This is a genomic window from Aeromonas sp. sif2416, assembly GCF_019218665.1.
Lineage (GTDB): Bacteria > Pseudomonadota > Gammaproteobacteria > Enterobacterales > Aeromonadaceae > Aeromonas > Aeromonas encheleia.
In genome coordinates this window covers 570386-626111 of record NZ_JAHUXC010000003.1, presented here as the reverse complement: position 1 = coordinate 626111, position 55726 = coordinate 570386, and the positions used below count along the sequence as shown (strand labels likewise).

Below are 55726 nucleotides of genomic sequence, written 5' to 3'. Positions count from 1 at the left end.
GACGTCGTAGGTGTACTTCTCCATCACCCGGGTCGCATTCTGTATCTGCACCAGACAATACAGGGTGCTACCCGTGAACAGCAGAATGGATAGATAGAGAACGCCGAGTAAGGGCCAGGCCCTGGTCTTCGCTTTCACCCCGTACTCCCGCAAGCAACCATCGTCAGTCTTGAATATCGATCGAACTCAGCTGCCAGATCATCATGTCGGTGAATTCGGACCGCTTGAGTTCGGGATTCTGATCCAATGGCAGAATAAACCAGAGCGGCCCCTTGTCACGTACCCGCATGGTCACACCGTCATCCTGCCAGGCCAGGATAGGATCGTACTGCTTGACCTTATCCCAGTTGATCCGGATCTGGAAACTGTTCAGGGCAGTGAGAGTGATGTTCTTGCCCTTGCCCCCCACCGCCACCATCAGATCCGACAGCTTGGGGCCCACATACTTGTGCGGCTTGTCCACCCAGGGGCTGGCCGTCACTATCTCATGCTGCGGCAAGGCCTGGAGCATGGTCAGGTCGAAGGCGACCTCGCCGTCGGCCGGTTCGGCGGGATCCACATTACCTGTCACCTTGAGGATCACGGGCCCCTGCGGGGCCGCCACGGCCATGGCGGGCATGACAAGGGAAAACAGTAATGTAATCAGGCCTAAATTTCGCATGTTTACCTCAGATGCTGTCGATATTAATAAGCTCATTCTAGTAGCACTAAAAAAAACGGCCCGCAAATGCGAGCCGTTTGATAACTACGACAGGATTACATCATACCCATGCCGCCCATGCCACCCATATCAGGCATGGCAGGAGTGTCTCTCTTCGGCAGTTCGGTGATCATGCACTCGGTGGTGATCATCAGACCGGCGATGGACGAGGCAAACTGCAGCGCGGAGCGGGTTACCTTGGTCGGATCCAGGATCCCCATGGCCAGCATGTCGCCGTACTGTTCGGTGTAAGCGTTGTAACCGAAGTTACCTTCGCCATTCTTCACTGCGTTAGCAATGACGGAGGCTTCTTCACCGGCGTTGATCACGATCTGACGCAGCGGGGCTTCCATGGCGCGCAGCGCAACCTTGATACCCACGTTCTGGTCTTCGTTGTCACCACGCAGGTCGGCCAGTTTGGCGGCAACGCGTACCAGCGCCACACCACCACCGGCAACCACGCCTTCTTCCACGGCGGCGCGAGTGGCGTGCAGGGCATCGTCAACGCGGGCCTTCTTCTCTTTCATCTCGACTTCGGTGGCAGCACCGACCTTGATCACGGCAACGCCGCCAGCCAGCTTGGCCACGCGCTCTTGCAGCTTCTCACGGTCGTAATCGGAAGAGGTCTCTTCGATCTGCTGACGGATCTGGGCAACACGGCTTTCGATCAGGGCAGCATCACCCACGCCATCGATGATGGTGGTGTTCTCTTTGGTGATCACGATGCGCTTGGCACGGCCCAGATCTTCCAGGGTCGCTTTCTCCAGCTCCATGCCCACCTCTTCGGAGATGACGGTACCGCCAGTCAGCACGGCGATATCCTGCAGCATGGCCTTGCGACGGTCACCGAAGCCAGGCGCCTTGACGGCGGCAACTTTGACGATGCCACGCATGGTGTTGACCACCAGGGTCGCCAGCGCTTCGCCTTCCACGTCTTCGGCAACGATCAGCAGCGGTTTGCCCGCCTTGGCCACGCCTTCCAGCACCGGCAGCATTTCGCGGATGTTGGAGACTTTCTTGTCCACCAGCAGGATGAAGGGGTCATCCAGCTCGACGGCGCCGGTTTCCGGCTTGTTGACGAAGTAAGGGGAGAGGTAGCCACGATCGAACTGCATGCCTTCTACCACGGCCAGCTCATCTTCCAGACCCTGACCGTCTTCGACGGTGATGACGCCGTCACGACCGACCTTGTCCATGGCTTCGGCGATCAGTGCACCCACTTTCTCGTCGGAGTTGGCGGAGATGGTGCCTACCTGGGCGATGGCATTGTTGTCGGCACAAGGAGTGGACAGCGCCTGCAGCTCGGCGACGGCAGCCACGACGGCCTTGTCGATACCGCGCTTCAGATCCATCGGGTTCATGCCGGCGGCAACGGCCTTCAGGCCTTCATTGACGATGGCTTGCGCCAGTACGGTAGCGGTAGTGGTACCGTCACCGGCGGCGTCGTTGGCCTTGGAAGCGACTTCCTTGACCATCTGGGCGCCCATGTTCTGGAACTTGTCTTCCAGCTCGATTTCGCGCGCAACGGAGACGCCATCCTTGGTGATGGTCGGGGCACCGAAGGACTTGTCCAGTACCACGTTGCGGCCTTTCGGGCCCAGGGTTACCTTGACGGCGTCGGCCAGGATGTTGACGCCTTCCAGCATTTTGATGCGGGCTTCGTTGCCAAACTTAACTTCTTTAGCTGCCATGTTATTCGGTCCTTAAATCAATTCGGGGAAAAGGGAGTGATTACTCTTCGACAATCGCCAGGATGTCGGTCTCGGACAGGATCAGCACGTCCTGGCCATCCAGCTTCTCGGTCTTCACACCGTAGCCTTCGTTGAAGATCACCTTGTCACCTACCTTGACGGCGAGGGCTTTGACATCGCCATTGTCCAGAATTCGACCAGTCCCCACGGCAAGAACTTGACCACGGGTGGACTTCTGGGCCGCAGTGCCAGTCAAGACGATGCCGCCAGCGGATTTGGCTTCAGCTTCGATGCGCTTGATGATGACGCGGTCGTGCAGTGGACGAATTTTCATCGATAACTCTCCCAAAATGAGTCTCTGTGTTGCTTGAGGAATGGCCACGCTTGGCCAAATTTGTTATGCCCCTGATCTGGGGCAATTTGGGTAGCCCTTCAAGGGCAAATACAAAAAAAATATTTTCACGTACTATGAACATCTTTGATGGATCAGCAACCCCCACCAGGAAGGCGGATGGACGTGGCCGGCATTTCGGCCCAGAGCAACAGAGACGATTCCCTTGAGCCGACCCAATCCCATGCTGACCGCACCCATGCCCTCCGTGCTACTGCGCATGACGGCTCCCATGATCCTCGGCATCGTCGCCATCCTGGCCTTCAATCTGGTCGATACCTTCTTCATCGGCATGATGGGCACCCAGGCGCTGGCCGCCATCAGCTTCACCTTTCCGGTGACCTTCGTGGTGACCTCCCTGACCATGGGACTGGGGGCCGGCCTCAGTGCGCTGCTCGGCCATACCCTGGGCCAGGGCCGTCACGACGAGGCCGCGCGCATCACCACCGACTGCCTGTTCCTCGCAATTATCCTGGTATCTCTGCTCGCGGCGCTGGGGGCGCTGACCATAGATCCCCTGTTCACCCTGCTGGGGGCCAGTGCAGAGCTCATCTCGCTGATCCACGACTACATGCTGATCTGGTATCTGACCGTGCCCATGCTGGCACTGCCCATGGTCGGCAATGCCGCCATCCGGGCGACCGGGGATACCAAGACGCCGAGTCTGGTGATGGGGGTGGCCGGCCTGGTCAACGGGGTGCTGGATCCCCTGCTCATCTTCGGCATAGGCCCCTTCCCCGAATGGGGCATCGGTGGCGCCGCCATCGCCACCTCTATCTCCTGGCTGATGGCCATGCTGGTCAGCCTCCATATACTGCGCAAGCGGGAAGGGCTATTGCTGTGGCATCTCTCCCCCCGCCCCCAGCTGCTGGCCCACTGGCGCGCCTTGCTGCATGTGGCGGTGCCCGCCTCTTTTACCAACATGCTCAACCCCCTCGCCAACGCCGTGCTGATGATCATCTTTGCCGGGCTGGGGACCGAGATGGTCGCCGCCTATGGCGCCGCCTCTCGGGTCGAGGCGCTGCTGCTGATCGTGATGATGGCGCTCTCCTCGGTGCTGGCCCCCTTCATCTCGCAAAACTGCGGGGCGGGCAACCCGGCGCGGGCCAGGGCGGCCCTGCTGCTCTGCATGCGCTTCGCGCTGCTGTTCCAGCTCGGGCTCTATGCCCTGACCTGGCTGCTGGCCCCCTTCATCGCCGGCCTGTTCAGCGACCATCCCAAGGTGGTGCAGCTCATCGTGCTCTATCTGTATCTGGTGCCGGTCGGCTATGGTTTTCAAGGCATGGTAATGCTGCTGGCGTCCGCCCTCAACGGCGTAAGAGCCTCGACGGTATCTTTCCTGTTCAATGGCTTGCGTCTGTTTGTCTTCTTGCTGCCAGGGGCCTGGCTGGGGGCAACACTGGGGGGGGAGCAGGGGGTCTATCTGGGGATACTGCTGGCCAACCTGGCGGCGGGCATACTGGCTTGGGTTTATGCCCGCCGCAGGTTCGAATCCCTGTGCCATCAGGGCAACCCCTGATGGCCATTGGCTGAGGCAGCGACTTACTCTTTGCGCTCACTCTTTACGTTCAAACTCGCCCTCTATGGTGGTGCCACCACGATTGACCTGATCCGGTTGCCCATTGCCCGGACGCGCTTCGAACGGAGGCGGCGTCTGGAAGCCCCCCATCTGCATCCTGAACTGGCTGCTGCCCACCAGCTTGTCGGCCAGCCGGTTGCGCAACCAGGGTTGCAGCAGCAGGATGCCGAAGAAATCGGTCACGAAACCCGGGATGATCAGCAGCAGACCGGCCAGTGCCAGCATCATGCCCCCCATCACCTCGCGGCCCGGCATCTCTCCTTGCTGCATCTTCTGCTGCGCACTGAACAGGGTCTTGATCCCCTCGCTGCGCACCAGGGAGGAGCCCAGCACGGCGGTCAGCACCAGCAATCCCACGGTCGGCAAGGCACCGATCACGGATCCCACTTCGATCATCACCGTGAGCTCCAGCAATACCAAACCAACCAACAACAGCAGTAACTTGCCCATAATGACCTCGGTACGGGTGAAATAGATCAACCTGTGATGCATGCGACCGACGGGAACGAGCCGCCAACCCACCATTCTATCGGTTTCTAACCAATAAAATGGGGCATCACATTCATTTTTCAAGCCCATGAGTGATGCCGATCGGGATTCAGACAAATATCCTCCCGAACAACTGGGATTGAAGTGGTTGATCTGTCAAAGTAAATAGCTCAATTGCAATATCTGTTTAATGACCACAAGATCTTTGGGGCTGCCTCAAATTTAGTGATCCAGGTCTAATATCAGATACCTCAATTGAGGTAATATCTACCGCAGTAATTGCACAGGGAGCAACAGGCTCCCAACTGCCCCACTCGATGTGTGGTGCTTCAGGATGAACCGTGCGTAAGGAAGTCGCGACCACTCGGTGAGGATTGTTTCCATTTATCTGATTTCTGAGGCATTACAATGAGTGACATCAAGAACGTCCGCATTGAAGAAGACCTGCTGGGCACCAAAGAAGTTTCCAACGATCTCTATTACGGTGTGCATACCCTGCGCGCAGTCGAGAACTTCAAGATCAGCACTCAGAAGATTTCTGACGTTCCAGAATTTGTCCGTGGCATGGTGTTAACCAAGAAGGCCGCCGCCCTGGCCAACGGTGAACTCGGCACCATCCGTCCCGAAATCGCCGACAAGATTATCGAAGCCTGCGATCTGATGCTGAACACCGGCAAATGCTTCGACCAGTTCCCGGTCGACGTTTATCAAGGCGGCGCCGGTACCTCCGTCAACATGAATACCAACGAAGTGCTGGCCAACATCGCCCTCGAGCTGATGGGGCTGGAGAAAGGGCGTTACGACGTCATCAACCCGAACGACCACGTCAACAAGTGCCAATCCACCAACGACGCCTACCCGACCGGCTTCCGCGTTGCCGTGGTGAACAGCACCGACACCACCCTGTTTGCCCTCGAAGCGCTGATCGCCGCCTTCGATGACAAGGCCAAAGAGTTCAAGAGCATCCTCAAGATGGGCCGTACCCAGCTGCAGGATGCGGTACCCATGACCCTGGGTCAGGAATTCCACGCCTTCGCCGTCACCCTGCGCGAAGAGATCAAGTCCATCAAGCGCTGCCAGGAGCTGCTGCTGGAAGTGAACCTGGGCGCGACCGCCATCGGTACCGGCCTGAACACTCCGCCCGAGTACTCCGCTCTGGCCATCAAGCGTCTGGCCGAGATCACCGGTCGCGCCTATGTGCCGGCTGAAGATCTGATCGAAGCGACCTCCGACTGCGGCGCCTACGTGATGCTGCACGGCGCCATCAAGCGCATGGCGATGAAGATGTCCAAGATCTGTAACGATCTGCGTCTGCTCTCCTCCGGTCCGCGTACCGCCCTCAAAGAGATCAACCTGCCGGAAATGCAGGCAGGCTCCTCCATCATGCCGGCCAAGGTCAACCCGGTTATCCCGGAAGTGGTCAACCAGTCCTGCTTCAAGGTATTCGGTAACGACGTCACCATCACCTTCGCCGCCGAAGCCGGTCAGCTGCAGCTGAACGTGATGGAGCCGGTGATTGGTCAGGCCATGTTCGAATCCCTGAGCCTGATGGAAAAAGCCTGTATCTCCCTGCGCGAGAAGTGTGTCGAAGGCATCACCGCCAACCCGGAAATCTGCATGAACCACGTGCTGAACTCCATCGGCATCGTGACCTACCTGAACCCCTTCATCGGTCACCACGAGGGTGACATCGTCGGCAAGATCTGCGCCCAGACCGGCAAGAACGTCCGTGAGGTCGTGCTGGAACGCGGCCTGCTGACCGCCGAACAGCTGGACGAGATCCTCTCCATCGAGAACCTGATGAACCCGCAATACAAGGCCAAGCGCTACACCCGCGAAGCCACCGTATAAGGGTATCGATGGGCCGGGATCACTCCCGGCCCATAGAGTCAGTTCCCGATTGGCCTCCCCCAGTCCTATCGGGAATTGGCTTTTCTGCCACAAAAAACCTAAAAAAAACTGGAAATTGGAGTGTTCGCTATGATTGGAATCGAGTTACTTGTCGTGCTCGCCGCTATCTATCTGGGAGCCCGGATAGGCAGCATCGGCATCGGCTTTGCCGGTGGTTTGGGGGTACTGGTGCTGACGTGGGGTCTGGGCATGCCCATCCCGAGCGATCAGCTGGTTGCCTATCTCCCTTGGGACGTGATCATGATCATCGCGTCCGTCATCTGCGCCATCGCCTGTATGCAACTGGCTGGCGGGATGGACTACCTGGTCTCTCTGGCCGAGAAGGCGCTGCGCAAGAACCCCAAATACATCACCTTCGCCGCTCCGGTTGTCACCTACCTGATGACCATGCTGGCCGGTACCGGTCACACCGCCTTCTCCACCCTGCCGGTGATCGCCGAGGTGGCCAAGGAGCAGGGCATTCGCCCCTCCCGCCCACTCTCCATCGCGGTCGTCGCCTCCCAGATCGCCATCACCGCCTCGCCCATCTCGGCCGCCGTGGTTGCCTTCTCCGGCATGCTTGAGCCGCTCGGGGTCGACTACCTGACCCTGCTGGCCATCTGCATCCCGTCCAGCTTCCTCGCCTGTATCCTCGGTGCCTTCGTGGCCAACATGCTGGGCAAGCCGCTGGACCAGGACGAAGTCTACCTAGAGCGCAAGGCCAAGGGCCTGATCAAGCTGCGCGGCACCAGCAAGGTTGAACTCAAGCCTTACGCCAAGCTGTCCGTCGCCATCTTCATCGCCGCCATCGTCGCCGTCATGGCCTATGCCACCGCCATCTCCGGCAACGTGGGCCTGATCGCCAATCCGCCGATCCCCCGTGACGGTGCCATCATGGGCATCATGCTCTCCGCCGCCACCCTGATGGTGCTGTTCTGCAAACTGGACGCCGCCCAGATCACCAACATGCCGACCTTCAAGTCCGGTATGTCCGCCTGTATCTGCGTGCTGGGTGTGGCCTGGTTGGGTAACGTCTTCGTGAAGGGCAACATGGTCGAGATCCAGGCCTTCGCCGGCGATCTGCTGAGCCAATACAGCTGGCTGCTGGCCGTGGTGCTGTTCTTCTCCTCCATGCTGCTCTATTCACAGGGTGCCACCACCAAGGCGCTGATGCCGGCCGCCCTGGCGCTGGGTGTCAGCCCGCTGGCTGCCATCGCCTCCTTCGCCGCCGTGAGCGCGCTGTTCGTGCTGCCCACCTACCCGACCCTGCTGGCGGCGGTAGAGATGGATGACACCGGCTCGACCCGGATCGGCAAGGCGGTGTTCAACCACCCCTTCTTCATCCCGGGTGTGGCCACCATCGCCATGGCAGTCGCCCTTGGCTTCTTCTTCGGCGGCATCATCCTCTAACCGGGAGTGCCGACGACAGAGTGCAAAAACGGCCCGCTGGGCCGTTTTTTTATGTCGCTAGCCGGCCCCTTTCGGCCAACAAAAAGCCGCTCCCTGGAGCGGCTTTTGACTGTCGGGGGACAGACCCTCAGCTGGTCGTCTGCCGGGTACCGAAGTAATCGGCGAGGAACTCGTCGAACGACAGGCTGTCACCGCGCTCCCGCTCCCGCTGCTTGGCCAGGGACTCGCGCGCCTCGCCCGCGAAGTAGGCCTGATCCCAGTACTGCAGCTCGCCGCTCAGCATCTCCTCCCGGTAGCGGCTCGCCAGCTCGTCACCGAAGCAGCCGTTGTCCTGGCCGCTCTCCAGCAGCTGCTTGAGCAGGCGGGCGGAGTAGGTCAGCTCAGGGTTGAGCAGCTTCTCGCGGTGCATGGCCAGCGTCTCGCGATAGCGGTTGCGGCCACAGCAGCGATCCAGCAGATCGGCGACCTGATCCAGCTCGTCGAACAGCTGGAGGCCGTACTCCCTGAGGCCGATGGGGTTACCCTGCTCGTCTTCCAGCTCGAGGCCGGGACGACGCCCCTCCAGCACCACCTTGTTCTGGTTGCGGCGATTGCGGGCAATCTCCTCGTCGGTCAGCACCGGGGACGGGCGCAGCAGGCACCAGACCAGGAACAGATCGAAGAAGCGGATCTGATCCACATCGATGCCGAACGGGGTGAAGGGGTTCACGTCCACGGTGCGCAGCTCGATGTACTCAATGCCACGCTGCTCCAGCGCGTCGGACGGCTTCTCGCCGCTGCGCGGGGTGCGCTTGGGCCGGATCGGCGCGTACAGCTCGTTCTCCAGTTGCAGCACGTTGTCGTTGAGCTGGCGGTATTCGCCGTTGACCTTGACCCCGATCTTGGCGAACTCGGGATCATGGGTGCTGATGGCACGGCGCAGGCTGGCCACATAGGCCGGCAGGTTGTCGTGGCTGATATTGAGCATGCTCTGGGAGCTGCTGGTGTAGCCGAGATCGGACAACCGCAGCGCGGTGGCATAGGGCAGATAGAGGGTACCCTTGCCGGTCTTCTGGAACGGCAGGTTGCTTTTGCGCCCCTTGAGGAAGGAGTCGCAGATGGCCGGCGAGGCGCCAAACAGATAGGGCACCAGCCAGCCGAAGCGGTAGACGTTGCGTATCAGCCCCATGTACTTGTCGGAGATGAAACGCTGGCTGCAGCAGCCCTCGCCCACCAGATCCTGCCATTCGCACCAGAAGCTGTCCGGCATGGAGAAGTTGAAGTGCACCCCGGCGATCACCTGCATCAGGCTGCCGTAGCGGTTCTTCAGCCCCTGCCGGTAGAGGGTCTTCATCCGGCCAATGTTGGAGCTGCCGTACTGGGCCAGGCGGATGCTCTCCTCATCGCCGATGAAGCAAGGCATGGAGAGCGGCCAGATCCGCTCATCGCCGAGGTGATGAATGGTATGACGGTGGATATCGCCGAGCTGCTCGATCAGGCTCTCGATGGAGTCGGTGGCCGGGGTGATGAACTCCAGCAGGCTCTCGGAGTAGTCGGTGGTGATGTTGGCGTGGGTCAGCGCCGAGCCCAGGCTCCTGGGGTGGTCGGTCTGGGAGAGGGCGCCTTCCGGGGTGATGCGCAGGCATTCACGTTCGATCCCGCGCCGGATCCCCTTGAGGGCGGTCACCCGTTCCGGCGAACCCAGGGCAGTCAACAACTCGGTGAGCGACAAGCTAGTAGTAGTCATATTCACGGCTCATGTATGGCCGCCCCAAACGGGGCGGCGCTCATTTTGTGAAGCGCCCTCAGGGCAGCTGCAGCGGATAGATGGGAAGATGAAGCTCCGACAGGGGTTTTTCAAGCTTTTGCTTGTCTCCCACCACCACAATCACCATCTCGGCCGGATCGAGCCAGCGGGCCGCGCTGGCCTTGAGTGCCTCAGGCGACACCGTTTTGATCAGCTGACCCTGGGCCAGCACATAGTCCGGCTTCAGGTCATACATGATCATCTGCAGCAGGAACATCGCCTTCTGCGCCAGGGTTTCGTAGGAGAGCGCATCCTGCTGGGAGACGGCGCTGCGCATGTAGGCCAGCTCCACCGGGGTCGGGCCGCTCTTGCGGTAGCCATCCATCTCCTTCAGGAACTGGCGGATGGCATCCACGGTCGCGTCGGTCCGCACGTTGGCACCGGTGGCGAAGACACCCGCCTCGCGGTTGGCGGAGAAGCCCGAGCTGGCACCATAGGTGTAGCCCTTGTCTTCCCGCAGGTTGAGGTTGATGCGGCTGTTGAAGTTGCCCCCCAGATTGAAGTTCATCAGGCTGGCGACGAAGAAGTCCCCCGTGGTGTCAAACGGCATGGCCCGGCGGCCGATGCGGATCACCGACTGGGGCGCCCCCGGCTTGTCCACCAGATAGATGCCCGGCTTGGCCTGCTCGCCCTTGAGCTTGAGATCGCCGAGGGCAGGAGTGGTCCCCTTCCACTGGGTCAGGAAGCCAAGCTGCTCCTCGATCTGCTGCTGGGTCACATCCCCGGTCACCACCACCCTGGCGTTGGTCGGATTGTAGTAGTCCTGATAGAAGCGCTTCACATCCGCCAGGGTCAGCTTCTCGACGTCCTTCAGCACCCCCTCGGTCGGTTGACCGAGCCGGTTCTGTTTGCCGTACACCAGCTCGCGGAACGCCTGGCCCGCCAGCCACTCCGGCTGCTGCTCGCTCTGCTTCATGCCTTGCAGCATCTGCGCCTTGAGCCGCTCGAAGTCCGCCTCCCGCATCCCGGGTCGCATCAAGACCTCGCGCACCAGATCCAGGGTCTGCGGCAACTTGTCGGTCAGGCTGCTGATGGTGATGAGGTTGTTGTACTGGGCGGTCGAGACGCTGATGCTGGCGCCGAGTTTTTGCAGCTCGTCGCTGAGCTCGGCCTCGGTCAGCCGTACCGTTCCCTGCCCCAGCATGGCGGCGGTGAGGCTGGCCAGCCCCAGTTCTCCCTTGCCCTCGGCTCTCATGCCACCCGGCAGGGCGATCATGATGGAGACGGCCGGGATCTCGTCACTCTGGGTGCCAATGATCTCGATGCCCTTGTCCAGCTTGCCGTGCCAGGTGGTCGGTACCTTGACGCTGACCGCCTCGCTCGCCTTGGGCTCCACGCTGCGATCGAAGCTGTCCTTGACCGGGCGCAGCGCCAGCGGCTCGCCGTGCTGGCTGTAATCCGGCAACTCCCGCTTGGCGGGGGAGAAGTTCGGCGTACCCGCCTGCCAATCCGTCTTGCCCTTGGGTACCACGCTCAGCACCACGGCGGGTTTGCCCGCGATGAACTTGTCATAGGCGGCCTTGACCTGCTGCGCGTTCACCTGGCTGATGGCGTCCAGGTTCTTGAACACATAGTTCGGATCCTGGGTCAGCACCTGGCCCAGGGCGAGCTGGCTCACCTTGCCCTCTATGCTGTCCAGCCCCCAGATGGCCTCGGCGCGATAGCTGCTGATGGCCTTCTCGAGATCCTCGGGCTTGAGGCCGCGGCTGGCAAACTCGCCGATCACCTTGTCCACCTCGCCTTTCAGCGTCTTGAGGCTGCCATCCTGGGCCGGGTTCGGATAGGCGTAGACCGTCAGGGTGCAGGCCAGTTCCTCACAGGAGTGGGTGGCGCCCACCTCGATGGCCTTGCCGGTCTTGACCAGCGACTGGTAGAGCATGGAGCTGGCGGAGCCGCCGAGCACGTCGGCAAAGATGTCCAGTGCCGGCTCCTGGGGATCCCCGAGCGCCACCGTCGGATAGCTGATGTAGAGCAGCGGCAGGTGCACCTTGTCTTCCAGGGTGACATAGCGGGTCTCAGGCAGGGTCACCGGCTCCGGGGTCGGCTCGGCCACGTCCGGGCCACGGGGGATGCTGCCGAAGTACTTCTCGATCCAGGCCAGCGCCTGCTGGGTGTCGAAGTCGCCCCCCAGGGTCAGGGTGGCGTTGTTCGGCCCATACCAGCGCAGGAAGAACTGCTTGAGATCCTCCACCCCGACCCGATCCAGATCCTCCACGTAGCCGATGGGCTGCCAGGAGTAGGGATGAGTGCGCGGATAGAGCGCCTCGCCCGCCTTCTCGCCCACCAGGCCATAGGGCTGGTTGTCGATGCGCTGGGCGCGCTCGTTCTTGACGGTGGCGCGCTGGATCTCGAACTTCTTCTGGCTCACCGCATCGAGCAGGAAGCCCATGCGATCCGCCTCCAGCCAGAGCACCTTCTCCAGCTGGTTGGCTGGCACGGTTTCGTAATAGTTGGTGCGATCCTTGTTGGTGGTGCCGTTCATCTCGCCACCGGCCTCGTTGATGATCCGCATGTGCTCCTGATCGCCGACGTGCTTGGAGCCCTGGAACATCATGTGCTCGAAGAAGTGGGCGAAGCCGGACTTGCCCACGGTCTCGCGGGACGAGCCCACGTGATAGGTCACATTGAGATGCACCAGGGGATCGGACTTGTCGGGGGCCAGGATCACGGTCAGGCCGTTATCCAGCTTGTACATCTGGTAGGGGATGCCGAGCTTGCCCTCCTGCTTGACCTGTTCCGATACCAGGGTCGGGGCTGCCAGCACCGGCAGGGCCAAGCCCAGAAGAATGCTTAATGGAATGAGTTTGTTCACGGTTACCTCGTGAGTGAAGAGAAGCGGCTAGAAGACCTGTTTGGCCAACAGAAAAACCAGGGCATAGCGCACCAATTTGCCCAGCCCGATCAGAATGAGAGAGCGCCAGAACGAGAGACGCAGCCAGCCGGCCAGCAGACAGAGACCGTCACCGACCACCGGCGTCCAGGCCAGCAGCAGGCACCAGTGGCCATGTTGTTTGAGCCAACCTAGCGCCTTTTGTTCCCCACGGCCTTGAAAATCTTCCGGTTTTTTCTTGTATGTGGCAAGCCAGCCGAGCCACCAGGTGGTCATGGACCCTAAGGTATTGCCGAGGGTGGCCCACAGCAGCAGGCTGGCCATGCTCCACTGTCCCTGGTTTGCCATGACCCCCAGCAGCACTTCCGAGCTGCCGGGCAACAGGGTCGCCGAGGTGAAGGCGCTGAGAAACAGCCACCCCAACCCGGTTTCCAGCGTCTCCATCATCCAGGATAGCGCCCGGCGGCGGGCATCCGCAGCACCAGCTTGCCCCGGGTGTGACCGCTCTCGAGGGCCTGGTGCGCCAGCGCCCCCTCCGCCAGCTCGAACTCGCCAGCCAGGGTGATGTGGGCATCGCCCTGACGCAGCAGGGTCAGCATCTGGGCCAGCTGCTTGCTGTCGGGGTGCACCAGCATGCCGCTCACCGCGATCCCCAGGGCGGCGCCGGCATCCTTGATCGGCTGCGCCGTGATGGTCGGCACCGTCACTAGGCGGCCGCCCTCGGCGACGCAGGCGAGCGCCGCCTTGCCGCTCTCGCCCCCCATCAGATCCAGCACCAGATCGACGCGGCCAACCTGCGCAACCCAGTCCGCATCGTGGTAATCCACCATCTTGCTGGCCCCGATCCCATGCAGGAAGCCGTGGTTTTCCTTGCTGGCCGTCACCACCACCTCGGCGCCATAGGCGCTGGCGAACTGCACCGCCAGGTGCCCCACCCCGCCGGCGGCGGCCAGGATCAGCACCCGCTGCCCCGCCTTGAGACCGCCGTGCTCGAGCAGCCCCTGCCAGGCGGTGAGCCCGGCCAGCGGCAGGGCCGCCCCCTGCTTGAGGCTCACGCCGTCAAGCAGGGCCAGCTCCCCCTCGCTCACCACTATGCTCTCGGCATAGCCGCCACCCGCCAGCGGGAAACCGACCATGCCGCACACCCTGTCCCCCTCCACCAGGGTGCTGACGCCCGGACCGACCTTCTCTACCACCCCCGCCACGTCATAACCCGGCGTCCAGGGCAGCTTGTCCTTGTTCTGGGCCGCCGCCCAGCCGAGACCGGCCCGGGTCTTGGCATCGATGGGATTGACCCCGGCATAACAGATGCGCACCCGGACCTCCCCCTCGGCGGGAACCTTGTCGAGCGAAGGGTTGAGCTTAAGTACCGAGGGGTCGCCGAATGCGGTAATCTGTAGCTGCGTCATTGCACAATCCATCCTGTTGATTGATCAAGGATCCACAGAATAACAGCGAGGACACCATGGCTCGAATGTTTCTTATTCCTCTGTTGCTGGCGCTGGGGTGGTGGGCCTTGTTGCTCTACTTCCGCATCCCGCTCAAACAGGGGGCCAAGGGGTTTTACTGGATCATCGGCATCGGTGGTGGCCTGGCCGCCTTCTTCAGCCTGATGATGGTGCTGACGCACTAGCCTTCAGCGCGGCCAGCAACGAGAAGGCCACCCTGGGGTGGCCTCGCGCTCAACTGGCTGGTGCATTGAGATGGTAATGACGGTTGCTGCCCTGCCCCAACACCCCTTGGGCCAGCAGATGCTGGAACACCCTGTCCACCTCCTCCAGCGGCATGGCCAGCACCTCTGCCACCCGCCGCTTGCTGCACTTGAGCTCACCGCTCTCCAGCGCGACCCGTACCCGTTCCACCAGGGCGGGGGCCGGGGCCGGTTTGTCCACCGCCACCGGCTCGACGGGGGATGCTGCTACAGCCTCGGCGTGCTCGCGCTGCCGTTGCCACAGCCACTGGCGGCGGAAGCGGTTCTCCTCCCCGATCAGGCTGACGAAGAAGGCACCGAACGCATCCAACAGCACAGATAGGAAGCAGACCAGCAGGAACTGCACCTGGCTGATGCTCATGCCCACCCCGTCCGCCAGGCTGCTCATCAGCCCCAGCATGGAGGATTGCTCGTTGAGCGGCTTGGCATCCCGCTCCTGGCGCAGCTCGTCCTGCTTCAGCCTGAGCTTGGTGTTGGCCTGCTGCAAGCCACTGACGCCGCTGGAGATGCGCGCCATCTCTATGTACTTGCGAGCCGCCTCCTCGTTGAGCTGGATCTGCCGCTCTATGCTGGCGATCTGCTCGTCGAAGCGGGCAATTTCCCGCTCGTGGCGCGCCTGCTGGCTCAGTATGGTGTTGGTGGCGCTGTTGATGCCGCCTATGCTGCCACCGATGGAGATGGCCGCCAGCACGCTGTAGAACAGCAGCGACCAGAAGGCGCCACCGAGATCCCGCCGGGCCTTGCACTCACCGTATTCGTACCAGACGTAAAACTTGCCCAGTTCGAAGATGATGGCGAGCCCGCCGAACAGCCACTTCATCAGCGGGTTGTCGTCGATGGAGAGAAACAGCAGCAGGGAGAAGACGATGGAGGCCAGAATGGCCAACCCGGTAAAACTGTAAACCGTGGTCAGTGCGAACCACCCCTTGGGGTAGCGCAGCGCGGCGGTGGCCTGTGTAGTCATGATGAAGAGGATGTGGTGCCGAGGAAAAGTTGGCTGCCGATTATAGTCGCCCAGGCCACAGAATGAAGATGAATCACTTGAATTCCTTCATATCCTCATCTAGGTGAATAGAACGCGACCGAATTGGGTAAATTGCCGCCCCGGGGAGCCACGGCTCGGCATAATCCATGGCTGGTGCTTTTCTACTCAGTTCCGCCGAGGTTAAGCTAAAAGACATACACTGATGAATATTTCCCCATTATCGAGACCATTATGAACAAAACCACCACACTGCTGATCTCTCTGTTCCTGGCTCAGGGTGCGGCCATCGCCGCCCCCAAGAATTACGACAACGACGACATTAAGATCTCGACCGACAACGTGCGGGTCAATCTGGATTGGGATGACAGGGAATATGGCTGGTGGCAGAACAACTGCCTGAACATCAGCAGCGACCGGGTCAAGATCGACTGTGACAAGATGGACAGCAAGTACCGTGACCATTACAACCGCAGCGTCCACAGCGGCAACAACCCGGGCAAGGGCCACGACAAGGACGACTGGGACAATGACGGCAGCGGGAAATACAAAGAAAAAGACAAGGGCAATGGGAAAGGCAAAAACAAATAACGATTCAGGGGCCCATGGCCCCTGAATGCTGTCTGCTACCAGTAATTTTCCGCACTGATATTGCCGGGAGCCCGCCGCAGGTTCTTGGCCAGCCCCAGCTCAAGCAGGGTCTGCTGGGTCTCCTTCACCATGGCGGGGTTGCCGCATATCATCACCTGGCTGTGTACCGCAGAGAATTCGAGCCCGACCCGCGCCTGCAGGCGCCCCTCGCCGATGGCCGCCGGGATCCGGCCGGTCATGGCACCGGGCCACTCCTCGCGGCTGACGAAGGGGACGTAGTGAAAGCGCGGCCCGTGCCGCTCGGCAAAGCTCTCGATAAGCGACCGATAACTCAGCTCCTCCCCCTTCCTCACTCCGTGCACCAGCACCAGATTGTCGAAGCGATCGAAGGCCTCACCGTCCGCCAGCATGGCCAGGAAGGGACCGATGGCGGTGCCGGTGGAGAGCAGCCAGAGATCGCGCCCGGCGGGCAGTTCATCCAGGGTCAGGAAGCCGGTCGCCTGGGATTGGACCAGCACCGAGCCCCCCGATTGCAACGAGCCAAGGGACGGCGTCAGCTCTCCCTCCGGGATCTCGACCAGATAGAACTCGTGATAGGGGGCAGAGGGGGGATTGACGAAGGAGTAGGCCCGCTGGATGCGGCGCTCACCCTGTTGCAGGGCCAGCTTGGTAAATTGCCCCGCCTTGTAGGGGGCGAGATCCGCCTCCACACGCAGGGAAAACAGGGTGGGGGTCCACTCGATGCGCTCGAGTACCCGACCTTCGACCCAGGCAGCCATAAGGATCTCCTCCAGAGGAACAGAACCCTACTCTACCCCTTGATCCCCTCTTGATTCAAAAAGAAAAAAACCCGCGCATGTGCGCGGGTTTTTTCTGCAAAGCGAATCGCTATTACAGAGCAACAACCTGGATCTGTACGGTTGCCTTGACGTCAGCGTGCAGCTGAACAACAACTTCGTACTCGCCGGTGTTACGCAGAACGTTGCCCATGCGGACCTCGCTCTTGGCAACAGCAACGCCGGCAGCAGTGATGGCGTCAGCCACGTCACGGGTACCGATGGAACCGAACAGCTTGCCTTCGTCGCCAGACTTGGAGGCGATGACAACGGCAGCCAGTTCACCCAGCTTGGCAGCGCGCTCTTCAGCGGCAGCTTTACCGGCAGCCAGTTTGGCTTCCAGTTCAGCACGGCGAGCATCGAAGGTCTCGATGTTGGCCTTGGTAGCCATAACGGCTTTGCCTTGCGGGATCAGATAGTTACGGGCGTAGCCAGCTTTAACAGCGACTTGATCACCCAGACCGCCCAGTTTGGCGATTTTGTCGAGCAGGATAACTTGCATTACCTTTCCTCTATAAATGTGGAGTTAGGCTTAAGTGCCGGACCGATTCTTACTTGTTGTGCAGATCGGTGTACGGCAGCAGAGCCAGGTAACGAGCACGCTTGATGGCGCGTGCCAGCTGACGCTGATACTTGGCGCGGGTACCGGTGATACGGCTCGGTACGATCTTGCCAGATTCAGTGACGTAGTTTTTCAGAGTAACGATATCTTTGTAGTCGATCTCGGTAACGTTCTCGGCGGTGAAGCGGCAGAACTTACGACGACGGAAATAACGTGCCATGGCCTTTATCCTCTAATGCGTTGATCTAAGAATTACTCTTCGGAAGACGCTTCAACAGCATCTTCGCGGCGCTCGTCGTCACGACGGACGAAGCGCTCTTCCTTGGCCTTGGCCATAGGAGAAACTTCAGTCACGGCGTGCTTGGTGCGCATGATCATGTTGCGGATAACGGCATCGTTGAAGCGGAAGTTGGTTTCCAGTTCGTCGATAACGGCCTGCTCTGCTTCTACGTTCATCAGAACATAGTGAGCCTTGTGCAGCTTGTCGATCGGGTAAGCCAGTTGACGACGGCCCCAATCTTCCATGCGATGAATGGTACCACCAGCGGTGGTGATAGCGCCGGTGTAACGCTCGATCATGCCAGGTACTTGCTCGCTCTGGTCCGGATGAACCATGAAGACGATTTCGTAATGACGCATTTTAGCTCCTTACGGATTAATTCAGCCTCCGCCCAGGTGCAGCCAAACCTCGGAGGCAAGGAACATAGTGGTGTTTAGACACTGCTTTCTAGGGCGGCGTATTGTACGAAATCGCCTCTCTCACTGCAACTGGCGTCGACAGATGTTTTTATCGATGAGCCTGATACAAAACTTCAATTGATAACAATTATCATTTAGATCTATTCTATCCTCATATCCTATGGAGGATGACAGTATGCAACCCGCCCTGAGCACGGCCATCCCGGCCCGCAAATTCAAGCTGACCCTGCTGGGGCCCGCCTTTATCGCCGCCATCGGCTATATAGACCCGGGCAACTTCGCCACCAATATCCAGGCGGGTTCCACCTTTGGTTATCAGCTGCTGTGGGTGGTGGTGTGGGCCAACCTGATGGCCATGCTGGTGCAGACCCTCTCCGCCAAGCTCGGCATAGTCACCGGCAAGAACCTCGCGGAACACATTCGGGACAAGTTACCCAGACCCGCGGTCTGGGCTTATTGGGTGCAGGCGGAGATCATCGCCATGGCCACGGATCTCGCCGAGTTCATCGGCGCCGCCGTGGGCTTCAAGCTGCTGCTCGGCGTCACCCTGCTGGAGGGGGCCTGCATCACCGCCGTGGTCACCTGGGCCATCCTGATGCTGCAAGCTCGCGGCCAGAAGCCGCTGGAGTTCGTGGTGGGTGGCCTGCTGCTGTTCGTGGCCGCCGCTTACATCGTCGAGCTGGTCTTCTCCCGCCCCCATCTGCCGAGCCTGCTGGAGGGCGCGCTCTTCCCCGGGCTGCCCAACGGCGATGCCGTCTATCTGGCCGCCGGCGTGCTGGGGGCGACCGTCATGCCCCACGTCATCTATCTGCATTCGGCGCTGACCCAGCACACCCAGGACAGGGGCACGGTCCCCCAGCGGCTGCACAGCACCCGGGTGGACGTCGCCATCGCCATGACCATCGCCGGCTTCGTCAACCTGGCCATGATGGCCATGGCCGCCGCGGCCTTTCACGGCGTGGGCGACCAGCCCGTGGCCGAGCTGGAGTCCGCCTACCAGACGCTCACGCCCTTGTTGGGACAGGCGGCCGCCACCCTGTTCGGCCTCTCCCTGGTCGCGTCCGGCATCTCCTCCACCGTGGTGGGAACCCTGGCCGGACAGGTGGTGATGCAGGGTTTCGTACGCTTCACCATCCCACTCTGGTTGCGTCGGGCCATCACCATGGCCCCCGCCTTCGTGGTGATCGCCATGGGGCTCAACACCACGGATATCCTGGTGCTGAGCCAGGTGATCCTGAGCTTCGGCATAGCGCTGGCGCTGATCCCGCTGCTGATGCTGACCGGCGATCGCGCCCTCATGGGCCAGCACCGCAATCATCCGGTGACTCAGGCGCTGGGGCGACTCATCGTCGCCCTGGTGATCGGCCTCAATGCCTATCTGCTGGTCTCCATGCTCTGACCCAATTGGCAGCATTCAGACAGGCTCATTAACCCAGGTTAATGAGCCTGTCCCCGCTTTGGCGTATGCTGCGGCTCTCTCTTCATTCGCAACGCGCGGGAGCCATCCATGGAACATAGCCGAGCCAGCTTTGTGCTGGGCCATCACCAAGAGCAGGCCAGGGTAGTCTATTGCCAGGCCGGCGAGCCGACCCTGCTGGTCACCGACCTGACCCCCTTCCATCCCCAGAGTCATCTCTGGCCCGATCAACCGGGCGATGTGGGCAGGGTTTGCTGGGATAGTGGCGAAGCCGGCGTGGGCCCCTGCCGCATGGGCGCCATCAGCCCGGACGGCGAGCTGTTCGTGGATCAGGATATCCCGGTCAAACGGGGGGCCGAGGGCTGGGCCTTCGTGGTGGTGCATCCGCTGACAGGCAGGCATGAGCTGGCCGTGGAGACCCACGTCGAGTTGCAGGTAGATGCCGATGCCCGTCATGCCCTGAGCCTGGGCCATAGCGGCTGCCATCTGGCGGCGCTGGCCCTCAACCGGGTGCTGACCCCTTACTGGCGCAAGGAGCCGAGCGAGCGGGATGCCCTCGGCCAGCCCGATTTTGACCGGCTCGCCATCCAGACCTCGCGGGTCGATCCCAGAGGCTCGCAGGAGCTGTATCGCATCGGCAAGAGCCTGCGCAAGAAGGGGGTGATGGCGGCCGAGCTGCTGGCGGCCCTGCCCGCCATCGAGCAGGAGATCAATGCCCAGCTGGCCAGTTGGTTGGCGGAGGGTGGCGACATTCGCCGCTCCCGCGCCGGTGAGGCCATCATCGACTCCCGCTATTGGCACTGCACCCTGGAGGGAGCAGAGGTGACCATCCCCTGCGGTGGCACCCACGTCGACAGCCTGGCCGCGCTGGGCCGGGTCAGCGTGCAACTGAGCCTCGCCGATGAAGGCTTCAGCCTGATCAGCCGGGTCACCCCTTAAGTCCACTCTCAGGCCGGGCGTCCCCGGCCTGACCCTCTTCAGCCGATCCGGATCAGCAGGATACCGCACAGGATCACCAGCGCCGCCATCAACCTGACCCGGCCCAGTTTCTCCCCCAGCCAGCTCCAGGAGAGCAGCACCGCAAACAGCACGCTGCTCTCGCGCAGCGCCGCCACCAGCCCGATGGGTGCCTGGGTCATGGCCCAGATGACAATGCCGTAGGCCAGCAGTGACAAGGCGCCGCCGAGCGCGCCTGTATACCAGGCCGCGGCATCCAGATCCCGCCAGGCGGTGCGACTCTGCCAGCGCATCAGCAGCGGCATCACCAGCGCGGTGAGGGTGAACAGCCAGAGGGTGTAGCGCACCGGCGCGCCGGCCGAGCGGGCGCCCGCCCCATCGGAGAGGGTATAGGCGGCCGTGAACAGCGCCGTGATCAGCACGGCACTCAGGGCCGCAGGCGCCAGCCTGATGCCACCGCGCCAGGCCATCAACAGCACCCCGCTCACCAGCACCAGGGCGCCCGCCACCGCCAGCCCCCCGGGGACCTCCCCCAACAGCAGCGCCCCCAGCGACAGAGTCAGCAGGGGTGCACTACCACGGGCCAGCGGATAGATCTGGCCGAACTCGCCGAGCCGGTAGGCCCGGCCGAGGAACAGGCAATAACCGCAGTGCAGCAGGATGGAGAGCGCCAGCCAGGGATATTCGGTGGCGGCCGGCCATCCCACCAGGGGCAGGAAGGGCGCGGCAAAGAGGCCGGAGCAGAGGGAGACCAGCAAGACGCTGACCCGCCCCTCGGCCTGGCGCTTGGCCAACGCATTCCAGAGGGCGTGCAACAGGGCGGCCAGCAGGATGGCCGCAAAGAGGGTGGGGGTCACGACAACGTTCCAGTCAAGATGGGGGGCCGATCATATCCGTTTGTATCACGGCAGTGTGGGAGCCATCTCAAACTGGCGCCCCTTGCCCGACATCCAGGCCCGGGCTCAGACCGCCGTTTTGCGCATGCCCATGTGGGGGATGTCGTCTTCGAGATAGCCCTCCCCTTCCGCCACGAAACCGTGCTGACCGTAAAAGCCTTGCAGGTGTGCCTGGGCGCCGAGCCAGATGGAGTGACCCGGCCAGCTAGCCTCACAGCCCCTGACGGCCTCCGCCAGCAACCGGTGACCCAGGCCGCCACCCCGCGACTGGGGCGAGGTGACCACCCGGCCGATGGCGCAGCCATGCTCGTCACCTATGCCAGGCGCCATGATCCGGCTATAGGCCGCCAGGTGCCGGCCCTCGTAGCCCAGCAGGTGCAGCACCCCTTCGCGGCGATCCAGCCCATCCAGATCCTGGAAAGGGCAAGTCTGCTCCACCACGAAGACTTCGGCCCGCAGGGCCAGCAGATCATACAGTTCGTCCGTGGTCAGCTCGGACCAGGCCTTGAGACTCCAGTTCATCGGCAACTCCTTATCGATTAGGCCCGCCAGCATAGGGGAGCGCAGCCAGACCGGCATTAACCTTTGTTAAGATCCTTCAGCCGTTTGCGAATGCGGCTGAGGCTGATGGGGCTGATGCCGAGATAGGCGGCGATCTGGTGATCCGGCACCCTGGCATCAAGGGCCGGGAAGCTCTGCAGGAAGTGCTGGTAGCGGGCCTGGGGGCTCTCGGTCAGCAGCAACAGCTCCTTCTCCTCCTTGATGCGCAGTTGCACCGCCAGCAGGTGCTGATACCAGGCGGGCCAGCAGTTGAGCTGGCGCAGATCGGCCAGGGCGAACAGCTGCAGCCGGCAGGGCTCCAGCGCCTCCACGCTGTAGCGAGCGGGCTCGCCACTGAGCAGGTGGTGGAAGTCGATAAACTCGTCCCCCTCCCAGTAGAACTCCTTGATGTACTCGCGCCCATCCGCCAGCACCACCTTGGCCCGCAGCAAGCCCTGCTCCACCCTGACCAGCAGATCGGGGCTGTCACCGGCGTGCCAGAGGCAGGCTCGGGGGGCGAGCGTCAAGGAGCGGGCAAAAGAGAGGAGGCGCGCGGCCTCCTGCTCATCTGTGACCCGATCCCGGCTAAACGGGGGTCTGTCCATCACCCTTGGCTCAGGCGCGGCGCTGACGCACGGCTTCGAACAGGCAGACGCCCGCCGCCACCGAGACGTTGAGGCTGGAGACAGCCCCGGCCATCGGGATGCTCACCAGCTCGTCGCAGTGCTCGCGCGTCAGGCGACGCATGCCCTTGCCCTCGGCGCCCATCACCAGCGCCATCGGGCCGGTCAGTTTGGCCTGATAGAGATCGTGATCCGCTTCGCCGGCGGTGCCGACCAGCCAGACACCCCGTTCCTGCAACTCGCGCAGGCTGCGGGCCAGGTTGGTGACCTGGATCAACGGCACCACTTCGGCGGCGCCACAGGCGACCTTGCGCACCACCGAGGTCAGGCCGGTGGCCTTGTCCCGCGGCACTATGACCGCATGGACCCCTGCTGCATCGGCGCTGCGCAGGCAGGCGCCGAGGTTGTGCGGATCCGTCACCCCGTCCAGCACCAGCAGGAAGGGCTGGGCTTGTCGCGAGGCCAGGCTGTCCAGCAGGCTGGCCAGATCGTGCTCGGCCAGCTTGGGCGCCTCGATCACCTTGGCCATGATGCCCTGGTGATTGTTGCCCTCGGCTTTATCATCGAGCGTCTTGCGGTTCACGCTCTGCACCTTGAGGCCGAGCGCTTCCAGCTCGTCCAGCAGGGGCTGCAACCTGTCGTCTTCACGGCCCTTGAGGGCCCACACCTCGATGAAGCGCTCCGGGGTGCGCTCCAGCAGCGCGGATACAGCGTGAATGCCGTAGATCAGTTCTGTACTCATTTAGTGCTCTTGGTCTTTTCGCGAGCCTTCTTGCTCGGTCGTCTGTTGCTGGGCTTGGCACGGCCACCCTTGTCGGATTTGCCGCTATCCTTGCTCTCTTTGCGTTTATCGTGACGCTGGCCACCCTTGGCGGGCTTGCGCACTACCTCTTTGCCATCCTTGCCGGTGAGCGGCGCTTCCACCATCACGAAGTCGATCTTGCGATCGTCCAGGTTCACGCCCATCACCTTGACGCGTACCTTGTCACCCAGGCGGTAGCGACGGCGGAAGTTCTCGCCGATCAGCTGCATGTGCAGGGGATCAAACTGGTAGTAGTCGTTGGTGAGGGTGCTGACGTGCACCAGACCGTCGATGTGGATCTCCGCCAGCCGCACGAAGAAACCGAAGCCGGTGACGCTGGCGATGACGCCATCAAACTCGTCACCCACGTGATCCAGCATGTACTCACACTTGAGCCAGTCGGCCACGTCGCGGGTCGCATCGTCGGCACGGCGCTCGGTCATGGAGCAGTGCTCGCCCATGGGATCCACTTCTTCCAGCTGGTAGTGATAACCCCCGCTCGGGGTCCACTTGTGGCGCAGGTTGCCCTGCTGCTCCTTGGCCGTCTGGTACTTGATGGCGCGGTGCAGGATGAGATCCGGATAGCGGCGGATCGGCGAGGTGAAGTGGGCGTAGGACTTCAGGGCCAGACCGAAGTGACCTATGTTGTCGGCCTGATAGACCGCCTGGCGCATGGAGCGCAGCAACATGGTGGAGAGCAGCTCGGCATCCGGACGCCCCTCAAACTTGGCGGCCAGCTCGGCGAAGTCCTTCGGCTCGGGCTCGAGACCCCCCTTGAGCTCCAGACCCAGTTCGGCCAGGAAGTCACGGAAACCGGTCAGGCGCTCTTCGCCCGGACGATCGTGCACCCGGAACAGGGCAAAGGCTTCGTTCTTCTCGATGTAACGGGCCGCGGCCACGTTCGCCTGGATCATGCACTCTTCGATGATCTTGTGGGCATCGTTGCGCACCAGCGGCACTATCTGATCGATCTTGCGCTGGGCGTTGAAGATGAAGCGGGTCTCTTCGCTCTCGAATTCCACGGCGCCACGCTGGTGACGGGCGTGCTTGAGCGCCTTGTAGAGGTTGTTGAGCTCCTCGATGTGGCCCACCAGCGGCTCGTACTGCTGACGCAGCTTGGGCTCGCCATCCAGGATCGCCGCCACCTTGCTGTAGGTCATGCGCGCGTGGGAATTCATCACCGCTTCGTAGAACTTGTAACCGGACATGCGGCCGGCGGCGGAGATGGTCATCTCGCACACCATGCACAGCCGGTCGACCTGCGGGTTCAGGGAGCAGAGGCCGTTGGAGAGCACCTCCGGCAGCATGGGCACCACGAACTCGGGGAAGTAGACGGAGTTGCCGCGCTGATAGGCTTCGGCATCCAGCGCCGTGCCGGGCTTCACGTAGGAGGAGACATCCGCGATGGCGACCCACAGGCGCCAGCCGCCACCGCGCTTGGCTTCACAGAAGACGGCGTCATCGAAGTCACGCGCATCTTCCCCGTCTATGGTGACCAGCGGCAGGGCACGCAGGTCGATACGACCCTCTTTGGCCTTCTCCGGCACCTGTTCGCCCAGACCTGCGACCTCCTTGGTCACCTCTTCCGGCCAGGTGTGCGGGATGCCGTGGGTACGCAGGGCGATCTCGATCTCCATGCCCGGCGCCATGTTCTCGCCCAGCACGTCCAGCACGGTACCGACCGAATTGATGCGGGAGGTGGCGCGCTGGGTGATGCGAACGACCACGACCTGGCTCTGGCGGGCACCCTTGTTCTCCCCTTCCGGGATGAGGATGTCCTGGCCGATGCGGCTGTCATCCGGCACCACGAAGCCGACCCCGTTCTCGACGAAGTAGCGGCCGACGATGTCCGCCTCGCGGGGCTTGAGCAGGCGCACCAGTCTGGCCTCCTGCCGGCCCTTGCGATCGATCTCGGTCGGCTGTACCAGCACGTAGTCGCCGTGCATCAGGCGCTGCATCTCACGGTTGTTCAGGAAGAGATCCGATCCACCACCCTCGGGGCGCAGAAAACCGAATCCATCTTTATGGCCGAGCACATAGCCTTTCACCAGATTCAGACGATCCGGCAGGGCGTAACATTGGTTCCTGGTGAACACGAGCTGCCCATCGCGCTCCATGGCGCGCAGACGACGGCGCAAGGCCTCCAGCGGCTCTTCTTCGGTCAGCTTGAGGGCCTTGGCCAACTCTTCCCGGGACATGGGTTTCTCATGGCCCTTGATGAGCTCCAGCAGCATCTCGCGGCTGGCGATGGGGTTTTCGTATTTTTCGGCCTCGCGTTGGAGGAAAGGATCTTTTTGAGACATAAGCAGGCCTTAGGGTAGGTAATAATGAAGACATTATATCGAAGGGGGGAGCTAATGGCATCCATCGACTGCCTTTTGGCCAATCTCTCTGTCATACTGGCCGCAGTTTGCAGGTATGTGAGACTCGGAACTCATGAGCAAGGACTCGTTCGCCCAATCTGCCGCCTATTTGAAACAGGCGGTCCCCCTGATGATCAAGTATCAGATTCCTACCACCCCGAACAATTACCACCTCTGGTACAACTACGTCTCCGGCGACATGCCCGAGCTGAACAGCGCCATCGATCAGGCGGTCAAGCTGCAGGGCACCTGCTCCCTCACCACCTGCGAGCGCCTCTACCATCAGCACCTCGCCAGCCAGGATGAGCAGCAGATGGAGGCCATGAAGCTCAATCTGGCCGCCATGGCCAACGAGCTGGGACACTCCATGCAGGATGCGCTGGTCGACACCGGCCAGTTCCAGGCGATGCTCGACAAGAGCTTCGACAGGCTGAGCCTCATCGATGACGAGGGGCTGAGCCTGGAAGACACCATGGGCATACTGCGGGAGCTGGTGCGCGAGTCGCGGGACGTGCGCATGTCCACCATGCACTTTCGCAGTCAGCTCAGCAGCGCCGAGAAGGAGATCAAGGAGCTGAAGGAGGCGCTGAGCGAAACCCGCAAGCTGGCCACCGAGGACGCCCTCACCAACCTGCTCAATCGCCGCGCCTTCGATCTGGAGATGGAGTGCCTGATCCGCACCCGTCAGCCGTTCTCGCTGATCCTGGTCGACATCGATCGCTTCAAGAGCTTCAACGACGAATATGGCCACCTGCTAGGGGATCAGGTGCTGCGCATCTTCGGCAAGCGGCTGCGGGAGGCCAGCAAGGAAGGGATCACCGCCTACCGACTCGGGGGGGAGGAGTTTGCGCTGCTGGCGCCACGCCGCTCCCTGGCGCTGACCCGGCAGATGGCGGAGAGCCTGCGCCGGGCCATCGAGAAGATGTCGATCCTGGATCGCAAGTCTGGCCGCCGCATCGATCACATCACCGCCTCGTTCGGGGTGGGTGAACACCAGGGGCAGGAGACGGGGGATGCCCTGGTCGAGCGCACCGACAAGCTGCTCTACAAGGCCAAGGAGCTAGGTCGCAATCGGGTGATGCCGCTCCCTTCCTGAACCTGCGCGCAGCAAAAAGGCCGGTCATTGACCGGCCTTCTTATCTCTGCAACCCAACGGCTCAGAGGCTCTTCAGCTTCTCTTCCGGCAGCGCCAGCTCGTCGTTATGGTTGACGCCGATGCCGCGTTCCAGCACGTGACGGGCGATGGCGTGCGCCTCTTCCAGCGAGTGCATGCTGTAGGTGCCGCACTGATACTCGTTCAGCTCGGGGATCTTGGCCTGATCCTGTACGGTCAGTACATCGCTCATGGCGGCCTGCCAGGCGGCGCCCACACGCGCCTCGTCCGGCGCGCCGATCAGGCTCATGTAGAAGCCGGTACGGCAACCCATGGGGGAGATGTCGATGATCTCGACCCCGTTGCCGTTCAGGTGATCCCGCATGAAACCGGCAAACAGGTGCTCCAGGGTGTGGATGCCGCGCTCGGAGAGGATCTCTTGGTTCGGCACGCAGAAGCGCAGATCGAACACCGTGATGGTGTCCTTGCTCGGGGTCTGCATGGTCTTGGCCACCCGCACGGCAGGGGCTTCCATACGGGTATGGTCGACGGTAAAACTGTCCAATAACGGCATTTCTGACTCCTGATTGGTTACGAGAACCAGCCCCCGCTGGGGAGCCGATCCTTGCATTGTCGGTACTGGGCGCCGTAGCGCTGGGCGCGGGCCTCCACCTTGCGGGAGACCTTCATCAGCCATCCCTTGCTGCGGTAGCTGCCACGCCGGTAGCCGCCCCAGCCTTCGTGATAGTTGAGATACTGGCCATAGGCATCCCACTTGGAGGTGCCATTCAGCCGCTGCGCCTTGCTAGTGTACCAGCCCATGAAATCGATGGCGTCGGCAAAGTCGTCTCTATTGCTCCAGCCGTTGCCACTTTCCCGCTGATAGTCATCCCAAGTCTCATCCTTCACCTGAGCATAGCCATAGGCCGAGCTGGCGCGCCCGGTCGGGATGAAGAGGAAATAGTCCATCGGTGGCCGGGCATCGTGTACGAAGGAGGACTCCTGATACATCATGGCCATCACCACGTGCACAGGTGCCCCCCAGCGCTCGCTCATCCGCAGCGCCGCCTTGTGCCAATCCGGCTTCTCGCTGAAGATCTGGCACAGGTTCTCCGGCTGAGCCGGTGGCTTGGAACTACAGGCGGTCAGACCCATCAGCAGGCCTGCCACCACCATGAGACGCGTCCACATCAGCGGGATGGCATCTTGGTTCTCTTCATCGTTTCGAGGCTCATTCATCACATCAAATTGCGTCTTCGTTCTCTTCGCCGGTACGGATACGAATGACCCGCTCCACTTCGCAGACAAAAATTTTGCCATCACCGATCTTGCCGGTGCGGGCGGTGTTCTGGATGGCTTCCAGGCAGGCATCGAGATCCTCGTCTTGCACCACCAGCTCGACCTTCACCTTCGGCAGGAAATCCACCATGTATTCGGCGCCGCGATAGAGCTCGGTGTGCCCCTTCTGGCGGCCGAAGCCCTTGACCTCTGAGACTGTCATGCCGTTGATGCCGATCTCGGCCAGGGCCTCGCGCACATCGTCCAGCTTGAACGGTTTGATGATGGCTTCAATCTTCTTCATGGTGACTCCTTACCAGTTCTGTTTGCCAAACCCGGAGGTGATGGGGTAACGGCGATCCTTACCAAAGTTGCGGGCCGTGATACGGGGCCCGACGGCGGCTTGGCGGCGCTTGTATTCGTTGAGATCCACCAGACGGATCACCTTGCGTACCACGGCTTCTTCAAAGCCCTCCGCCACCAGGTCGGCGACCGAGGCATCCTCTTCCACATAACGTTTGAGGATGGCATCCAGGATGTCATAGGGGGGCAAGCTGTCCTGATCCACCTGATCCGGAGCAAGCTCCGCCGAAGGGGGTCGATCGATGACCCGCTGCGGGATCACATAATCGACGCTGTTGCGATATTCACACAGCTTGAAGACCAGGGTCTTGGGCACGTCCTTGAGCACATCGAAGCCGCCCGCCATGTCACCGTAGAGGGTGGCATAACCGACCGCCATCTCACTCTTGTTGCCGGTGGTCAGCACGATGCGGCGGCGTTTGTTGGAGAGTGCCATCAGCAAGACGCCACGGCAGCGGGCCTGCAGGTTCTCTTCGGTGGTGTCCCGCGCGGTGCCGACAAACAGCGGCGCCAGCTGGGTCATGAAACCTTCGAACATGGGCTCGATGGAGATGATGTCGAACTCGACCCCCATCCGTTCGGCCTGCTCCTTGGCATCCTCCACACTCATCTGGGCGGTGTAGCGGAACGGCATCATCACCGCCTGCACCTTGTCCGCCCCGATGGCATCGGCGGCTATGGCCAGTGTCAGGGCGGAATCGATACCGCCGGAAAGCCCCAGCACGGCGCCCAGGAAGCCGTTCTTGGTGACATAGTCGCGCACCGCCAGCACCAGCGCCTGATAGACCTCGGCCAATGGATCTAGAGAGGCGGCAGGCTCATGTACCTTCACCGGTTGACCGTTTTCGAAACGCACCAGCGCCAGCGCCTCGGCAAAAGGCGCCAGCTTGTGGGTCAGCTCGCCCTGGCTGCTGAACACCTTGGAGCAGCCGTCGAAGATCAGCTCGTCCTGGCCGCAGACCTGATTGAGGTAAACGAATGGCAGACCCGTCTGATCGCAGCGCTCCGTCATCAACTCATTGCGGATCCAGGGCTTCTCCCTGTCATAGGGGGAGGCGTTGATACTCAGCAGCAACTCGGCGCCGGCCGCCTTGGCCGCCAGGGCCGGGCCCGGCTGCCACAGATCTTCACAGATGAGCAGCCCCAATTTGTGCTCTCTGAAAGCCACGACGCAGGTTTCAGTGCCTGCGGTGAAGTAGCGCTTCTCGTCAAACACCCCGTAGTTGGGCAGATCCTGCTTGAAGTAACGCGCCACCAGCTGGCCCCGCTCATAGAGGGAGGCCGCGTTATAGAGCGCCTCGCCTTCGCGCCAGGGATGCCCCACCAGGATGGCGCAATTGCCCTGCCAGGCAGCCACTCGGGCCAGCGCAGCCTCGACCCGGATCATCAGGTCGGTCCGCAGCAGCAGATCTTCCGGCGGGTAACCGGTCAATGCCAGCTCGGAGCATACCAGCAGATCGGCGCCTTGCTGATCCGCCTCTGCGGCCGCAGCCAGCACCTTGTCACAGTTATCTTCGATGGCGCCTACCGTCAGATTTAACTGGGCAAGCATCAGAGAGAGGGCTTTTGCCATGGCGATGCATCTTAAAACTCGAAAATGATGGGGAATGATAAAGAAAAGGCGCTGGCTGTGCCAGCGCCTTGGTTCCCACAACCGGCCCTAGGGGGAGCAGGTCAGGTTGGCGGCATTGGTAACGCCGTTGTCCACCAGCAAGGTACAGGGGCCGCTGATGACTTGCCCGCTGGCTGGCGGAGTCATAGGGATGCTTAAAGAACTAGGCTTAAGCAGGAAGGTGGTGTTGTTTCCCGAATAGGAGAAATTCACCACCAGGGTACTATTCTGTGCCGCCGTACAGGTATATATGGCCGTCTGATTATCACTACTCGGCGTATCCACATGACAATTGGCACCGGATGTCGAGGTACTGATGCTCAAACCACCGAACACATTCTTCTTGCAGGCCTTGGGCGTTGGATCGTTGTTTTTTGTTTTCTCGAGACACTCCACCTTGCCCGTTACCGTCAACAAGGGTTGTGTCACCACGCCAGTGTCTATTTCCACTGCCAGTTCGGTGCTGAGTGCCAGGCTCTGATCGCGCGGTGAGATAAGCGTCGCCGTAATCCCCGAGTTCCCCTGATAGACGGTGGCCTTTACCTTCACGCTCTGCATAGCCTGGCTGGCATCCTTGGTAGATTTCTTGGCGGCCAGGTAGCCACGACTGTAACTGCCGAAGTAGTAGTTGTTGAGATCAACGATGGTGTCAATCGGCTCATTACTGACGACGGCATAGTCGGTCACCACCCCCGTCAATTGACCACTGAGCTGTGTCATGGACCACTCCGCCAACATGGTCAGATTGATATCCTGAAATGGCACTCTGGCCAGATAACCGGTGACGCTGGTATCTATCCCGGTCAGATAGGTCGGATTCAGGATATCGACATAGATGCCGCGGGCGATCAGCTGGCGCGTGCCGGTATTGACAGTGATGCCCGTGGTAGCATCTCCGCCGGGCGCGACATTGGCGGGGGTTTGAAGCCATGTGGAGAAATCACTGATCGTTGGCGCCGTCGCCGTCGGGTTTGATGTCCAGTTCAGAGTCTGTTTCTGCCAGTCGATATAGGCTTTGACCACATACTGGATGTAACTCTGATAACTGACCTGATTGGCTTGTTTGGCCAAAAAATCCGAGGTAGTGACGATGACCTTGATCAGGTTCCAATCCGGGAGGGGGCGATAGTACCCATCCAACCGCACGAAACGGCAGGCATCGATATAACTTCCGCTACCGACCTGAGTGAGAGAGCTGTTGTAGCGCTGTCGGCTGGTATTGAGCGGCGCATAGTAGCTGGTAAAGCTGCTCCCAGAACCGTCGAAATGATCCTTGCAACAGCTGGTACAGAGCGCGGGCTGGTTATTGCCGCTGACGGTCCCGGTCTGCTTGCTCTGCTGCGCGCCTATCTTCCAGTAGAGCTGGTTGGTGGTGGTGCTGTAGGCCTGGCCGGGCAGGTAAGAATTAAGGGTGGAGCCATAACTGCAGCCACAGCTGACTGAGGTCATATCTTGCTGGATTTGCTGGGTATTGCCTTGGTTCGCAGGCTGGTAGGTCATTGTTTCAAACTGTACCTCCTTGCCGACAGTGTTATTTTTGGCCACCACGGTCGGAGAAGGCTTGCTGGTTTCCTGTCTGCTACCGTTGCCGAGATCGATGGAGATGACGTCCGGCGCCACCCCTGGGGTGTAATTGATCTTCGGCCCTGTCCGAGCTGTATCCAGCCCCCCATTCAACTGTTCCGCAGTCAATGATTCCGCGGGAGAGGCATAACCCGTAAGCGTGACCGAGGCGGTCACCCCTCCGCTGTTGGTCCAGTTGACTCTCGTATAGATCTGTTTTCGTCCAGGGTAGTTCAGCAGGTACCCCGCAGGTGCCGTGTTCTGCCATGCCGAAGTGGCCCCGTTCCAATATTGGTTGGTTACCGTCCAAACCAGCGTATAGCTATCACCAGACTGGCTCTTGGTCACATTACCGCTCGCAATGGCGTCATAGGCCGTGAGCGGGGCCGTCGCCGTCACCAGACTATTGAAGTTACGGAACTCATCGATCTTGGATTCGGCCAGACGCATGGCGATTTCATAGCGCCGCCCATCCTGAGAAGCGGTCAGGGCCGACTTTGAGAGAACCACCAGGCCGACCACGGCAACCCCCAACACCACCAGGGTCACCAGTATCTCGAGCAGGCCAAATCCTTTTTGCCATTTCATCTGCTTATCCTCTACCAGTCGCGCCAGCTACCCGGCACCTGTTTAAGAGTCTGGAAGACGGCACCTGTCCTGATATTGCTCAGCGCAGCCTCATCATATTTTGCATCATAGGTACCATTGGAATTGCCAAGCTTGAAGTTGGCCGCCAAGGCACCATTGACGATGGCCCCGCCAGTGAGTTTGATATCTGCGGTCGCCGTGGCCGGGTCTTCAGAGTAAGCAAACACCAGTCCATAGAGCTGGCGGTTACCATTGATGGTCAGGTTGCCATTTCGAATGATCAACACAACAGGGGCGGCCTGAGTGCCAATATTGGCCCCCGGACTACAATCGCCGTCGACGATGACAAGCCCCGTTGTCGTCGGCCCCAGACCATTGCAATTCGTGACCATCTGATTGGCTCTGGATTCGATGTTTGCCCAACCTGCGTCATCATCATTCTCATTGAACAAATACCAGACCAGATCACTGGGGAAGGCGGGATCGCTATCCTTGATATCCGATTGCTTGCTGCCCGCCTGGCTGATATTGGCACTGCAACTACCCGCGTAGTCTCCCTGATTGCAGGTCTGGCCAGATCCATTGTTGAGGTCCACATAATCATTGGTCCAGATGGACAGCGGCACTCCCAGCCCGCCCCCATTGGGATTGGCCACCACAGTGAAATTGCCCCCCACCGCCATGCCGCCGGCGACGGTCAGCGGGGCAGCCGGGGTTCCTGCCAAGACATTGCTCTGCACATATTGCGCCTCGACCGCAGCCTGAGCCTGATTGTTATTCAAATTGGCCACGGAACGAATGCGGATCGGGGTCACTTGGGTGGTACTCCCCACCACCACGGGGAAGGAGGTCATGCAATCCACAGTCAGGCCATAGGTGCCGCCAGCCCCAGATGGAGAGAATGAATTTCCAGACCAGGAGGGGGTTGCAGGACAAAGAGAGCCTTCAGCGGCTAATCGGCCAAAACCGTAGGAGAGCCCCTGCTCCGCCAACGCCATGACCTGACGATAGAGCGCTTCGTTTAATGTCACACGACGATCGGCCACCAGCAACTTGCCCACCAGCAGGGAGACCGCGAGCAGGATCAGTACCAGGATCAGCGTGACAGTAAAGGTTGTAAAACCGGATTGGGTTCTCATATCAGTATCCGTCATTACGCAGCTTGATGTCGCGCTGCAAGTTCAGGGTCAGCGCAGTATTGTCTTTGTAACGACCGGAGATATTGAGCTGAATGGCCCTGGCGCCACTCACCTGACTGCTCGAGAGCAGGCTATAAGTGAGCTGGGTAACTTCGATGGTGTTATCGGTCGAGATGAGACTACCGCTATTACAGGCAGGACTGGCCCCCGTCGCCAGCTTGACTCCCTTGTCGGCACTGCTGTAACTATAAACTCGCGTCTCATGACTGCTGGACACGCTGTTGTTTAGCACACCATTTTCATTGTCATCATAATTCACTCTAATACAGCGATATAGCTTGGAGCCTGTTGCCGTCTCATCCAGCAGATCGGCACTGGCATTGAAATAGAAAGGGGAAGGGGTCGCGCCAGACACCAGTCGGGTTGCGGTGGCCGCACTGGCATCATAGCCTGCCCGCTCGATGTCACGGGCCATCATATCGGTAATTGCCTGTATCTCCTGATTGAGGCGGCTCACCTTCATAGCGGTACTATTGGCCCTGAGAACGGTAGCGAAGAGCGTCGTCACCGCCGCTACCAGCAGCAGACCAGCCACCATGGCCACCATCAGCTCCACCAGACTGAAACCTGTATGGCGTCTCAGCATCCCGGCACCCCACTGACATTGCGGACTGCACAGGTGCGTACCCGCCCAACATTGTTGGTTACGACCCGCATGGAGTAGTCACCTGATGAGATAGCAATATTGCCCTCCGTCAGCGTGCCTCGACGGGGAGAAATATTGAGTGGCCTGATGTTAGTTGCTGATTCACTGTAACTCGCCTCTAAAATGAGGCCGGGAAACTCGCTGGCATCCCCCCCTTTCCGCCCCTCTATGCTGGAGCAAGTATCAGTACAGCTGCTACAGCTGCCATCGATATGAACTCGGTAGCACCAGTTACTCGTGCCGCTATTAAAAAGGAGGAGATTCAACGTCTGATTGCGTTTGACAGCCTCGGATTTGAGCAGCATGACATCGGTATAGAGAGCCTGCGTCGCCGCCCGCACCATCTGCTCCTGCCGCAATGACTGATAGCTGGGCAACGCCACAGCCACCAAGATAGCCACCAACGTCAGGGCGATCAGCAACTCAATCAGGGTAAAACCGGCGGTTCTGTCCGCTGTGCGTACCATTTAGCTCAAGACTCCTTTCTTTTTGCCCGTGCCAGTAGAGCGCACCGTCAGTACTATTCTATAGTATCAACCCGTTTCCCGAGGCGTGCCGCCAATGAGAGTCAAACAATCAGGTATCACACTGCTAGAGCTGATGGTCGTGGTCGCCATAGTCGCCATCCTGGCGGCCATTGCCTATCCGAGCTTTACCGATGGACTGCGTAAATCCCGCCGCGCCGAGGCGTTCAAGGGCCTGCTCAGCATGCAGCTCAAACAGGAAGAGTTTCGGATATCCAACACCAGTTACAGCGGCACTAAATCCCAAATTGGTAATCCTAGCAGCGATTATTACGACTTCGAGGTTGTCTTATCAGCGGCAACCGCCACCACTTACTATGTCCTGAAAGCCAATGCCAAAGGCGCTCAGATCGATGGCACCCCCTGCGATAATCTGACCCTAGACAAGGCCGACAACAAGACACCTACCAACTGCTGGAAGTGAATTACCAGCAGTCCGCCGCAGTGAGCGAGGCACAACCTGTCCATCAGACCCAATCCCGATTTTCAACTCCTTGATGTGGGTGCTACCTGCTATATACCCATTTGTCACCCATCCTGCCACCTCCCAAGGTAGCAACCTAAAACGCGATACCCATTTCGACGTTGCCACTACAGCTGAATCCCCACCGGCCACCATGCAGGAAAGGTGGTTACATTGACACGTAGCCCTACCCACGCTACTCAGCAACACAGTCTTCCAGTCGCCGCTAACTCTGAAGCTATGTTGAGGTCAAAATACCCTCCACTCTTCCCCTGCCCTAGGCGATCGACTCGGTGACCAAGAAGGCACGATGGTTGCCAGGGAGTGCCTGAATAGTACTCACCAAGGGTATGCAGAAAGGAAGGGACTCCCAGCGTCAGCAGGATAGATAAGAGTGCAATGGTGACCATCAGCTCGATGAGCGTGAAGCCGAGAGGCGCAAACGTCCTGTTGTGCACCGTGCCAAACCCTCCTTCAGTCCCATCCATGGTTGGGGGCGGTGTTGGTGAGATAGAGACAGTCTAATCAGAGTTGTCGGTGTTGGTAATTGCAACTCCGGGTTCAAACGAGAAGTTATGCTGCTTTTATATACGAGGAATGGGATGTTGATCACAAAAATGCCGGCACAGGGCCGGCATCTCAATCAGAGGATACGCAACTCGGGTGGCACTTCGAATACCACGTTCTCCTCGCGACCCGGGTGTTCGGCCACTATCTTGCCGCCCAGTTCACGCAGGCGGGCGATGACATTCTGCACCAGCACCTCGGGTGCCGAGGCGCCCGCCGTCACGCCGATCCGCTCGACCCCTTCCAGCCAACCGGTTTCGATCATGGAGGCATCGTCGATCAGGTAGGCGCACGCCCCCACCTTCTCGGCCAGCTCCCGCAGGCGGTTGGAATTGGAGGAGTTGCGTGAACCGACCACCAGCATGGCATCCACCAGCCCCGCCATCTCCCGCACCGCGTCCTGGCGGTTCTGGGTGGCGTAGCAGATGTCGTCCTTGCGCGGCCCCTGGATCTTGGGGAAGTGCTTGCGCAGGGCGTCGATGACGTCCGAGGTTTCGTCCACGCTGAGGGTAGTCTGGGTGACGAAGCAGAGATCATCCGGATTCTTCACCTTGAGTTTGGCCACGTCTTCCGGTGTCTCCACCAGATACATGCCCCCCTCGCTGTTCTCATACTGGCCCATGGTGCCGATCACCTCAGGATGGCCGGCGTGGCCGATGAGCACCGCCTCCGACCCCTTGCGGCTGGCGCGATGGACTTCCATATGCACCTTGGTCACCAGCGGACAGGTCGCATCGAACACCTTGAGGGCACGGGACTTGGCCATCTCGCGCACCACCTTGGCGACGCCGTGGGCGGAGAAGATGACGATGCTGTCGTCCGGCACCTCGTCGAGCTCTTCGACGAACACCGCGCCCGCCTCCTTGAGCTTGTTCACCACATAGCGGTTATGTACCACCTCATGGCGCACATAGATGGGGGCACCAAACTTCTCCAGCGCACTCTCGACGATGCTGATGGCACGGTCGACACCGGCACAAAAACCACGTGGGTTGGCGAGCAGAATATCCATCAGTGCACCTTCTCCTCGTCATCGACGGCCAGGATCTCCACCTCGAAGGTGACGGTATGGCCGGCCAGGGGATGGTTGAAATCGACCGTCACCGACATGCCTTCCACCGCCCGGATGATGCCGGGCAGCTCGCTGCCATTGGGCTGGTCGAAGACGATGATGGTACCGATCTTGGGCTCCACATCGGCACCGAACTTGGCACGATCCAGATGGTAGATGTTGTCCGGATTGGAGAGGCCAAAGGCCTGCTCAGGCGCCAGGGTGAAGCTCTTGGCCTCCCCCTGTTGCAGCCCCAGCAGGCACTGCTCGAAGCTATCCGTCAGGCTGCCGTCACCCATCCGCAGACGGGCCGGCTTGCCGTGCAACGCCGTGCTGTCGGCCACAGAGCCATCTTCCAGCTTGATGGAAAAGTGGAACAGCACGCTGCTGTCAGCAGTAATCAGCTGGCTCATGCCGCCTCCTTCTGCTTCTCGGAGCGGAAGCCTTCCAGCACTATCATGGCGGCGCCGATGAAGATGAAGCTGTCGGCCAGGTTGAACGCCGGCCAATGGGCGCGCTGCCAGTAGAAGTCGAGGAAATCGACCACGTGGCCCAGTACCAGCCGATCGAACACGTTGCCGAGCGCGCCGCCGATGATCAGGGAGTAGGCGATGCCGCTCCAGCGCTGGGTCACCGACTGCTTGCGCAGCCAATGGATCAGCAGACCGCAGATGGCGAACGCCAGCACCGCGAAGAACCAGCGCTGCCAGCCCCCCTGATCGGCCAGGAAGCTGAACGCCGCCCCCTTGTTGTAGACGTGCACCAAGTTAAAGAAGGGGGTGATCTCCACCCCCGGGTAGCCAAACGGCAGCAGCTTGACCACGGCGAGCTTGCTCGCCTGGTCCAGTACGAATGCCAGCACCGCCAGCCACAGCCAACGCAGGCCGCTCTTGTTATGTGTCATGTTCATCAGGCAAATTGACGCGTTTCGCCGTCACCCTCAACGTTGGTGACGCAGCGGCCACAGATCTCTTCGTGACCGGCGATGGTACCCACGTCTTCCACATGGTGCCAGCAACGATCGCACTTGGCGGCGGCAGACTGAGCCACGCTCAGCCACAGATCGTCGCGCTCGGTGGCGACGGAGCCTTCGGGCGCAGCATCAGCGACCACCACCTTGGCCTTGGAGGTGAGCAGCACGAAGCGCAGCTCATCGGCCAGGGCATTCAGGCGCTCAGCCAGTGCCGGTTTGGCGAACAGGGTCAGTTCGGCCTGCAGGGAGCCGCCGATGCGCTTCTCGCCACGGGCCGCTTCCAGCGCCTTGTTGACCTCACCCCGCACGGTCAGGATCTCGGCCCAGAAGGCATCGCCCATCTGCTCGCCGGCATCCAGCCCGAACAGGCCGTCATACCACTCCTCGGTGAACACGAACTCACCGCGCTCGCCCGGTAGCAGGGCCCAGATCTCGTCGGCGGTGAAGCTCATGATCGGCGCCATCCAGCGCACCATGGCCTCGACGATGTGATAGAGGGCGGTCTGGCAGGAACGACGGGCCAGGCTGTCGGCCTTGGCGGTGTACTGGCGGTCCTTGATCACGTCCAGGTAGAAGGAGCCCATCTCGATGGAGCAGAACTGCATCAGCTTCTGGGTCACACCGTGGAAGTTGTACTCGTCGAACGCGGTCACGATTTCGGCCTGTACCGCCTTGGCACGACCCACGGCCCAACGATCCACCACCACCATGTCAGCGGGTGCCACCATGTCGGTCGCCGGATTGAAGCCGTTCAGGTTCGCCAGCAGGAAGCGGGCGGTGTTGCGGATGCGACGATAGGCATCGGCGGAGCGCTTGAGGATCTCGTCGGAGACGGTCATCTCGCCGGTGTAGTCGGTGCTGGCAACCCACAGACGCAGGATATCGGCGCCGAGCTTGTTCATCACATCCTGCGGGCTGACCACGTTGCCGATGGACTTGGACATCTTGCGGCCCTGACCATCCACGGTGAAACCGTGGGTCAGCACCTGGTTGTAGGGGGCCTTGTTCTTCATGGCCACGCCGATCATCAGGGAGGACATGAACCAGCCACGGTGCTGGTCGGAGCCTTCCAGATACATGTCGGCCGACTTGCCGTTGAACTCGGGGCGGGCATCCACTACTGAGGAGTGGGTCGAACCTGAGTCGAACCAGACGTCCAGGGTATCGGGCACCTTGTCGTACAGGTCGGCGTCGGCACCGAGCAGGTCAGACTTGTCCAGATCCCACCAGGCCTGGATACCAGCCTGCTCGACCCGCTTGGCGACTTCGTGCATCAGGCGCACGGATTCCGGGTGCAGCTGCTGAGTCTCCTTGTGAACGAACAGGGAGATGGGCACACCCCAGGTGCGCTGACGGGAGATGCACCAGTCGGGGCGGTTCTCGACCATGGCCTGGATGCGGTTCTTGCCCCAAGCCGGCACCCAGCCGCTCTGGCCGTGTTGGGCGATGCCGTCGGTCTCGATGCGCTCGATCTCGGCAAGAGCCTGCTTGCGCAGCCCCTTCTGCTCCATGCTGATGAACCACTGCGGGGTGGCACGGAAGATGATGGGGGTCTTGTGACGCCAGCAATGCGGATAGGAGTGGTTGAACACCTTGTGGTGCAGCAGGGCACCACGCTCGGTCAACACCTCGACGACGGAGGCATTGGCCTTGAACACGTGCTGGCCGGCGAACAGTTCGGTATCCGGCAGGTAAACGCCGTTGCTGCCCACCGGGTTGGCCACTTCCAGGCCGTATTTCTGGCCGACCACGAAGTCTTCCTGGCCGTGGCCAGGGGCGGTGTGTACCGCGCCGGTACCGGCATCCAGGGTGACGTGCTCACCCAGGACGATGGGCACATCGAAGCTGTAGAAGGGGTGGTTGAAGCGCAGCAGATCGAGTGCCGCACCCTTGGCATAGCCCAGGTTGTGGAACTGATCGAAGCCGGCGCGGTCCATCACGTCCTTGACCAGATCGGCGGCCAGGATCAGGCGCTCGGGATGATCCCCGTCGACCTGCACCAGGGCGTAGTCCAGATCCGCGTTCAGGGCGACGGCACGGTTGGCCGGCAGGGTCCAGGGCGTGGTGGTCCAGATCACCACGGAGAGCGGGCCGCGGCCGGTGTGGCCCTCGGCGCAATCAAACTTGGCGGCAACCGCAGCCTCGTCGACGGCCTTGAAGCGCACATCGATGGAGGGGGAGTTCTTGTCGTAGTACTCCACCTCGGCCTCGGCCAGAGCGGAGCCACAGTCGGTACACCAGTGCACCGGCTTGGAGCCCTTGTGCAGGTGGCCGTTCTCGACGATCTTGGCCATGGAGCGAATGATGTTCGCCTCTGTGCCAAAGTCCATGGTCAGGTAAGGCTTGTCCCAGTCACCCAGCACCCCCAGACGGATGAAGTCGGTCTTCTGCGCTTCGATCTGGGTCTTGGCATATTTGCGGCACTCGGCGCGGAATTCGGCGGCAGACACCTTCACACCAGGCTTGCCGACGAGCCCCTCGACCTTAAGCTCGATGGGCAGACCATGGCAATCCCAGCCCGGCACATAGGGGGAATCGAAGCCGGAGAGGCCCTTGGACTTGATGATGATGTCTTTGAGGATCTTGTTGACCGAGTGACCGATGTGAATGCTGCCATTCGCATAGGGAGGACCGTCGTGCAGAATGAAAGAAGGCTGGCCCGCTTTGGCGCGGCGAATGGCGCCGTAAAGGTCCTGATCGTACCAACGCTTCAGCATGTTGGGTTCGCGTTTGGCCAGATCGCCACGCATCGGAAACTCGGTTTCCGGCAGATTCAGGGTGTGTTTATAGTCGCTCATCAGTCCTGGGTTCCCTTCTTTTCTAAAAGAGTGCTGGGTAAATTGAATGGTGGCAGCCCGAACCAGGCTCGGGCCGCCAGGGCATCTCGTTCGATCTGCTCTTTCAAGGCGGTGAAAGAGGCAAATTTCTGCTCTTCGCGCAGCTTGTGGCGAAGCAGCACCTTGACCTGCTGACCATATAGATCACCAGAAAAATCAAATAGATGTACTTCCAATCTGGCTTGCGTACCGCTCAAGGTCGGCCGTACGCCCACATTGGCGACACCGGGGAAGGTCTTGCCGGAACATAACACTTCCACCGCGAACACGCCACCGACCGGGATCACCTGCCGTTTGAGCGCGAGATTGGCGGTAGGAAAACCTATGGTGCGCCCCAGCTTGTCGCCGTGGGCCACCCGACCACTGATGGCGTAGGGGCGGCCAAGCATCAGCTCCACCTCCGCCATCCGGCCCGCTTTCAACGCCTCGCGCACTAGCGTGCTGCTGATCCGCTGGCGTTCGATCTGGAAACTCTGGGTGCTGATCACCTCGAAACCGAAACGCCGCCCCGCCGCCTCCAGCAGCTGGAAGTCCCCCTCCCGCCCCTTGCCGAAGCGAAAATCGTCCCCCACCACCAGGTAGTGCACACCGAGCTTCTCCACCAGCAGTTGCTCGATGAAGGTGCTGGCCGCCTGTTCGGCGAAGCGGTGGGTGAAGCGGACGCAGAGCATGCGATCGATCCGCATGCCCTTGAGGGCCTCATACTTCTCTCGCCAGCGGCTGAGGCGGGCCGGCGCGGCATCGCCGGCAAACAGCTCAAGCGGCTGTGGCTCGAACAACATGACGCAGGCGGGCAGACCGAGTTGGGCGGCTTTTTCCTGCAGCCGAGCCAGCACCGCATGGTGCCCCTGATGAACCCCATCGAAGTTGCCTATGGTCAATACACAGCCCCGATGACGGGGCTGGATATTGTGAATGCCGCGAATAAGCTCCATCAGTGCCTTGTGCGTTGCTGCCATGGAAATCGGCGGATTATATATCAGGCAGCAAGCAGGGTCAGCCCTCATGGCCCGATTTCAGCTATCTGGCCCGGATCCCGGGCGCCATCGGGGCGATCCCATGGCGTGCAGCAGGATCACTCCTGTTGCTGACCCGATTTCAGGTGCCTCGGTCGAATGCCGAGCGCCAGCAGGATGATCCCGTACAGACCGCCCCCCATGCAGAGCAGCAGGGTCAGCTCCAGGCTGGCCTTGCCCATGCTCCAGGCGCCCCATTGGGCGAGATCCGGTGACAGATAGCCAAGCATCCCCCCCATCGCCAGGGTCGCCACCAGCAGCTTGAGACAGAACACCCCGGTATGGCGGGATGGCCGGTAGACATTCTGCTGATAGAGCCCCTTGAACAGCAGGGCCGCGTTCAGGGTGCCGGAGCAGGCCGTCGACAGCGCCAACCCCACATAACCGAGCGGGAAGATGAAGATAAGGTTGCACACCATGTTGGCAATCATGGACATCACCCCGATCCGCACCGGGGTCTTGGTGTCCTGGCGGGCGTAGTAGCCCGGCGCCAGCACCTTGATCAGCATCAGGGAGAGCAGCCCAGTGGTGGAGGCCAACAGGCTGGCGCTGGACATGCTGACCTCGTGCAGGCCGAACTCGCCACGCATGAACAGCACCCGCAGGATGGGCTCACGCAGCACGGCGATCCCCACCATGGCGGGCAGGCCGAGCAGCATCACCATGCGCACTCCCCAGTCCATGGTGCGGGAGAAATCGGCCGATTCCGCATCCACGTGCTTCTTGGCCAGTGCCGGCAGGATCACTGTGCTGATGGCCACCGCAAACAGGCCGAGGGGAAACTCCAGCAGCCGATCCGAGTAATAGAGGTAGCTGATGGCGCCGGTCGCCAGGAAGGAGGCGAGCATGGTGTTGATCAGTAAATTGATCTGGCTGACCGAGACGCCGAACAACGCCGGGATCATCAGGGTACGGATCTTGACCACCCCGGGATGGTGCCAACCCCACTTGGGCCACACCAGCATGTTGATCTGACGCAGGAAGGGATACTGGAACAGGAACTGCACCAGGCCGCCGAGGAAGACCCCGATCGCCAGCGCGATCTCGGGCCGCTCCAGCAGCGGGGCAATCCACCAGGCCGCCGCAATCATGGTGAGGTTGAGGAACACCGGCGTGAAGGAGGAGACGGCGAAACGGCCGAAGGTGTTGAGGATGGCTCCCGCCATGGCGGTGAAGGTGATGAACCAGAGATAGGGGAAGGTTATTTTCAGCATCAGGCTGGCCAGCTCGAACTTCTCGGCCGCCGGGCCGCCGTGCAGCCAGTCCCAGAACCAGCCCCAGCCAAACAGGGCCGTCAGCACGCCCGAGCCCAGCACGCCGAGCAGGGTGACTATGGTGACGATGCCGCCGAGCGTGCCCGCCACCGCGGCCAGCAGATCGCGCACCGCCTGCTCGTCGCCATTTTTCTTGTACTCGGTCATCACCGGTACGAAGGCCTGGTTGAATGCCCCCTCGGCGAACAGTCGACGCAGGAAGTTGGGAATGCGGTTGGCAAAGAAGAAGACGTCTGCGGCCACCCCGGCGCCGAGCAGATTGGCGATGACCACATCGCGCACCAAGCCCATCACACGGGACACCAGCGTCATTGCGGACACTATCATGCCAGATTTGATCAATTTCTTACTCAAGACGAGGCCTCTGGAACTGTCAGAATGGAAAGAATGCTGCTAGAATCGGCCGACAGTTTAACCGCCTCCCAACTGACACACCACCGGGGGGCGGTGTTTATTTGCACAAATCATTTGACAATATGTGGTTGAGAAGGCATATTTCCGGGCCTTTTCAATACACTCGCTAAGACAGTTTTAGGAGTTTTACCTTGGCTAATATCAAATCTGCTAAGAAGCGCGCGATTCAATCAGAGAAACGTCGTCAACACAACGCCAGCCGTCGTTCCATGACCCGTACCTATCTGAAGAAAGTAATTGCTGCAATCGCTTCTGGCGACAAAGCTGCTGCCGTTGCTGCTTTCGCTACCGCTCAGCCGATCATGGATCGCATGGCTACCAAAGGCCTGATCCACAAGAACAAAGCTGCTCGTCACAAGAGCCGCCTGTCTGCCCAGATCAAAGCTATGGCTTAATCAGCTCCGGCTGAATAAAGCTCAAAAAACCGGCCTAGTGCCGGTTTTTTATTTATCTGCGCTGCAGTAAAGCCGGTGCAGCAAGCCTATCAACTCACGCACCTCATGGCTGCGCAGCGAATAGTAGACCGTCTTGGCCTCTTTTCGCGTCGCCACCAGCTCATCCCGCCGCAGCAACGCCAGATGTTGTGACAGGGCCGACTGACTCAGACCGAGCCGCTCGTTGAGCTCCCCCACCGACAACTCCCGCTCCAGCAACTGACACAGGATAAACAGCCGTCGTTCATTGGCCAGCGCCTTGAGCAGCGCCACCGCACGCCCGGCATTCGCCACCATCTCTTCCAGTTGCATCTCATCCCCCTCATGCGAGGCAGAGATCATACCCCCTGCCCCTTCCATTTAAAACGACAGGGTCGCCGGCTGGATCGTCGCGAAATCCTCCTGGCCGGCAAACAGGAAGGAGAAGTCGCTCTCGCACACCCGCTTCACCGCCGGATGCTGGATCATCCGCTCGGCGAAGATGACGTAATACTCCTCCATCAGATCCTGGGTCTCCCCCAGTAGCATCACCTCCTCCCCCTCCAGGATCTCCTCCCGATAAATGGTCGGCGCCATGAAGATGCCCTGATTGAAGAAGCCGAATGCCTTCATCAGCGCCGCGTCGTCGAACTCCCCCAGGATGCTGGGAGAGATGCCCTGCTGCTCGAACCACTGGGTCAGCTGGCGTCCCATGGCGGTGCGACGACCGGGGATGAGCAGCTTGCGCTCCTCCAGACAGGCGGGAAAGGGTTTCTCGGGCAGCGGCGCCTTGCAGAAGAAGCTGACACCGCAACCGCCGAGCCGCTTGGAGAGCAGGCCCGCATGCTGGCTGGAGTCCACCGGGCAGTCTGACAGGATCATGTCGAGCTTGTGCTCGCTCAGTTGCTCGAGCAGCAGCTCGTGGGTCGATTCGAAGCAACGCAGGTGGATGGAGCCATCGTTGGGGATGACCGAGAGCAGCACCCGGCTGGCGAGACGTTTGGAGAGCGCATCGGCGATGCCGACGTCGAACAGGATCTGGCTCTCCTTGCGATAATTGACGATATCCAGCATCTCGTAGGAGAGGCTGAACATCTTGTCGGCGTAGCGGAACACCAGTTGACCGAGCTCGGTGGCTTCGAGGGAGCGCCCCTTGCGCATCAGCAGCTTGCCGCCCAGACGCTGCTCCAGCAGCTTGATCTGACCGGTGACGGTCTGGGGGGTGAGGAAGAGGGCCTCCGCCGCCTGGGTGACGGAGCCCTTCTTCTGAGTCATCCAAAAATAGTAGAGGTGGTTGTAATTAAGGTGTGACATCCGTTGGGGTTCCCGCGGCTGGCGGGCTCCGGTAGCAGCTGAGTTCAGCCGCCAGAATGTCATACATGTCGCTGATCGAGTCAACCTTGTTTGCGGCGAACTGCGTCTGCAACCGGAGTTTGAGCTGCGCCTTGTCCGGTGTCCGCTCCCCGCAGTAGCGCTTGTGGGACTTCTTCACCCGCTCCCCGGGCCGGCTGCTCAGGGCCCGCTCGGAGAAGGTCTCGCCGAACTGGGCCCTGGCCTGCTGGTCACCCAGCATGACGGCGCTGTCGACCACCCCATTGAGATAGGCGGAACAACTGCTGGATGCCGCATCCTGCTGGCAATCCGCCAGGCTGCTAGCCCAGAGCGCCGGGCTAGCCAGCATCACCAACCATCCTAGTCTTCTCATAACCCCTCCGTGCTTTGATCCGCCTCCCGGTTGGGCAGCGATATCCGCAGGGCGAGATAACCGACCACGGCCGCCAGGGTGGATCCCACCAGGATCCCGAGGCGTGAGTAGCTGCCGTAATCCAATCCGCCGTGCTCGAATGCCAGCGATGCGATGAACATCGACATGGTGAAGCCGATGCCGCATAGGATGCTGACCGCGAAGATCTGCTTGAAGTTGACCCCGTTCGGCAGCTGGGCGATGCCGAGTTTCACCGCCAGCCAGCTGATGGTGAACACCCCGAGCGGCTTGCCGACGAACAGCCCCAGCATGATGCCAAGGGGCACCGGGCTCAGCAGGGCCGACATGCCTATCCCATCGAGGGAGACCCCGGCGTTGGCGAAGGCAAACAGCGGCAGGATCAGGTAGGCGCTCCAGGGATGCAGCGAGTGCTCCAGATGCTTGAGCGGCGAGGCATAACGCTTGCCGTTGAGCGGGATCATGAAGCCCACCACCACCCCGGCCAGGGTCGCATGGACGCCGGACTTGAGCACCGCCACCCAGAGCACCAGACCGACCAGCATGTAGAGGCCGATCCTGTCTTCGCCACGGCGGTTCATCCACAGCAGGGTCAGGGTCGCCAGGACGCCGACCACCAGTGCGGTCAGCGACAGTTGCTGGGTATAGAAGAGCGCGATGATGATGATGACCCCCAGGTCGTCCATGATGGCCAGCGCCAGCAGGAACACCTTGAGGCTGGTCGGCACCCGCTTGCCCAGCAACGCCATCACGCCGAGGGCGAAGGCGATGTCGGTCGCGGCCGGGATGGCCCAACCGGCCCGGGTCACCTCGTCTTCGTAGTTGAAGAAGGCGTAGATGAGCGCAGGGGCCAGCATGCCACCCACCGCGGCGATGGCCGGGAAGGTCGCCTGCACCCGGGACGACAGCGCCCCCTCCAGCATCTCACGCTTGACCTCCAGCCCGACCAGCAGGAAGAAGATCGCCATGAAGCCGTCGTTGATCCAGAGCAACAGCGGCTTGTCGATGTCGAGGGCGGCGATGCGCACCTGCACCGGGGTATTGAGGAAGGCCTGGTAGTGCTCGGCAAAAGCCGAGTTGGCCAGGCCGATGGCCAGCAGGGCCGCCAGGATCAGAATTATTCCGGAGGCAGACTCCAGTTTGAGAAATCTTTTGAATACGTCACTCATGGTCTAACTGTCCACAATATTGCATTTTTTTCAGTCTAGGGCCGAAGTGAGTCAATGAAAAATCGTTTCTAACTGCCATTAACAACGGAAAAACCGAAGGAAAAAATAAAGCCATCTGCTATAAGCATGTTTTCACATGCCTTTTCCCAGCCATTCCGTCATTCATTAAAATGCATAAATATTTTATTGGGTGCGTAAAAAAGGCGCCCTAAGACGCCTTTCGAACAGATGCGGTCGAACCCTGTCTCGATGTCGGATGGCGCTCCTACTCAGGGAATAGCCCGCCACCGACGCGAGACCCAGGATCAGATGGCGACGGGCGCCTTGATGCCGGGATGGGGATCGTAGCCCTGGATCTCGAAATCCTCGAACTGGTAGTCGAAGATGGAGTCCGGCTTGCGTTTGATCACCAGCTGCGGCAAGGGGCGCGGCTCGCGGGAGAGCTGCAGCGCGGTCTGCTCCATGTGGTTGGAGTAGAGGTGCACGTCGCCACCGGTCCAGACGAAGTCCCCCACCGCCAGATCGCACTGCTGGGCCATCATGTGGGTCAGCAGGGCGTAGCTGGCGATGTTGAACGGCAACCCGAGGAAGACGTCACAGCTGCGCTGGTAGAGCTGGCAGGAGAGCTTGCCGTCCGCCACGTAGAACTGGAAGAAGGCGTGGCAGGGTGCCAGCGCCATCTTGTCCAGCTCACCCACGTTCCAGGCCGAGACGATGATGCGGCGCGAATCCGGATTGTGCTTGATGTCATCCACCGCCCGCTGGATCTGGTCGATGACGCTGCCATCGGCCGCCGGCCAGGAACGCCACTGGGCGCCATAGACCGGGCCCAGATCGCCGTGCTCGTCGGCCCACTCATCCCAGATGCTGACCCCGTGTTCCTTCAGATAGGCGGTGTTGGTGTCGCCATTGAGGAACCAGAGCAGCTCGTGAATGATGGAGCGCAGGTGGCACTTCTTGGTGGTGACCAGCGGGAAGCCGTCGGCCAGATTGAAGCGCATCTGGTGACCGAACAGAGAGACGGTGCCGGTGCCGGTACGGTCGGACTTGACCGTGCCCTCATCCAGGATCTTCTGCATCAGGTCGAGATAAGCCCTCATTGTTTAGCCTCCTTTGCCCCGTTACCGAACAGCTGCGGCCGCTTGTAGGCGACCCAGATCATCAGGGCGCCGATGATGATCATCGGGGTAGAGAGGATCTGGCCCATGCTGATCTCCTGGAAGTAGAGACCGAGCTGGCTGTCCGGCTGGCGCACGAATTCCACCAGGAAGCGGAACAGACCGTAGCACAGCAGGAACATGCCAGAGATGGCGCCACGGGGTGGGTTCTTGCGCCAGAACAGGTTGAGGATAATGAACAGCACCACCCCTTCCAGGGCGAACTGGTAGAGCTGGGAGGGATGCCGCGGCTCCGGGCCGGCTTCCGGGAAGATGATGGCCCAGGGCACGTCGGTGATCCGGCCCCACAGCTCGCCGTTCATGAAGTTGCCAATGCGACCCACCCCCAGCCCGAACGGGATCAGTGGCGCCACGAAGTCCGCCACGGTGAAGAAGTGGCGCTTGGTCTTGTGGGCAAACCAGATCATGGCGGTGATGACCCCGATCAGGCCACCGTGGAACGACATGCCGCCGGTCCAGATCTTGAACAGATAGAGGGGGTCTGCCAGGAAGAGGTCGAAGTTGTAGAACAGCACGTAACCGACCCGGCCACCCAGGATCACCCCGAGGAAGCCGTAGAACAGCAGATCAGAGACCTCGTTGCGGGTCCAGCCGCTGTTTGGCGCATCGGCGCGACGGCCCGCCAGCCACATGGCAAAGGCGAAGCCAAACAGGTACATGAGACCATACCAGCGTACCGATAGTGGTCCCAAACTGAATGCTACGGGATCAATCTGCGAGAAAACCCAATATCCATCGTGCTGCATAGTGCGGCCCCAGTCATAAGAAAAGCCGCATTCTCCGATCATTCGTCAGCAGGAACAAGACTGAATATCAATCGGGCAGCTTGGCCTTGTGGCCCGCGCGCAGCAAACCGCCGAGGCCGTGCTCTTCCAGATAGCGGGCAAACAGGCCGCGCAGCACATGGGGATTGTCGTGCTTGAGGCCATCGGCCATCAGGGCCTTCAGCTCGCCGAGATTGGATTGGCGCAGCACGTACTTGATGCGGGAAATGTTGTGGGTATTCATGCTGAAGCGGCGGTAGCCCATGGCCAGCAGCAGCAGCACGCCGACCGGATCCCCGGCCAGCTCGCCGCACACCGAGACCGGCTTCTGGTAACGGTGGGAGGCATCGACCAGCAGTTGCAGGGCGCGGATCACCGCCGGATGGAAGGCATCATAGATGCTGGCGACCCTGGCATTGTTGCGATCCACCGCCAGCAGATACTGGGTCAGGTCATTGCTGCCCACCGACCAGAAGTCGATGAGGGGCGCCATCTCCGGCAGGATATAGAGGGCGGAGGGCACCTCTATCATCACCCCGAGGCTGGGGTAGCGGATCACGGCATCACGGCTGGCGGCCTCTTCCGACACCTCGCGCCAGGCCTGATCCAGCAGCCGGCGGGAGGCCCGGATCTCGCCGACGCTGCTGATCATCGGCAGCATGATGGCCAGATTGTCCAGCCCTTCGCTGGCGCGCAGCATGGCCTTGAGCTGGACCAGGAACAGCTCGGGATGATCCAGGGTGAGCCGGATCCCCCGCCAGCCGAGGAAGGGATTTTCCTCGACGATGGGGAAATAAGGTAATTGCTTGTCGCCGCCCACATCCAGGGTGCGCATGCACACCGGACGATCGCGATAGGTTTCCAGGATGCCGCGATAACGCGCGGTCTGCTCCCACTCGGAGGGGAAGCTGTCCTGCAGCATGAAGGGGATCTCGGTGCGATAGAGCCCCACCCCGTCCGCCAGATGATTGAGGGAGATCTCGGTGTCGGCGCTGAGGCCCGCGTTGAGCAGCAGCGATACCGGCGTGCCGTCAGCGGTCTCGGACGGCTGATGATCCACGGTGCGCACCAGGGTATCCAGCGCCCGCTCCTCATTGAGCAGCTGCCGGTACTCGGTCAGGATCACCTGATTGGGCTCGATGAAGAGATCGCCGCTATAGCCGTCGACCACCAGGGTGCGACCGCCGATGTCGCCGAGCGGCAGATCCACCCCCATGATGGCCGCGACCCCCATGGCGCGGGCCAAGATGGCGGCATGGGAGTTGGTCCCCCCCTTCAGAGAGACCACACCGCTCAGAAACTCGCGCGGGATCTCGGCGAGTATGGTGGCGGTCACCTCGTCGGCGACCAGCACCACCGGCTCCCCTATGGTGAGTTGCTCAGGCTCATCCTGCACCAGGCGGCTGATGAGCCGCTGGGCTATGTCCTTGACATCGGTGGAGCGCTCCCGCAGGTAGGGATCCTTCATCCCTTTGAACTGCTCTATCAGCCGATCGCTGATGAGCTTGACCGCGGAGATCGCGGTCCAGTGTTCCTTGCTGACCTTGTTGCGGATCGGCTTGATGTAACCGGGATCGTTGAGCAGGTGCAGATAGATGTCGAAGATGGCGACCGAATCCTGGCTGTAGCTCTCGCGAAAACGCAGCGCCAGGCTCTCCAGATCGTGGCGCACCTCCTCCACCGCGAGCTCGAGGCGCGCCAGCTGCTTGCCGTGCTCCTCGTCCTTGCGCGGGGTGATGCTGTTGAGCGCCTTGCGCGGGCGCCACACCCAGGCCTTGGCGATGGCGATGCCACTGGCCCCGGCGATGCCGCGCAGCGGCTTGCTCCAGTCGGTCTTCTGCAACCAGCCCTTGGCCTGGGCCTGGGCGATGCGGGCCGCCAGCTGCGCCGCCAGCGTGACCATGAAGGACTCTTCCCCCTCATCGAACAGCCGGCTCTCTTTCTGTTGTACCACCAGGATGCCCACCACCTGGCGCTGATGCATGATGGGGGCGCCGAGGAAGGAGCGAAACGCCTCTTCGGCGACATCGGGCAGGAACTTGAAACTGGGGTGGGAAGGGGCATCGGCCAGGTTGATCAGCTCTTCCCGCTGACCCACCAGGCCGACGATGCCCTGCTCGAACGGCAGCGTGGCCTTGCCCACCGCCGACTCGGCCAGACCATCGGTCGCCGCCAGACGATAACGGCGCATGTCCGGCTCGGCGACGTAGACGGAGCAGCAGTCCACCGTCATGGCGAGCCGGGTCTGGCTCACCAATGCCTGCAAGGCCTGCTCGAGGGTGTTGGCCTCGGCCATGCTTTCGACGATGCGTCTGAGTTCCGTCAGCAACTAGCTGTGCTCCTTAGCGAGAGCGGTTGCGCCGCCCATCCTTTCGATTAACTTGCACCACGGGTACCGGCATGGCCAGCGGGGCAAACTCCTTCATCACCCGGCGGTAGACTTCCCGCTTGAAGGAGACGACCTGACGGACCGGGTACCAGAAGCTGACCCAACGCCAATCATCAAATTCCGGGTGACCATGACAGCCGAATTGGATCCTGGACTCTTTGCCCGGATCGAGCTGCAACAAAAACCATTTCTGCTTTTGGCCAATACAGACCGGTGAACTGTCCCAGCGAACGAGTCGTTTGGGTAAGCGGTACTTCAGCCAGTTGCGACTGGTCGCCAGTATGGTCACATCGTCTTGCCTGAGGCCTATCTCCTCGTATAGCTCACGATACATGGCCTGTTCCGGCGTTTCACCATCATCAACTCCCCCCTGCGGAAACTGCCAGGAGTGCTGCCCATAGCGCTTAGCCCACAATACTTGTCCGTCACGGTTACAGATCACGATCCCGACATTGGGACGAAATCCGTCACCATCTATCACGTGATCACCTTATAAAGGCTGAATCTATAAAGAGATTGTTCCACATTCACTCCGTGGCAGCAAACAGGGACTGCAGTCAGCCACTCATGAATAACTTGGCATTTCAAGCCAAGTTATAAACAAATCTGAAGATCAAGCTCTGCGAGTTGCCCACCCAGACTGTGCATAAGCCTGTGATCAAGCGGGTATATACAGTAGTTTTATACTAAGACATCCAGTCATGCCGTATCATACCCGATTCGTTAAAAAACAGAATATTCATTTAAATACATACAGTTAATATTTTAGTGCTGGATCAAGATCCATGTCTTTTGCCACCGAGGATCCTGGCTGTCAATTGTGAACAAGTTCGACTGCTCAAAGATCCACCAAGGCTAGTTTATCCACAAGGATGGCGCATTATCTGCACCGATATGGCGAGAAAAATCGGTGCACTCTCACATTTATTTCTGATAGCTGACCCTTCATCACCACTTTATGCCAGTTATCCAAGATTTCTGTGGATAACTATGTGCAACAGCCAGGCCAAACCCTTGGACAACTTATTGCAACCGGGATCCTGCGCTCGCGACGACTGGAGAAAGAAGTCAAATTCCTTTAAAATCATTGCCATAGATGATGATCCACAATCTTGCCCACCCTGTGCACAGCCGGGCAAGGATCGGTTATAAAAACAGCGATCCTCCGCGAGGATCAGACTTGCTAGACTCATCCCCTCTAATAGGAGTCCTCCATGCCCGCCAATCCCCAGTCAGAGCAGGAATTGCTGGCTCGCGCCTACGCCATGGCGGGCCTCACCCTGGCCCAGCTCGCCGCGGCCGCCGGGATCCCGGTGCCGCACGATCTGAGGCGGGACAAGGGCTGGATCGGCCAGTTGATCGAATGGCAGCTGGGGGCCAGTGCGGGCAGCAGGCCGGAGCAGGACTTCCCGGATCTGGGCATAGAGCTCAAGACGATCCCGGTCGATCCTCAGGGTAAACCGCTGGAGACCACCTTCGTCTGCGTCGCACCGCTCATCGGGATCAGCGGCCAGCGCTGGGAAGAATCGAACGTGCGCAACAAGCTGTCGCGGGTGCTCTGGATCCCGGTGGAGGGCAGCCGCGACATTCCCGTCGGCGAACGCCGGGTCGGCATGCCGCTGCTGTGGAGCCCGAGCGAGGAAGAAGATCGGCTGCTGCGTCAGGATTGGGAGGAGCTGATGGACATGATAGTGCTGGGGGAAGTGGAGCAGATCAGCGCCCGCCACGGCCAGGTCATGCAGCTGCGCCCCAAGGCGGCCAACAGCAAGGCGCTGACCCGCGCCATCGGCCGCAACGGCCAGCCGATCCAGACCCTGCCGCGAGGCTTCTACCTCAAGATCGATTTCACCCATCAGCTGCTGCGGCGCCACTTCGCCCTGCCCCTTTGATCTCGCTTATAAACATCCTTGTCATAAAGTGGTATAAAAATAACCAGACACACTTTCTTCGCAGCTAATGACAAGGAGGCTTCATGCCGATAAACAAGCAGTTTCTCAAGTCGCGTCCCGAGGTCAAGGTGACCTTTGCAGTGGAAAAAGAGGCCGCGGGCGAGGCCGAACAGGTCTTGCTGCTGGGGGAGTTCAGCCAGTGGCAACCCATTGAACTTAAACGGATGAAGAGTGGGGAATTCAGGGCAACCCTCAACCTGCCCACCGATGGTCCCAGCCACTTCGAGTACTGTTACCAGCTGGTGCAGCCGGATGGGGAGAGCCACTACGACAATGACTGGGCGGCCGATGACTATGTGCCCGGCCCCTTCGGACGGGACAACTCGGTGATCCGGGTCAGCCAGCCAGGCTGAGTCGCGCCGGTACGCCCGGCACCGGATACAAAAAAGGCTCGCCATTGGCGAGCCTTTTCACTACCTGTCGATATTTCGACACCAATTCGAATCGAATTAGTTGAGCTTCTCTTTGATACGAGCAGCTTTGCCGGACAGGTTGCGCAGGTAGTACAGTTTGGCGCGGCGAACATCACCACGACGCTTCAGTTCTACACTGTGGATCAGCGGAGAGTGAGTCTGGAATACACGCTCAACACCTTCGCCGTTGGAAATCTTGCGAACGGTGAAAGCAGAGTGCAGACCGCGGTTACGCTTGGCAATGACGATGCCTTCGAAAGCCTGCAGACGCTCTTTACCACCTTCTTTAACACGAACTTGAACACGTACGGTGTCGCCCTGGGCAAATGCCGGGATGTCGGTACGCAGTTGCTCTTGTTCAAGCTGCTGAATAATCTTGCTCATTGTCTTTCCTTACCTAGGATAAACTGAAAACTCTACTTAACGCTGTCACGCACTTCGCGGACATACTCGGCAAGAAGTGATTCTTGCTCGTCAGTCAGAGCTAGGTTGTTAATAAGTTCCGGCCTTCTCTGCCAGGTTCGTCCGAGCGACTGCTTGAGACGCCAGCGTCGAATCACTTCGTGATTGCCGCTTGTCAGCGCCTCGGGCACCGCCAATCCATCCAACAACTCCGGCCGAGTGTAGTGGGGATGATCCAGCAGGCCATCCGTAAAGGAGTCCTGCTCGGCACTGGCCTGATCACCCAAGACCCCTGGGACCAGACGCGAAACCGCATCGATCAGGGTCATGGCAGGCAACTCGCCACCACTTAACACGTAATCACCGATAGACCACTCTTCGTCGACTTCGGTTTGGATCACGCGTTCATCGATACCTTCGTATCGACCGGCGACCAGAATCAGTTTCTGACTCGTCGCCAACTCGGTTACGCCCGCTTGAGTCAGCTTGCGCCCCTGAGGAGAGAGATAGATGACTTTCGCCCCGTCTCCCGCCGCTTGCTTGGCCGCATGAATTGCATCACGCAGCGGCTGCACCATCATCAGCATTCCAGGCCCACCACCATAAGGACGATCATCGACCGTACGGTGTTTGTCGTGGGTGAAATCCCGAGGGTTCCAGCACTCAATCTGCAGCAGGCCACTCTTGACGGCCCGACCCGTTACCCCGTGCTCGGTAATGGCTCGGAACATTTCCGGGAAGAGGCTAATCACCCCAATCCACATAAGAAACCTCCGGCACCCGTGTTAGCGCGGGAAACTAGAAACCAGGATCCCAATCAACTTCGATTGTGCGAGCAGTCAGATCAATATTCTTGATCACCTGCTCTTCCAGGAACGGAATCAACCGCTCCTTCGCACCGAAGGCATCTTTTACATTGGCCTCAACCACCAACACATCGTTGGAGCCGGTTTCCATCAATTCGGTCACCTTGCCCAGGTCGTATCCCTTGGTGGTCGATACCGAGCAACCAATCAGGTCACGCCAGTAGAACTCACCTTCAGGCAACGCAGGCAACAGATCGGCGGGGACGCCAATCTCGACATTGGTCAATGCCAGGGCATCTTCACGCAGATCGATACCATCGATCTTGCAAATCAGACCCTTGTTGTGACGCTTCCAGGCCGAAACCTTGAGCTCACTCCATACCCCGTTCTGATTGATCAGCCAGGGGTTGTAATCGAAAATCGCTTCGGCAACATCGGTGAAGGAGTTCACTTTAAGCCAACCCTTGATGCCGTATACGGTACCCAGGGTGCCCAGAACTATAGGTTTTTCCACCTTAACTCCTTACCGTTTGGCTGATTAAGCAGCTTTGGCAGCGTCTTTGATCAGCTTGGCAACGCGGTCAGAAACAGCGGCACCAGTAGCAACCCAATGCTCGATACGAGCCAGGTCCAGCTTCAGCTTTTCAGCGTTGCCGGTAGCAACCGGGTTGAAGAAACCAACACGCTCGATGAAACGACCATCACGGGCGCAACGGCTGTCGGAAACTACTACCTGGTAAAACGGACGCTTTTTCGCGCCACCACGTTGTAAACGAATGGTTACCATATCGTCCTCATAAACATCTAATGAACAAGGCCCGCAAATACGCGGACCCTAGCTTAAAATAAGCCGCGTAATTCTACTTGGATTCGTAATAATTGCAACCAAGCCAGCCATTTTTTGCACAGGGATTCTCATGAAAAAGGCTCACCCCGGTGAGCCTTTCTTGCCGGTGGGCAGAAAAATCAGAACGGGCCGCGGCCCCCTCCGAATCCGGGCGGCAGCATGTTCTTCATCTGGCCCATCATCTTGCGCATGCCGCCCTTGCCGGACATCTTCTTCATCATGCGCTGCATCTCGGTGAACTGCTTGAGCAGCTTGTTCACGTCCTGCACCTGCATGCCGGAGCCCGCGGCGATGCGGCGCTTGCGGGAGCCCTTGATCAGATCGGGATGGGCACGCTCCTTGGGCGTCATGGAGCTGATGATGGCCTCCATCCGCACGGTGAGCTTGTCATCCATCTGATCTTTCACGTTATCCGGCAGGCCGGACATGCCGGGCAACTTGTCGAGCATTCCCATCATGCCGCCCAT

The 55726-nt window shown here is 60.5% G+C and carries 59 protein-coding genes (2 of these 59 cut by a window edge); 12 read left to right on the top strand and 47 right to left on the bottom strand.

Features of this window, described 5'->3' with window-relative positions; translation table 11 throughout:
• The 4 genes from KW821_RS09270 to KW821_RS09255 form a co-directional block, all read right to left on the bottom strand.
• On the bottom strand, positions 1-138 hold the start of the coding sequence (locus KW821_RS09270; RefSeq protein WP_042652167.1) for a bifunctional diguanylate cyclase/phosphodiesterase. 1794 nt of this gene lie to the left of the window's left edge; only the first 138 of its 1932 coding nucleotides appear in the window; its start codon is at positions 136-138; the stop codon falls past the left edge of the window.
• Positions 139-163: 25 nt separating this feature from the next.
• Entirely contained in the window at positions 164-661 is a 498-nt protein-coding gene (locus KW821_RS09265) for a molybdopterin-binding oxidoreductase (protein ID WP_218291215.1), read from the bottom strand.
• Between the two features lie 95 nt (positions 662-756).
• Positions 757-2391: a chaperonin GroEL gene (gene groL / locus KW821_RS09260; protein ID WP_042652165.1), complete on the bottom strand. Its 1635-nt coding sequence runs from the start codon at positions 2389-2391 to the stop codon at positions 757-759.
• A gap of 40 nt (positions 2392-2431) precedes the next feature.
• The gene (locus KW821_RS09255) at positions 2432-2725 is read right to left on the bottom strand and encodes a co-chaperone GroES (protein ID WP_041214497.1); all 294 of its coding nucleotides are present in this window, start codon (positions 2723-2725) and stop codon (positions 2432-2434) included.
• A gap of 241 nt (positions 2726-2966) precedes the next feature.
• On the opposite strand from KW821_RS09255, the gene KW821_RS09250 reads away from it, so the two are divergent.
• Complete coding sequence (locus KW821_RS09250) at positions 2967-4301, top strand: MATE family efflux transporter (protein ID WP_256353402.1); 1335 nt, start codon at positions 2967-2969, stop codon at positions 4299-4301.
• Between the two features lie 36 nt (positions 4302-4337).
• Here the strand turns inward: KW821_RS09250 and KW821_RS09245 are convergent, their stop codons facing one another.
• On the bottom strand, positions 4338-4811 hold the full coding sequence (locus KW821_RS09245; protein WP_218291213.1) for an FxsA family protein: 474 nt from the start codon (positions 4809-4811) through the stop codon (positions 4338-4340).
• 447 nt (positions 4812-5258) lie between these two features.
• Here KW821_RS09245 and aspA point away from each other — a divergent pair, with 447 nt between their 5' ends.
• A complete protein-coding gene (gene aspA, locus KW821_RS09240) occupies positions 5259-6701 on the top strand; it encodes an aspartate ammonia-lyase (protein ID WP_042652163.1) in 1443 nt (480 codons plus the stop codon).
• A gap of 129 nt (positions 6702-6830) precedes the next feature.
• Entirely contained in the window at positions 6831-8150 is a 1320-nt protein-coding gene (locus tag KW821_RS09235) for an anaerobic C4-dicarboxylate transporter (protein ID WP_218291212.1), read from the top strand.
• A gap of 127 nt (positions 8151-8277) precedes the next feature.
• Here KW821_RS09235 and gshA read toward each other — a convergent pair whose 3' ends face one another.
• Genes gshA through KW821_RS09215 form a run of 4 tightly spaced genes read right to left on the bottom strand, consistent with a single transcriptional unit; the run spans position 8278 to position 14175 of the window.
• Complete coding sequence (gshA, locus tag KW821_RS09230; RefSeq protein ID WP_042652161.1) at positions 8278-9876, bottom strand: glutamate--cysteine ligase; 1599 nt, start codon at positions 9874-9876, stop codon at positions 8278-8280.
• 58 nt (positions 9877-9934) lie between these two features.
• On the bottom strand, positions 9935-12748 hold the full coding sequence (locus KW821_RS09225) for a pitrilysin family protein (protein ID WP_218291211.1): 2814 nt from the start codon (positions 12746-12748) through the stop codon (positions 9935-9937).
• A gap of 27 nt (positions 12749-12775) precedes the next feature.
• Complete coding sequence (locus KW821_RS09220) at positions 12776-13213, bottom strand: YqaA family protein (RefSeq protein WP_218291210.1); 438 nt, start codon at positions 13211-13213, stop codon at positions 12776-12778.
• Positions 13210-14175, bottom strand: coding sequence for an NADP-dependent oxidoreductase (locus KW821_RS09215; RefSeq protein WP_256353387.1), 966 nt, complete (start codon positions 14173-14175; stop codon positions 13210-13212). Before KW821_RS09215 ends, KW821_RS09220 begins: the two co-directional genes overlap by 4 nt.
• Before the next feature lie 65 nt (positions 14176-14240).
• On the opposite strand from KW821_RS09215, the gene KW821_RS09210 reads away from it, so the two are divergent.
• Positions 14241-14399 (top strand): hypothetical protein, encoded by a 159-nt coding sequence (locus KW821_RS09210; protein WP_170175991.1) that lies wholly within the window; start codon positions 14241-14243, stop codon positions 14397-14399.
• A gap of 49 nt (positions 14400-14448) precedes the next feature.
• On the opposite strand, the gene KW821_RS09205 is transcribed toward KW821_RS09210, so the two are convergent.
• Positions 14449-15441 carry a Preprotein translocase subunit SecY gene (locus tag KW821_RS09205; RefSeq protein ID WP_218291208.1) on the bottom strand — a complete coding sequence of 331 codons (993 nt, stop codon included), beginning with the start codon at positions 15439-15441 and terminating at the stop codon, positions 14449-14451.
• A gap of 252 nt (positions 15442-15693) precedes the next feature.
• On the opposite strand from KW821_RS09205, the gene KW821_RS09200 reads away from it, so the two are divergent.
• Complete coding sequence (locus KW821_RS09200; protein ID WP_218291207.1) at positions 15694-16050, top strand: hypothetical protein; 357 nt, start codon at positions 15694-15696, stop codon at positions 16048-16050.
• Between the two features lie 35 nt (positions 16051-16085).
• On the opposite strand, the gene KW821_RS09195 is transcribed toward KW821_RS09200, so the two are convergent.
• The 4 genes from KW821_RS09195 to rpsF form a co-directional block, all read right to left on the bottom strand.
• On the bottom strand, positions 16086-16829 hold the full coding sequence (locus tag KW821_RS09195; protein WP_218291206.1) for a ferredoxin--NADP reductase: 744 nt from the start codon (positions 16827-16829) through the stop codon (positions 16086-16088).
• Between the two features lie 112 nt (positions 16830-16941).
• Entirely contained in the window at positions 16942-17388 is a 447-nt protein-coding gene (rplI, locus tag KW821_RS09190) for a 50S ribosomal protein L9 (RefSeq protein ID WP_042011812.1), read from the bottom strand.
• Positions 17389-17437: 49 nt separating this feature from the next.
• Positions 17438-17668 carry a 30S ribosomal protein S18 gene (gene rpsR / locus KW821_RS09185; RefSeq protein WP_005313392.1) on the bottom strand — a complete coding sequence of 77 codons (231 nt, stop codon included), beginning with the start codon at positions 17666-17668 and terminating at the stop codon, positions 17438-17440.
• A gap of 32 nt (positions 17669-17700) precedes the next feature.
• Entirely contained in the window at positions 17701-18087 is a 387-nt protein-coding gene (gene rpsF / locus KW821_RS09180) for a 30S ribosomal protein S6 (RefSeq protein ID WP_042652154.1), read from the bottom strand.
• A 235-nt stretch (positions 18088-18322) separates the two neighbouring features.
• Here rpsF and KW821_RS09175 point away from each other — a divergent pair, with 235 nt between their 5' ends.
• Positions 18323-19546 (top strand): Nramp family divalent metal transporter, encoded by a 1224-nt coding sequence (locus KW821_RS09175; RefSeq protein ID WP_218291205.1) that lies wholly within the window; start codon positions 18323-18325, stop codon positions 19544-19546.
• 108 nt (positions 19547-19654) lie between these two features.
• Positions 19655-20503 (top strand): hypothetical protein, encoded by an 849-nt coding sequence (locus KW821_RS09170; RefSeq protein WP_218291204.1) that lies wholly within the window; start codon positions 19655-19657, stop codon positions 20501-20503.
• Between the two features lie 38 nt (positions 20504-20541).
• Here the strand turns inward: KW821_RS09170 and KW821_RS09165 are convergent, their stop codons facing one another.
• From KW821_RS09165 to rnr, 5 genes are all read right to left on the bottom strand, one after another.
• On the bottom strand, positions 20542-21378 hold the full coding sequence (locus KW821_RS09165; RefSeq protein WP_218291203.1) for a DMT family transporter: 837 nt from the start codon (positions 21376-21378) through the stop codon (positions 20542-20544).
• Positions 21379-21483: 105 nt separating this feature from the next.
• On the bottom strand, positions 21484-21939 hold the full coding sequence (locus tag KW821_RS09160; protein WP_218291202.1) for a GNAT family N-acetyltransferase: 456 nt from the start codon (positions 21937-21939) through the stop codon (positions 21484-21486).
• Positions 21940-21995: 56 nt separating this feature from the next.
• Positions 21996-22562, bottom strand: a complete 567-nt coding sequence (locus KW821_RS09155) for a Crp/Fnr family transcriptional regulator (protein ID WP_218291201.1) — start codon at positions 22560-22562, stop codon at positions 21996-21998.
• A gap of 10 nt (positions 22563-22572) precedes the next feature.
• The gene (gene rlmB / locus KW821_RS09150) at positions 22573-23322 is read right to left on the bottom strand and encodes a 23S rRNA (guanosine(2251)-2'-O)-methyltransferase RlmB (RefSeq protein WP_218291200.1); all 750 of its coding nucleotides are present in this window, start codon (positions 23320-23322) and stop codon (positions 22573-22575) included.
• Positions 23319-25685 (bottom strand): ribonuclease R, encoded by a 2367-nt coding sequence (gene rnr, locus KW821_RS09145; protein WP_218291199.1) that lies wholly within the window; start codon positions 25683-25685, stop codon positions 23319-23321. Before rnr ends, rlmB begins: the two co-directional genes overlap by 4 nt.
• 133 nt (positions 25686-25818) lie before the next feature.
• Between rnr and KW821_RS09140 the strand changes: the two genes are divergently transcribed.
• A complete protein-coding gene (locus tag KW821_RS09140) occupies positions 25819-26841 on the top strand; it encodes a GGDEF domain-containing protein (protein WP_042652146.1) in 1023 nt (340 codons plus the stop codon).
• Between the two features lie 61 nt (positions 26842-26902).
• Here KW821_RS09140 and luxS read toward each other — a convergent pair whose 3' ends face one another.
• From luxS to KW821_RS09100, 8 genes are all read right to left on the bottom strand, one after another.
• A complete protein-coding gene (gene luxS, locus KW821_RS09135) occupies positions 26903-27412 on the bottom strand; it encodes an S-ribosylhomocysteine lyase (protein ID WP_042652145.1) in 510 nt (169 codons plus the stop codon).
• 17 nt (positions 27413-27429) lie between these two features.
• Positions 27430-28029 carry a hypothetical protein gene (locus KW821_RS09130; RefSeq protein ID WP_305729939.1) on the bottom strand — a complete coding sequence of 200 codons (600 nt, stop codon included), beginning with the start codon at positions 28027-28029 and terminating at the stop codon, positions 27430-27432.
• A gap of 52 nt (positions 28030-28081) precedes the next feature.
• On the bottom strand, positions 28082-28420 hold the full coding sequence (glnB, locus tag KW821_RS09125) for a nitrogen regulatory protein P-II (RefSeq protein ID WP_005308848.1): 339 nt from the start codon (positions 28418-28420) through the stop codon (positions 28082-28084).
• A gap of 9 nt (positions 28421-28429) precedes the next feature.
• Positions 28430-30052, bottom strand: a complete 1623-nt coding sequence (locus KW821_RS09120; protein ID WP_218291197.1) for an NAD+ synthase — start codon at positions 30050-30052, stop codon at positions 28430-28432.
• Between the two features lie 87 nt (positions 30053-30139).
• Positions 30140-32242, bottom strand: coding sequence for a prepilin-type N-terminal cleavage/methylation domain-containing protein (locus KW821_RS09115; protein ID WP_218291196.1), 2103 nt, complete (start codon positions 32240-32242; stop codon positions 30140-30142).
• Between the two features lie 11 nt (positions 32243-32253).
• On the bottom strand, positions 32254-33381 hold the full coding sequence (locus KW821_RS09110; protein ID WP_218291195.1) for a PilX N-terminal domain-containing pilus assembly protein: 1128 nt from the start codon (positions 33379-33381) through the stop codon (positions 32254-32256).
• Position 33382: 1 nt separating this feature from the next.
• Complete coding sequence (locus KW821_RS09105) at positions 33383-34027, bottom strand: PilW family protein (protein WP_218291194.1); 645 nt, start codon at positions 34025-34027, stop codon at positions 33383-33385.
• Positions 34021-34554: a GspH/FimT family pseudopilin gene (locus tag KW821_RS09100; RefSeq protein ID WP_218291193.1), complete on the bottom strand. Its 534-nt coding sequence runs from the start codon at positions 34552-34554 to the stop codon at positions 34021-34023. The genes KW821_RS09105 and KW821_RS09100 overlap by 7 nt, the downstream gene beginning before the upstream one ends.
• A gap of 94 nt (positions 34555-34648) precedes the next feature.
• Between KW821_RS09100 and KW821_RS09095 the strand changes: the two genes are divergently transcribed.
• A complete protein-coding gene (locus KW821_RS09095) occupies positions 34649-35035 on the top strand; it encodes a type IV pilin protein (protein WP_218291192.1) in 387 nt (128 codons plus the stop codon).
• A gap of 239 nt (positions 35036-35274) precedes the next feature.
• Here KW821_RS09095 and KW821_RS21910 read toward each other — a convergent pair whose 3' ends face one another.
• The 7 genes from KW821_RS21910 to murJ all read right to left on the bottom strand — a co-directional run bounded on the left by KW821_RS21910 (position 35275) and on the right by murJ (position 43146).
• Positions 35275-35562, bottom strand: a complete 288-nt coding sequence (locus KW821_RS21910) for a Tfp pilus assembly protein FimT/FimU (protein ID WP_371317600.1) — start codon at positions 35560-35562, stop codon at positions 35275-35277.
• A gap of 155 nt (positions 35563-35717) precedes the next feature.
• Complete coding sequence (gene ispH, locus KW821_RS09085) at positions 35718-36653, bottom strand: 4-hydroxy-3-methylbut-2-enyl diphosphate reductase (protein ID WP_218291191.1); 936 nt, start codon at positions 36651-36653, stop codon at positions 35718-35720.
• Positions 36653-37105 (bottom strand): FKBP-type peptidyl-prolyl cis-trans isomerase, encoded by a 453-nt coding sequence (fkpB, locus tag KW821_RS09080; protein ID WP_218291190.1) that lies wholly within the window; start codon positions 37103-37105, stop codon positions 36653-36655. The genes ispH and fkpB overlap by 1 nt, the downstream gene beginning before the upstream one ends.
• On the bottom strand, positions 37102-37602 hold the full coding sequence (lspA, locus tag KW821_RS09075) for a signal peptidase II (protein ID WP_218291189.1): 501 nt from the start codon (positions 37600-37602) through the stop codon (positions 37102-37104). The genes fkpB and lspA overlap by 4 nt, the downstream gene beginning before the upstream one ends.
• On the bottom strand, positions 37602-40463 hold the full coding sequence (gene ileS, locus KW821_RS09070; protein WP_218291188.1) for an isoleucine--tRNA ligase: 2862 nt from the start codon (positions 40461-40463) through the stop codon (positions 37602-37604). The genes lspA and ileS overlap by 1 nt, the downstream gene beginning before the upstream one ends.
• On the bottom strand, positions 40463-41437 hold the full coding sequence (ribF, locus tag KW821_RS09065) for a bifunctional riboflavin kinase/FAD synthetase (protein WP_042652130.1): 975 nt from the start codon (positions 41435-41437) through the stop codon (positions 40463-40465). Before ribF ends, ileS begins: the two co-directional genes overlap by 1 nt.
• A 140-nt stretch (positions 41438-41577) precedes the next feature.
• Positions 41578-43146, bottom strand: a complete 1569-nt coding sequence (gene murJ, locus KW821_RS09060) for a murein biosynthesis integral membrane protein MurJ (protein WP_042652129.1) — start codon at positions 43144-43146, stop codon at positions 41578-41580.
• Positions 43147-43337: 191 nt separating this feature from the next.
• Here murJ and rpsT point away from each other — a divergent pair, with 191 nt between their 5' ends.
• On the top strand, positions 43338-43601 hold the full coding sequence (rpsT, locus tag KW821_RS09055; RefSeq protein WP_005892298.1) for a 30S ribosomal protein S20: 264 nt from the start codon (positions 43338-43340) through the stop codon (positions 43599-43601).
• A gap of 48 nt (positions 43602-43649) precedes the next feature.
• Here the strand turns inward: rpsT and KW821_RS09050 are convergent, their stop codons facing one another.
• The 8 genes from KW821_RS09050 to rppH form a co-directional block, all read right to left on the bottom strand.
• Positions 43650-43952, bottom strand: a complete 303-nt coding sequence (locus KW821_RS09050; RefSeq protein ID WP_218291233.1) for a metalloregulator ArsR/SmtB family transcription factor — start codon at positions 43950-43952, stop codon at positions 43650-43652.
• Between the two features lie 48 nt (positions 43953-44000).
• Positions 44001-44933 (bottom strand): transcriptional activator NhaR, encoded by a 933-nt coding sequence (nhaR, locus tag KW821_RS09045; protein WP_218291187.1) that lies wholly within the window; start codon positions 44931-44933, stop codon positions 44001-44003.
• Positions 44920-45300, bottom strand: coding sequence for a hypothetical protein (locus tag KW821_RS09040; RefSeq protein WP_218291232.1), 381 nt, complete (start codon positions 45298-45300; stop codon positions 44920-44922). The genes nhaR and KW821_RS09040 overlap by 14 nt, the downstream gene beginning before the upstream one ends.
• 20 nt (positions 45301-45320) lie before the next feature.
• Positions 45321-46511 carry a Na+/H+ antiporter NhaA gene (gene nhaA, locus KW821_RS09035; RefSeq protein WP_042652125.1) on the bottom strand — a complete coding sequence of 397 codons (1191 nt, stop codon included), beginning with the start codon at positions 46509-46511 and terminating at the stop codon, positions 45321-45323.
• A 305-nt stretch (positions 46512-46816) separates the two neighbouring features.
• Positions 46817-47611 carry a thymidylate synthase gene (thyA, locus tag KW821_RS09030; protein WP_042652124.1) on the bottom strand — a complete coding sequence of 265 codons (795 nt, stop codon included), beginning with the start codon at positions 47609-47611 and terminating at the stop codon, positions 46817-46819.
• Complete coding sequence (lgt, locus tag KW821_RS09025; RefSeq protein ID WP_042652123.1) at positions 47608-48435, bottom strand: prolipoprotein diacylglyceryl transferase; 828 nt, start codon at positions 48433-48435, stop codon at positions 47608-47610. The genes thyA and lgt overlap by 4 nt, the downstream gene beginning before the upstream one ends.
• 67 nt (positions 48436-48502) lie before the next feature.
• Positions 48503-50782: a phosphoenolpyruvate--protein phosphotransferase gene (gene ptsP / locus KW821_RS09020; RefSeq protein WP_042652122.1), complete on the bottom strand. Its 2280-nt coding sequence runs from the start codon at positions 50780-50782 to the stop codon at positions 48503-48505.
• Between the two features lie 13 nt (positions 50783-50795).
• Entirely contained in the window at positions 50796-51323 is a 528-nt protein-coding gene (rppH, locus tag KW821_RS09015) for an RNA pyrophosphohydrolase (protein ID WP_218291186.1), read from the bottom strand.
• Between the two features lie 733 nt (positions 51324-52056).
• On the opposite strand from rppH, the gene mutH reads away from it, so the two are divergent.
• Both mutH and KW821_RS09005 read left to right on the top strand, forming a co-directional pair.
• On the top strand, positions 52057-52731 hold the full coding sequence (mutH, locus tag KW821_RS09010; RefSeq protein ID WP_218291185.1) for a DNA mismatch repair endonuclease MutH: 675 nt from the start codon (positions 52057-52059) through the stop codon (positions 52729-52731).
• A gap of 83 nt (positions 52732-52814) precedes the next feature.
• Entirely contained in the window at positions 52815-53144 is a 330-nt protein-coding gene (locus KW821_RS09005) for an isoamylase early set domain-containing protein (protein WP_042652119.1), read from the top strand.
• A gap of 96 nt (positions 53145-53240) precedes the next feature.
• Here KW821_RS09005 and rplS read toward each other — a convergent pair whose 3' ends face one another.
• From rplS to ffh, 5 genes are all read right to left on the bottom strand, one after another.
• Positions 53241-53588, bottom strand: a complete 348-nt coding sequence (rplS, locus tag KW821_RS09000; RefSeq protein WP_005313505.1) for a 50S ribosomal protein L19 — start codon at positions 53586-53588, stop codon at positions 53241-53243.
• Positions 53589-53620: 32 nt separating this feature from the next.
• Entirely contained in the window at positions 53621-54370 is a 750-nt protein-coding gene (gene trmD, locus KW821_RS08995) for a tRNA (guanosine(37)-N1)-methyltransferase TrmD (RefSeq protein ID WP_042652118.1), read from the bottom strand.
• 34 nt (positions 54371-54404) lie between these two features.
• Positions 54405-54926: a ribosome maturation factor RimM gene (gene rimM / locus KW821_RS08990; RefSeq protein WP_042652117.1), complete on the bottom strand. Its 522-nt coding sequence runs from the start codon at positions 54924-54926 to the stop codon at positions 54405-54407.
• 24 nt (positions 54927-54950) lie between these two features.
• Complete coding sequence (gene rpsP / locus KW821_RS08985; RefSeq protein WP_050717510.1) at positions 54951-55199, bottom strand: 30S ribosomal protein S16; 249 nt, start codon at positions 55197-55199, stop codon at positions 54951-54953.
• 179 nt (positions 55200-55378) lie between these two features.
• On the bottom strand, positions 55379-55726 hold the end of the coding sequence (ffh, locus tag KW821_RS08980) for a signal recognition particle protein (RefSeq protein ID WP_218291184.1). It continues 1029 nt past the right edge of the window; only the last 348 of its 1377 coding nucleotides appear in the window; its start codon lies beyond the right edge, outside the window; its stop codon occupies positions 55379-55381.

Excerpts from the sequence above, each read along its gene's own strand:
- KW821_RS09265 (WP_218291215.1), bottom strand. The coding sequence starts at position 661 with ATGCGAAATTTAGGCCTGATTACATTACTGTTTTCCCTTGTCATGCCC.
- groL (WP_042652165.1), bottom strand. The coding sequence starts at position 2,391 with ATGGCAGCTAAAGAAGTTAAGTTTGGCAACGAAGCCCGCATCAAAATG.
- KW821_RS09255 (WP_041214497.1), bottom strand. The coding sequence starts at position 2,725 with ATGAAAATTCGTCCACTGCACGACCGCGTCATCATCAAGCGCATCGAA.
- KW821_RS09250 (WP_256353402.1), top strand. The coding sequence starts at position 2,967 with ATGCTGACCGCACCCATGCCCTCCGTGCTACTGCGCATGACGGCTCCC.
- KW821_RS09245 (WP_218291213.1), bottom strand. The coding sequence starts at position 4,811 with ATGGGCAAGTTACTGCTGTTGTTGGTTGGTTTGGTATTGCTGGAGCTC.
- aspA (WP_042652163.1), top strand. The coding sequence starts at position 5,259 with ATGAGTGACATCAAGAACGTCCGCATTGAAGAAGACCTGCTGGGCACC.
- KW821_RS09235 (WP_218291212.1), top strand. The coding sequence starts at position 6,831 with ATGATTGGAATCGAGTTACTTGTCGTGCTCGCCGCTATCTATCTGGGA.
- gshA (WP_042652161.1), bottom strand. The coding sequence starts at position 9,876 with ATGACTACTACTAGCTTGTCGCTCACCGAGTTGTTGACTGCCCTGGGT.
- KW821_RS09220 (WP_218291210.1), bottom strand. The coding sequence starts at position 13,213 with ATGATGGAGACGCTGGAAACCGGGTTGGGGTGGCTGTTTCTCAGCGCC.
- KW821_RS09215 (WP_256353387.1), bottom strand. The coding sequence starts at position 14,175 with ATGACGCAGCTACAGATTACCGCATTCGGCGACCCCTCGGTACTTAAG.
- KW821_RS09210 (WP_170175991.1), top strand. The coding sequence starts at position 14,241 with ATGTTTCTTATTCCTCTGTTGCTGGCGCTGGGGTGGTGGGCCTTGTTG.
- KW821_RS09205 (WP_218291208.1), bottom strand. The coding sequence starts at position 15,441 with ATGACTACACAGGCCACCGCCGCGCTGCGCTACCCCAAGGGGTGGTTC.
- KW821_RS09200 (WP_218291207.1), top strand. The coding sequence starts at position 15,694 with ATGAACAAAACCACCACACTGCTGATCTCTCTGTTCCTGGCTCAGGGT.
- KW821_RS09195 (WP_218291206.1), bottom strand. The coding sequence starts at position 16,829 with ATGGCTGCCTGGGTCGAAGGTCGGGTACTCGAGCGCATCGAGTGGACC.
- rplI (WP_042011812.1), bottom strand. The coding sequence starts at position 17,388 with ATGCAAGTTATCCTGCTCGACAAAATCGCCAAACTGGGCGGTCTGGGT.
- rpsR (WP_005313392.1), bottom strand. The coding sequence starts at position 17,668 with ATGGCACGTTATTTCCGTCGTCGTAAGTTCTGCCGCTTCACCGCCGAG.
- rpsF (WP_042652154.1), bottom strand. The coding sequence starts at position 18,087 with ATGCGTCATTACGAAATCGTCTTCATGGTTCATCCGGACCAGAGCGAG.
- KW821_RS09175 (WP_218291205.1), top strand. The coding sequence starts at position 18,323 with ATGCAACCCGCCCTGAGCACGGCCATCCCGGCCCGCAAATTCAAGCTG.
- KW821_RS09170 (WP_218291204.1), top strand. The coding sequence starts at position 19,655 with ATGGAACATAGCCGAGCCAGCTTTGTGCTGGGCCATCACCAAGAGCAG.
- KW821_RS09160 (WP_218291202.1), bottom strand. The coding sequence starts at position 21,939 with ATGAACTGGAGTCTCAAGGCCTGGTCCGAGCTGACCACGGACGAACTG.
- KW821_RS09155 (WP_218291201.1), bottom strand. The coding sequence starts at position 22,562 with ATGGACAGACCCCCGTTTAGCCGGGATCGGGTCACAGATGAGCAGGAG.
- rlmB (WP_218291200.1), bottom strand. The coding sequence starts at position 23,322 with ATGAGTACAGAACTGATCTACGGCATTCACGCTGTATCCGCGCTGCTG.
- rnr (WP_218291199.1), bottom strand. The coding sequence starts at position 25,685 with ATGTCTCAAAAAGATCCTTTCCTCCAACGCGAGGCCGAAAAATACGAA.
- KW821_RS09140 (WP_042652146.1), top strand. The coding sequence starts at position 25,819 with ATGAGCAAGGACTCGTTCGCCCAATCTGCCGCCTATTTGAAACAGGCG.
- luxS (WP_042652145.1), bottom strand. The coding sequence starts at position 27,412 with ATGCCGTTATTGGACAGTTTTACCGTCGACCATACCCGTATGGAAGCC.
- KW821_RS09130 (WP_305729939.1), bottom strand. The coding sequence starts at position 28,029 with ATGTGGACGCGTCTCATGGTGGTGGCAGGCCTGCTGATGGGTCTGACC.
- glnB (WP_005308848.1), bottom strand. The coding sequence starts at position 28,420 with ATGAAGAAGATTGAAGCCATCATCAAACCGTTCAAGCTGGACGATGTG.
- KW821_RS09120 (WP_218291197.1), bottom strand. The coding sequence starts at position 30,052 with ATGGCAAAAGCCCTCTCTCTGATGCTTGCCCAGTTAAATCTGACGGTA.
- KW821_RS09115 (WP_218291196.1), bottom strand. The coding sequence starts at position 32,242 with ATGAAATGGCAAAAAGGATTTGGCCTGCTCGAGATACTGGTGACCCTG.
- KW821_RS09110 (WP_218291195.1), bottom strand. The coding sequence starts at position 33,381 with ATGAGAACCCAATCCGGTTTTACAACCTTTACTGTCACGCTGATCCTG.
- KW821_RS09105 (WP_218291194.1), bottom strand. The coding sequence starts at position 34,027 with ATGCTGAGACGCCATACAGGTTTCAGTCTGGTGGAGCTGATGGTGGCC.
- KW821_RS09100 (WP_218291193.1), bottom strand. The coding sequence starts at position 34,554 with ATGGTACGCACAGCGGACAGAACCGCCGGTTTTACCCTGATTGAGTTG.
- KW821_RS09095 (WP_218291192.1), top strand. The coding sequence starts at position 34,649 with ATGAGAGTCAAACAATCAGGTATCACACTGCTAGAGCTGATGGTCGTG.
- KW821_RS21910 (WP_371317600.1), bottom strand. The coding sequence starts at position 35,562 with ATGGATGGGACTGAAGGAGGGTTTGGCACGGTGCACAACAGGACGTTT.
- ispH (WP_218291191.1), bottom strand. The coding sequence starts at position 36,653 with ATGGATATTCTGCTCGCCAACCCACGTGGTTTTTGTGCCGGTGTCGAC.
- fkpB (WP_218291190.1), bottom strand. The coding sequence starts at position 37,105 with ATGAGCCAGCTGATTACTGCTGACAGCAGCGTGCTGTTCCACTTTTCC.
- lspA (WP_218291189.1), bottom strand. The coding sequence starts at position 37,602 with ATGAACATGACACATAACAAGAGCGGCCTGCGTTGGCTGTGGCTGGCG.
- ileS (WP_218291188.1), bottom strand. The coding sequence starts at position 40,463 with ATGAGCGACTATAAACACACCCTGAATCTGCCGGAAACCGAGTTTCCG.
- ribF (WP_042652130.1), bottom strand. The coding sequence starts at position 41,437 with ATGGAGCTTATTCGCGGCATTCACAATATCCAGCCCCGTCATCGGGGC.
- KW821_RS09050 (WP_218291233.1), bottom strand. The coding sequence starts at position 43,952 with ATGCAACTGGAAGAGATGGTGGCGAATGCCGGGCGTGCGGTGGCGCTG.
- nhaR (WP_218291187.1), bottom strand. The coding sequence starts at position 44,933 with ATGTCACACCTTAATTACAACCACCTCTACTATTTTTGGATGACTCAG.
- KW821_RS09040 (WP_218291232.1), bottom strand. The coding sequence starts at position 45,300 with ATGCTGGCTAGCCCGGCGCTCTGGGCTAGCAGCCTGGCGGATTGCCAG.
- nhaA (WP_042652125.1), bottom strand. The coding sequence starts at position 46,511 with ATGAGTGACGTATTCAAAAGATTTCTCAAACTGGAGTCTGCCTCCGGA.
- thyA (WP_042652124.1), bottom strand. The coding sequence starts at position 47,611 with ATGAGGGCTTATCTCGACCTGATGCAGAAGATCCTGGATGAGGGCACG.
- lgt (WP_042652123.1), bottom strand. The coding sequence starts at position 48,435 with ATGCAGCACGATGGATATTGGGTTTTCTCGCAGATTGATCCCGTAGCA.
- mutH (WP_218291185.1), top strand. The coding sequence starts at position 52,057 with ATGCCCGCCAATCCCCAGTCAGAGCAGGAATTGCTGGCTCGCGCCTAC.
- KW821_RS09005 (WP_042652119.1), top strand. The coding sequence starts at position 52,815 with ATGCCGATAAACAAGCAGTTTCTCAAGTCGCGTCCCGAGGTCAAGGTG.
- rplS (WP_005313505.1), bottom strand. The coding sequence starts at position 53,588 with ATGAGCAAGATTATTCAGCAGCTTGAACAAGAGCAACTGCGTACCGAC.
- trmD (WP_042652118.1), bottom strand. The coding sequence starts at position 54,370 with ATGTGGATTGGGGTGATTAGCCTCTTCCCGGAAATGTTCCGAGCCATT.
- rpsP (WP_050717510.1), bottom strand. The coding sequence starts at position 55,199 with ATGGTAACCATTCGTTTACAACGTGGTGGCGCGAAAAAGCGTCCGTTT.